The sequence below is a fragment of the Chryseobacterium gambrini genome (genome assembly GCF_900156825.1).
Lineage (GTDB): Bacteria > Bacteroidota > Bacteroidia > Flavobacteriales > Weeksellaceae > Chryseobacterium > Chryseobacterium gambrini.
This window is the reverse complement of sequence record NZ_FTOV01000002.1, coordinates 57672-115342: the sequence shown is the minus strand read 5'-3', so window position 1 is coordinate 115342 and position 57671 is coordinate 57672. Positions and strand designations below refer to the sequence as shown.

The 57671-nt window shown below is 34.1% G+C and carries 41 protein-coding genes and 1 tRNA gene (2 of these 42 cut by a window edge); 6 read left to right on the top strand and 36 right to left on the bottom strand.

All coding sequences use genetic code 11. The annotated features are described in order from the left end of the window. The 4 genes from BW951_RS03990 to BW951_RS03975 all read right to left on the bottom strand — a co-directional run. Positions 1–699, bottom strand: partial view of an SDR family NAD(P)-dependent oxidoreductase gene (locus BW951_RS03990; RefSeq protein WP_076390654.1) — the 5' portion only. Its footprint begins 33 nt before the window's first position; only the first 699 of its 732 coding nucleotides appear in the window; the start codon lies at positions 697–699; its stop codon lies off the left edge, out of view. A 492-nt stretch (positions 700–1191) separates the two neighbouring features. Then, positions 1192–1560, bottom strand: a complete 369-nt coding sequence (yajC, locus tag BW951_RS03985) for a preprotein translocase subunit YajC (RefSeq protein ID WP_076390653.1) — start codon at positions 1558–1560, stop codon at positions 1192–1194. 4 nt (positions 1561–1564) lie between these two features. Then, positions 1565–2080 (bottom strand): DUF1573 domain-containing protein, encoded by a 516-nt coding sequence (locus tag BW951_RS03980; protein WP_076390652.1) that lies wholly within the window; start codon positions 2078–2080, stop codon positions 1565–1567. An 11-nt stretch (positions 2081–2091) separates the two neighbouring features. Beyond that, on the bottom strand, positions 2092–2997 hold the full coding sequence (locus BW951_RS03975; RefSeq protein ID WP_076390651.1) for a transcription antitermination protein NusB: 906 nt from the start codon (positions 2995–2997) through the stop codon (positions 2092–2094). Positions 2998–3088: 91 nt separating this feature from the next. Between BW951_RS03975 and BW951_RS03970 the strand changes: the two genes are divergently transcribed. Both BW951_RS03970 and BW951_RS03965 read left to right on the top strand, forming a co-directional pair. Next, entirely contained in the window at positions 3089–4750 is a 1662-nt protein-coding gene (locus tag BW951_RS03970) for an ABC transporter ATP-binding protein (protein ID WP_076390650.1), read from the top strand. 99 nt (positions 4751–4849) lie between these two features. Further along, positions 4850–5185, top strand: a complete 336-nt coding sequence (locus tag BW951_RS03965; protein WP_002976288.1) for a DUF3276 family protein — start codon at positions 4850–4852, stop codon at positions 5183–5185. Positions 5186–5389: 204 nt separating this feature from the next. On the opposite strand, the gene BW951_RS03960 is transcribed toward BW951_RS03965, so the two are convergent. From BW951_RS03960 to BW951_RS03830, 28 genes are all read right to left on the bottom strand, one after another. Continuing rightward, positions 5390–5731, bottom strand: a complete 342-nt coding sequence (locus BW951_RS03960) for a hypothetical protein (protein ID WP_076390649.1) — start codon at positions 5729–5731, stop codon at positions 5390–5392. A 230-nt stretch (positions 5732–5961) separates the two neighbouring features. After that, positions 5962–6357 (bottom strand): hypothetical protein, encoded by a 396-nt coding sequence (locus BW951_RS03955; protein ID WP_139326094.1) that lies wholly within the window; start codon positions 6355–6357, stop codon positions 5962–5964. Positions 6358–6547: 190 nt separating this feature from the next. Next, on the bottom strand, positions 6548–7009 hold the full coding sequence (locus BW951_RS03950) for a DUF7674 family protein (RefSeq protein ID WP_076390647.1): 462 nt from the start codon (positions 7007–7009) through the stop codon (positions 6548–6550). A 631-nt stretch (positions 7010–7640) separates the two neighbouring features. Continuing rightward, positions 7641–7985: a hypothetical protein gene (locus BW951_RS03945; RefSeq protein WP_076390646.1), complete on the bottom strand. Its 345-nt coding sequence runs from the start codon at positions 7983–7985 to the stop codon at positions 7641–7643. Between the two features lie 216 nt (positions 7986–8201). Then, positions 8202–8567, bottom strand: coding sequence for a hypothetical protein (locus tag BW951_RS03940; RefSeq protein ID WP_076390645.1), 366 nt, complete (start codon positions 8565–8567; stop codon positions 8202–8204). Positions 8568–8569: 2 nt separating this feature from the next. Beyond that, entirely contained in the window at positions 8570–18952 is a 10383-nt protein-coding gene (locus BW951_RS03935) for a SpvB/TcaC N-terminal domain-containing protein (RefSeq protein WP_076390644.1), read from the bottom strand. Between the two features lie 114 nt (positions 18953–19066). Then, on the bottom strand, positions 19067–21034 hold the full coding sequence (locus BW951_RS03930; protein ID WP_084196356.1) for a DUF8202 domain-containing protein: 1968 nt from the start codon (positions 21032–21034) through the stop codon (positions 19067–19069). Positions 21035–21133: 99 nt separating this feature from the next. Further along, positions 21134–23371 carry a S8 family serine peptidase gene (locus tag BW951_RS03925; RefSeq protein WP_076390642.1) on the bottom strand — a complete coding sequence of 746 codons (2238 nt, stop codon included), beginning with the start codon at positions 23369–23371 and terminating at the stop codon, positions 21134–21136. A 19-nt stretch (positions 23372–23390) separates the two neighbouring features. Then, positions 23391–24527, bottom strand: coding sequence for a hypothetical protein (locus BW951_RS03920; RefSeq protein ID WP_076390641.1), 1137 nt, complete (start codon positions 24525–24527; stop codon positions 23391–23393). A gap of 463 nt (positions 24528–24990) precedes the next feature. Then, entirely contained in the window at positions 24991–26271 is a 1281-nt protein-coding gene (locus BW951_RS03915; RefSeq protein WP_076390640.1) for an ATP-binding protein, read from the bottom strand. A gap of 15 nt (positions 26272–26286) precedes the next feature. Continuing rightward, positions 26287–27264: an eCIS core domain-containing protein gene (locus tag BW951_RS03910; RefSeq protein WP_076390639.1), complete on the bottom strand. Its 978-nt coding sequence runs from the start codon at positions 27262–27264 to the stop codon at positions 26287–26289. 114 nt (positions 27265–27378) lie between these two features. Next, positions 27379–28413: an eCIS core domain-containing protein gene (locus BW951_RS03905; protein ID WP_076390638.1), complete on the bottom strand. Its 1035-nt coding sequence runs from the start codon at positions 28411–28413 to the stop codon at positions 27379–27381. 13 nt (positions 28414–28426) lie between these two features. Then, positions 28427–29866, bottom strand: coding sequence for a contractile injection system tape measure protein (locus BW951_RS03900; RefSeq protein WP_139326093.1), 1440 nt, complete (start codon positions 29864–29866; stop codon positions 28427–28429). 5 nt (positions 29867–29871) lie between these two features. Then, positions 29872–30504: a hypothetical protein gene (locus BW951_RS03895; RefSeq protein ID WP_076390636.1), complete on the bottom strand. Its 633-nt coding sequence runs from the start codon at positions 30502–30504 to the stop codon at positions 29872–29874. A gap of 21 nt (positions 30505–30525) precedes the next feature. Next, positions 30526–32988 (bottom strand): hypothetical protein, encoded by a 2463-nt coding sequence (locus tag BW951_RS03890; RefSeq protein WP_076390635.1) that lies wholly within the window; start codon positions 32986–32988, stop codon positions 30526–30528. A gap of 13 nt (positions 32989–33001) precedes the next feature. Beyond that, positions 33002–36043 (bottom strand): hypothetical protein, encoded by a 3042-nt coding sequence (locus BW951_RS03885; RefSeq protein WP_076390634.1) that lies wholly within the window; start codon positions 36041–36043, stop codon positions 33002–33004. A gap of 2 nt (positions 36044–36045) precedes the next feature. Then, on the bottom strand, positions 36046–39342 hold the full coding sequence (locus BW951_RS03880; RefSeq protein WP_076390633.1) for a hypothetical protein: 3297 nt from the start codon (positions 39340–39342) through the stop codon (positions 36046–36048). Positions 39343–39346: 4 nt separating this feature from the next. Continuing rightward, a complete protein-coding gene (locus tag BW951_RS03875; protein WP_076390632.1) occupies positions 39347–39763 on the bottom strand; it encodes a GPW/gp25 family protein in 417 nt (138 codons plus the stop codon). 13 nt (positions 39764–39776) lie between these two features. Further along, a complete protein-coding gene (locus BW951_RS03870; RefSeq protein ID WP_076390631.1) occupies positions 39777–40067 on the bottom strand; it encodes a PAAR domain-containing protein in 291 nt (96 codons plus the stop codon). 3 nt (positions 40068–40070) lie between these two features. Further along, positions 40071–41741, bottom strand: coding sequence for a phage baseplate assembly protein V (locus BW951_RS03865; RefSeq protein ID WP_076390630.1), 1671 nt, complete (start codon positions 41739–41741; stop codon positions 40071–40073). Positions 41742–41747: 6 nt separating this feature from the next. Beyond that, positions 41748–42518, bottom strand: coding sequence for a CIS tube protein (locus BW951_RS03860; RefSeq protein ID WP_076390629.1), 771 nt, complete (start codon positions 42516–42518; stop codon positions 41748–41750). After that, positions 42515–42688, bottom strand: coding sequence for a DUF5908 family protein (locus tag BW951_RS22635; RefSeq protein ID WP_156099202.1), 174 nt, complete (start codon positions 42686–42688; stop codon positions 42515–42517). Before BW951_RS22635 ends, BW951_RS03860 begins: the two co-directional genes overlap by 4 nt. A gap of 13 nt (positions 42689–42701) precedes the next feature. Next, on the bottom strand, positions 42702–43160 hold the full coding sequence (locus tag BW951_RS03855) for a phage tail protein (RefSeq protein WP_076390628.1): 459 nt from the start codon (positions 43158–43160) through the stop codon (positions 42702–42704). Between the two features lie 11 nt (positions 43161–43171). Next, positions 43172–43609, bottom strand: a complete 438-nt coding sequence (locus BW951_RS03850; protein WP_076390627.1) for a phage tail protein — start codon at positions 43607–43609, stop codon at positions 43172–43174. Between the two features lie 24 nt (positions 43610–43633). After that, complete coding sequence (locus BW951_RS03845) at positions 43634–45607, bottom strand: phage tail sheath C-terminal domain-containing protein (RefSeq protein WP_076390626.1); 1974 nt, start codon at positions 45605–45607, stop codon at positions 43634–43636. A 23-nt stretch (positions 45608–45630) separates the two neighbouring features. Beyond that, complete coding sequence (locus BW951_RS03840) at positions 45631–46332, bottom strand: Pvc16 family protein (RefSeq protein WP_076390625.1); 702 nt, start codon at positions 46330–46332, stop codon at positions 45631–45633. A gap of 620 nt (positions 46333–46952) precedes the next feature. Next, entirely contained in the window at positions 46953–47285 is a 333-nt protein-coding gene (locus BW951_RS03835; RefSeq protein ID WP_076390624.1) for a transposase, read from the bottom strand. A gap of 154 nt (positions 47286–47439) precedes the next feature. After that, the gene (locus BW951_RS03830; RefSeq protein ID WP_228427488.1) at positions 47440–47829 is read right to left on the bottom strand and encodes a transposase; all 390 of its coding nucleotides are present in this window, start codon (positions 47827–47829) and stop codon (positions 47440–47442) included. A gap of 511 nt (positions 47830–48340) precedes the next feature. Between BW951_RS03830 and BW951_RS03825 the strand changes: the two genes are divergently transcribed. From BW951_RS03825 to BW951_RS03810, 4 genes are all read left to right on the top strand, one after another. Then, positions 48341–49999 carry a beta strand repeat-containing protein gene (locus BW951_RS03825; protein ID WP_076390622.1) on the top strand — a complete coding sequence of 553 codons (1659 nt, stop codon included), beginning with the start codon at positions 48341–48343 and terminating at the stop codon, positions 49997–49999. 134 nt (positions 50000–50133) lie between these two features. Beyond that, the gene (locus BW951_RS03820) at positions 50134–51129 is read left to right on the top strand and encodes a T9SS type A sorting domain-containing protein (RefSeq protein WP_076390621.1); all 996 of its coding nucleotides are present in this window, start codon (positions 50134–50136) and stop codon (positions 51127–51129) included. Positions 51130–51163: 34 nt separating this feature from the next. After that, positions 51164–51766 carry a hypothetical protein gene (locus tag BW951_RS03815; RefSeq protein WP_076390620.1) on the top strand — a complete coding sequence of 201 codons (603 nt, stop codon included), beginning with the start codon at positions 51164–51166 and terminating at the stop codon, positions 51764–51766. 857 nt (positions 51767–52623) lie between these two features. After that, a complete protein-coding gene (locus BW951_RS03810; protein ID WP_175608783.1) occupies positions 52624–54279 on the top strand; it encodes a helix-turn-helix domain-containing protein in 1656 nt (551 codons plus the stop codon). A gap of 297 nt (positions 54280–54576) precedes the next feature. Here the strand turns inward: BW951_RS03810 and BW951_RS03805 are convergent. The 4 genes from BW951_RS03805 to BW951_RS03790 form a co-directional block, all read right to left on the bottom strand. Continuing rightward, positions 54577–54652, bottom strand: a tRNA-His gene (locus BW951_RS03805). Between the two features lie 35 nt (positions 54653–54687). Beyond that, on the bottom strand, positions 54688–55407 hold the full coding sequence (gene bshB1, locus BW951_RS03800; RefSeq protein WP_076390618.1) for a bacillithiol biosynthesis deacetylase BshB1: 720 nt from the start codon (positions 55405–55407) through the stop codon (positions 54688–54690). Positions 55408–55488: 81 nt separating this feature from the next. Continuing rightward, a complete protein-coding gene (locus BW951_RS03795) occupies positions 55489–57138 on the bottom strand; it encodes a tetratricopeptide repeat protein (protein WP_076390617.1) in 1650 nt (549 codons plus the stop codon). 96 nt (positions 57139–57234) lie between these two features. Beyond that, positions 57235–57671, bottom strand: the 3' portion of a protein-coding gene (locus BW951_RS03790; protein WP_076390616.1) for a PstS family phosphate ABC transporter substrate-binding protein. Its footprint extends 436 nt past the window's final position; 437 of the gene's 873 nt are visible here — the last part of the coding sequence; its start codon lies off the right edge, out of view — the gene reads right to left on this strand; the stop codon is at positions 57235–57237.

The window sequence follows — 57671 nt, the reverse complement described above, 5'->3', positions numbered from 1 at the left end:
CATTTTCAAAATCAGATAAATGATTTTCCATTTGAAATTCGGAACAATGGTGAAAGAATTTCCTGCGTTTACGATATGTTTTGCCACATAATCAGGCTCCATCATTAAAGATTCATTCAACTGTAAGCCTTCATTGATTTTTGTACGGATGTAGCCAATCACCAAAGCATTGACTTTTATATTTCTTGAAGCCAATTCCTGTCTTAAGCCAGCTAAATACGTGGTAAAAGCAGCTTTTGTACTGCCGTAAACAAAATTGCTTTTTCTCCCGCGAACTCCCGAAAGCGAAGATAATCCGATAATTCTTTCCAGATTTTTATTGTTCTTATCCTTTGCAATAATATTCAGAATAGAAACAGCTCCCATATAATTGACCAGCATCATTTGCTGAGCTCCTTTGAAGTCTATCAAAGCGGTTTCATTATCCACTAAAAAACCTGCTGCATACACCACAATATGAGGTTTTACAGGAAGCTCATCATAAAATTTCTGATGAGAATCAAAATCAACAGCATCGAAAGGTAAAACTTTCACTTTGGAATTCAGATTGTGTTCTGAAACAAATTGTTCTAAAGAGTTTGTATTTCGGGAAGCGGCAATAACGGAAAATCCTTTTTCAACGTATTGTTTCGCTGCCTGTTTCGCGACATCGGAATTGGCGCCTAAAATGAGAACGGTTTTGTTTGTGTTTTGATTCATGGGGCAAAGATAGTTTAAACCACAAATAACACAAAGATTTTCACTAATGGCACAAAGATTTACCGCCATTTTTGTCATTTCGACGAAGGAAAAATCTATTTTTTAAACCGTTAAGATTTTAGTTGAGGAGTTAAGATTATTAAGGTAGAAGCTTCGCTTTTGATTTTTTCAGAGTTTTTTTAAACACGAATTGCACAAATGGTTTTCACGAATAAACACAATTGCTAAATGCTCTCCTGTCATTTCGACGAAGGAGAAATCTAATTTTTACCATTAAGATTTTAGTTGAGAAGTTAAGATTATTAAGGTGGATTCTTCTCTCCGCTTCGCTGCGGTCAGAATGACAATCCTACGTTAAAAATAATTGCAGCTTAGATTCATACGAATGATAACCTTTCCGGATATTAAAATCGAAAAATATTCATATAAAAAAGTTTCGGCGGGGTGAGCTTTGCTCACCCCGCCGAAACGAAATATTTTAAAAACTGAAAATTACTTTTTCTCAGTTTCGATTTCTTTTTTGTCCTCCGCTTTATCAGAAGTCTTGGATTTATCTCCAAAACGCGCTTCCGTAAACTCTCTGGAAACGGCAGCTTTTTCGAATTTCAGCTTTCCTGATAATGTTTCGATAACAAAACCATCCTCCTGAACCTGAGCAATTCTTCCGTGAAGTCCGGAAGTAAGAACCACTCTTGTTCCCACTTTCAGAGTTTCCTGAAAGTTTTTCTCCTGCTTCTGCTTTCTCATCTGAGGTCTGATCATCAGGAAGTAGAAACCTACCACCATCACTCCCATCATGATCATCATCATTCCTCCGCCACCTTGTGGCTGTGCCTGTAAAAATATGGATAATAAATTCATGATCTTATGGTTGAATATTAGCTGTGAAATTAATTCGGATCGGAGCTTTTTCTACGTTTGCGAAAACATCAGCAAATTTGTTAACATTTCCGTCGAAGTTTGTAGAATCGAAGTGCAGTGTAATTTTTCCTTTTTTACCCGGCATAATCGGTTCTTTTGTAAAATCAGGAGCTGTACATCCGCATCCCGGCTTTACTTCAGAGATGATCAAAGGATTTGTTCCGGTATTGGTAATTTCGTAAACGTGCTCTACTTTATCGCCTTTTTTAATTTTTCCGAAATCGAAATTGCTTTCAGAAAGGGCAACCGTAGTGAGTGGCTGATTGGAAGCCAGAGCAGCAGTTGTTTCTCCCGAAACCGGAGCTACAGCAGCAGAGTCTCCCGTTGTTGCAGGCATTGAAGCTGCAGTAGAATCTGTTGCAGCAGTTTCTGTTCCTGTAACCTCTTTATTTTCTTTTTTGCAGGAAACGAATCCAAAGCCTATGACAGACAAAGCAATGATGGATAATGTCTTTTTCATATGAAGATAATTTATATTCTGTTTAAATCTTTACAATATTTATCTAAAATTCCATTAATGAAAATGTTTGAACGGTCGGTAGCAAAAACTTTTGCAATCTCGATATATTCATTAATGATGACTCTTGAAGGGGTGAAAGGAAAATTGTCCAGTTCCGCCATTGCCGTCGATAAAATGACTTTATCCATGAGAGAAACTCTTTCAAGATCCCAGTTTTCCAGTCTTTCTTCCAGTTTCTTTTCATTGTTTTCCCAACTGTCCAACGTGTTTCTAAGAAGTTTCATCGCGAAAGTTTTATCGTCTTCATCTTTAATCATTTTAATTAAGGTACGGCTTTCTTCATCTTCTTTCAGGAAACCGATGGTTTTCTGTACCATTGAATTCGCAATGTGGATATCATCATACCATGAAAGTTCTTTATCGCTCAGATAATCATGGAAATCGTCGTTTTCAGCAATGTATCTTAAAAATAATTTCCCGATAAACTTCTGATCTTCTTCAAAAGAATATCCTTCTTCTTTCATAAAATCCTGATAACGCTTTCCGGCAGACATTCTCTGGAAAGTTTTTACCAAAAGATCATCATGCAGGTCCCATTTCAATTGCTTGTGCTGTCCTGTGAAAAATAATCTCTCAGGATTTTCTTCCAATTTAATTAAAACTTGATTGTTGATGAATTTTTGGTTAGGATTAATCTCAGCATCGGTTTTGATGTATTTGTTTTTACCGATTTCAATCTGGTTTTCCGCCAGTTCTTTCAGTGCAACCAAAAAGTTCAACTGGTAGATGTAGAGATGATAGATTTTCTCTATTCCGGCGAACATATTTTTCTCTAATACATCAAACTTTACAGGATTCTGGTAATAAGAATACACAGTCTGTACTACTTTTTCACGGATTTGTCGTCTTCCTAACATTCAAAGAGCTTTTTTATGGGTGCAAAGATACGAAATTTAAAATTTATGAAATTCGTAGTCTGAGGTGATTTTTGTAATTTTGTGAAACTTTATGAAAGCGCTAAAAACATTAAACCCCTATTTCTGGAAGCACAAAATATTGTTGTTCTGGGGAGTATTATTCATCATTGCAAGTAATTTTTTCAATATATATAAGGTACAGTATGTAGGAAAATCTGTAGACGAGCTTACGAAAAACGGAAATTTAGGCTTCAACAGACAGGTTTTAGTGTATGTTGCGATTATTGTCGGCTGTTCTTTACTCACCGGATTTTTCACTTTCATGATGCGACAGACGATTATTGTGGCTTCAAGAAGAATAGAATATGAACTTAAAAATAAAATTTACAGACATTATCAGGATTTATCTTTAACGGATTATAAACAAACCACGATCGGAGATTTAATGAACCGTTTAAGTGAAGATGTGGTTGCAGTAAGGATGTATCTCGGCCCGGGCGTAATGTATGTTGCCAATCTGATCGTTCTTGTGGTAATTACCGCAATTTATATGCTTACTACGGATGTTTCTATGACGCTCTGGACTTTGCTTCCCCTTCCTATTTTATCCTTTGCGATTTATAAAGTAAGCTCAATCATCAATCAGAAATCGAAGATCATGCAGAAAAGCCAGTCGGCGATTTCTACTTTTGTACAGGACAGTTTTTCGGGAATCCGCGTGGTGAAGTTTTTTGCAAGGGAAAATTATATCAAAAAAAATTATGGTACTAAGGTAACCGACTATCAGAACAAAGCTTTGGATCTGGCAAAAACGGAAGCTTATTTCTTTACGATTATTTTATTCGTTATCGGTTTGCTGAATGTTGCCATTATCTGGATCGGCGGACAGAAATACATTGCCGGAGAATTAAGCATTGGTAAAATTGCCGACTTTTTCATGTACATCAATACGCTTATTTTTCCTTTCTCAATGGTTGGTTGGGTAACTTCGGTGAATCAGAGAGCAGAAGCTTCCATGCAGAGAATTAACGAATTCATGGATAAAAAATCTGAAATCGTTAATAAAAACTTCGACAAATATGAAATTAAAGGCGATATTGAGTTCCGAAATGTTTCTTATGTCTATCCGAATACAGGAATCAGAGCTCTGGATAATCTAAGTTTTACTCTGAAAGCCGGAGAATCTTTGGCGATCATGGGAAAAACAGGAAGCGGAAAATCTACGATTGCATTGCTTCTCTGCCGTTTGATTGATCCTACTGAAGGTGAAATTTTAATTGACGGTAAAAATTTAAAAGAACATAATTTAGAAAACTACAGAAATTTCATCGGATATATTCCTCAGGAAAGTTATCTGTTCTCAGATTCTATTGAAAACAACATCGGTTTTGCCATCGACAGACCTTCTCACGAAAAAGTGGTGGAATATGCCAAAATTGCTGATGTTGATAAAAATATTGTTGAGTTCAAGGAACAGTACAAAACTATGGTTGGAGAGCGTGGTGTAATGCTTTCCGGAGGTCAGAAACAGCGAATCTGTATTGCCAGAGCTCTGATTAAAGATCCGAACATCATTATTTTTGATGATTCCCTGTCTGCTTTAGATACTGAAACAGAACAGAACATTCTTGAAAATATAGACCGTAAAATCCGTAATGCGACCTCTATAATCATCACACACAGAGAGTCTAGCGCACAGCGTGCTGATAAGATCCTTAACTTAACCGAAATTAACAATTCCGTAACCGCATAGCAGAATCGTTCACAAATGTTAAATAAATCATAAAAAAAATTTTGTGATTAAAAGAAAACTTTTATATTTGTTCTTAACAAGATTAAAAAATATCTAACAATGAGTGAATACAAGGAACGCCATGAAAATGAAATTTTCACGAAGGTGTTAAAAGCAGGGAGAAGAACTTATTTCTTTGATGTGCGCGAGACGAAAGCAGGAGATTATTATCTTACGATTACAGAAAGTAAGAAGAATTTCGGAGAGAATGGAGAAGCTACATTCGAGAAGCATAAAATTTACCTTTACAAGGAAGATTTTAAGAGTTTTCAGGAGATGTTTAATGAGTCCACAGATTTCATCATTAACGAGAAGGGTGAGGATGTAATATCAGAAAAACACGACAAAGACTTCAAAAGCAGATCTTACACCATCGATTCTGACGACGAAGTTTAAAAAAGAATAATTCTAAAAACACAAGCATCTGAAAAAGGGTGCTTTTTTTGTGCTTATGTATTTTATCTGAGCAGAGCATATTTTTCTTTTTCCTGAGGAAAATAAATTACCTAAAATCTAAAATCCGCCACACAAATAGCTGTGAGACGGATTCTTATATTACAGGCACGGATTACAAATCCGCGCTATCGGTTTTTTTGATTATTAGAGCCTATATTTATGGCTAATAATACTATCTTTTTTATGGATGCTAAAAACCAACTCGCCTTTCTTCTTCACAATAGTATCACCAACTTCTATTTCATTTTTATATGAACTCCACCATCTATTATAGTGATTACACTCGCAAGGTTTCTTAGTTATCGGGTTGTAGCCCTCCACTTTAAACGATACTGAGGTATATAACAAAGGAGGATTTTGTACAACAAGAACACATTCTTCTTCAGCCAATTCTTTTGCAAAACTTTGCTTATCTATGCGATTCATTAAAAGAAAAAAAATCAGTACAATTATTAAACAGATAATTAACCCTATTTTTCGTTTCATAATTTAATTAAATTGAAGAGGAGATTTAATATTTTTCTAAAGCCATTTACCAATCGATGATGGAGCATCATTAAATTGTTTTTTATATAAATAGTATATGTTCTTGAAACTCCTACATCATATCTGGTAACTAAATTAAAACCTGTAGTTAGAGTTCTATAAGGGACTTACATAACACTTTTTTCATCGGATGTCGCGGTTCTATTGCATACACAGATTACAAATCCGCGCTATTGGGGTATTATAAATAATACACCATCTTCATAATTAAATTTTACTTTATTATTATAAATTCTTTTGTTTAATTCTATAAAATCTTTTTTTAAGTCTTGATTCAGTTGTGTACAACCTTGAATATGTTCAACACTTATAAAATCATATTTCCATTTTTTTTTGTTAAGAATATATATCATCTTCTTATAGCTTTCTGAAAACTTCTTCTTTTCTTTTAATACATCACAATCATATGAAAAATCTAAAAAACCTTCATATCTATCCAATCTTATTTCATACTTTGGTGATATATAAACTTTTATTTCATCGATTGGAATCGGTTCCCTCTTTTCTTTACATTCCAATAAGAATAAGAACAAGAATAGGAATTTAAACTTATTTTTTGCTTTCATCTGTCTCATATTCCGTTATCTAAACCGAAACTTCTAGTTTTCCATTACTAAACCATCTGCTTATTCCTCTTCCGTCCCTCGATTCCAAATAATCATCTAATTCTTGATCTGATTGCATTTTTTGTGAAAACCCTCTTAAAAACCAAAACTTTGCAGATTGTAAAGTTTTGGTTGCTATTACAGGCACGGATTACAAATCCGCGCTATCGGGTTCAAATATTCTTCGTAATTCTTCCTCAGAATAATAATTCTCATTATCCCAATCATTTTTATGATTTTCGTATGGATAATTTTTTAAAAATTCACTATACATCAAATCAGACATGAAATCTTTGGCAATAACATATCCATGTTTCAAAGTTGGTATTACTTCCCAAACGGATACATTTATAAGGTTATGAATCTCTTGATCATCATTATTAAAAATCTCACTTAAATAATTAAAAATTATATTTAATATGTCTTGATCATTTTTAATAGTTGCAGACTTAATGTTATACTTAACAATTTTATATTTTGAATTATGAAGCTCTTCGATATATGTTCCTAAACCTCCAAAAACAATAAATAATGGATCATCATCATCTAAATCGAATTTTGTTTTAAAATCCGGAATTCTGTTAAATAAATTTAAAATTAATTCTTTTTCCATTTTTTTTATTTAGCATTTTTAATGGCATTTTTCAATTCATTGAGCAAATAATGTGCTCCTTTCAAATCATCTTCATCTAGATCGCCTTTCATTATAACATTTTTTAGTCCTTGTACATAATCGTGTGCTTTTTTCCAATGCGTTCCTCCAATTCCTTCGGCTAAAACGGCAGCTGCAGTTCCTCCATTACCTATTTTTGCATTTTCTCTGTGAAGTTCAGAAAAAATCTTTTTCAGTTTGTCATTCTCAATAAGCCCAAGAATCTTTTGTTTAATCGGATGTCGCGGATTTGTAATCCGTGACTTACATCTATCTCATAAAAACTATTTTAATATCAATGTATTATCTAATCTTACAAAGCTAAAATAATAATTTTATGGTATTGTCCCTATTTATTCTTTGACGTATATTTCTTGTAACCACTCATTATTCTGCTCATCCTATATTTACATCTGCTCTAAAAGTTAATGTAATAACTATGTAAAAATAGTAAGTCTTTTTATGTCTGATAATATTTTAGAGATCCTATAATTGCATTTTTTTGAAAGCCCTCTTAACAACCAAAACTTTGCAGATTACAAAGTTTTGGTTGTTATTACAGGCACGGATTACAAATCCGCGCTATGGGGTCTCACATACTATTAAAAAAATCCTCAGCGAAAAATGAGTCATCGAAATCTTCCAAATTCCTAATCTCAGCACCAAAACTTATTCCCTCCTCATCAACATAGTTAGATCCAAAACAAAGAACCTTTCCATTTGACAGAATTATATATGACCATTCGCCATCAGTAACTGCTAGTTTAATTTTCGCTTCAATATCTTCATAAAATATTTTATATCTATGTATGTTTATTTTTCTTTCAACATTAACTCCTCCTATCCTAATACTGTAAAACCCCCTATTAGTTTGAATTATATACCAATCATCTTCATTTAAAGGTTCATATAATTTGATAAAATATTCATTTGTCATAATATTATTTTTTGCTGGTAGTGAATATTTATTCCAATAATAAACTCCTACATCAGTTACATTTTAACGATTCTATAATTGCATTTTTTGTGAAAGCCCTCTTAAAAACCAAAACTTTGCAGATTGCAAAGTTTTGGTTCTATTACAGGCACGGAGTATAAATCCTTGCTATCGGGGATCGGCTCTATCGGGATATCCATACCTTTAAGAAAATTCTTAATCTTGATAATTTTCGATTAAAGTAGTTAAATCATATTTCTCAGAATATTTTTTTATTATTTCGAGTTTATGAGTTTTTTCATCTCTTAAAAAATTAATTAATTCTCTATTTAAAAAATTTAGTGTTTCATAATTATAGATTGTTAAAAAATTTAAAACTAAATGTAACGGTTTGTTCTCAAAGCCTATTAATTTATTATGCTCAATCAAGTATACCTCAAATGTTTTAAAAAAATCATATAATTGATCATTTTTACTTCCTGAAATATAGCCATCAATATATCTAAAGTAATCATTACTATTTTCAAGAAAGAATAAACTCCTTCTTTTGATTATATAAAAAATAAATTCTAAACTTTCCATTTTTAACTTGTAAATCTTGGGTCCAAAGGTTTAGGAGGAATTATCTTCTTTGCACTTTTCATAATTTGTTCTCCAGAATATATTTGTCCTGTTTTTCTATTATATCCTCCTAGTCCTTTAATATAATCATTTTTCAAAACTCCTTCTGGATTCATGTTATCAAAAATATATACTTTCCCTTCTATTGTTTTTTCAATAAATTGATGCAGACCATTTGTTGCAAGACCTACATCTTGTTTATTTAATAAAACACTTAATCCAACATCATTTCCCATGTTAATCTGCTTAGCAGTCCCTCCAAATGAGTTATAAAATTCAGTAGTAAATTCTATGCATTTAGCATATTTTTTATATCCCTGAATTGATTTTACTGCCGCTCTCAACTCTCTTAATGTTCCAGTACCTGACCTAATTGCTAATATGCTATTACTACTAATACCATATCTTGCTGTTAAAATTCCAATTGTCACGTCAAACATATCACCAAAAAGGCTATTTGACTGATTTTTAGAAATTTTATTATATCCAATAAAACCATCTCCTTGAAAACGAACATTTTTTCCAGCAATTCTACTTGCTATATTTAAAGCTCCTGCTCTTGCATCTCCAATCCAACCAAAACTAAAATTGAATAGACTTTCGTTTACTGCCCATTGGTCTATTGCATCACTTTGTTTTCCATTCGGATCAATATATCGGATAGGACTCTGATAACAATAAATATAGGGATTCAAGTTTCCAGAGTTGTAAACTCCGCCGTTGTGCTGTCCGTCTATATAATGCTCATCATTATAGAAAGGATTGTAGTCCGCTAGCGGATCCACATTCAACCAAAGAGAAACTCTCGGATTGTAATATCTCGCGCCATAATAGTAGTATCCTGTTTCAGAATCCTGTTCTTTACCATTAAACTTGTATTGGCTGTTTAAGCCATCGTTCATATGGTTTTCTACAAAGATTTCTCCACTTGGGAAATACTCCATATTCTGGGTTACTTCACCATCTAATCCGGTAATGAAAGAACTGCTGCCCAAATGATCGGGATGGAACCAATAGATTTCCTTTTCCTCCACATTACTTGCATACGAAGATACGCAATTTCCGGTATATCCTCCATTCTGCCCGTAATTTATTGGCGGGGTAAGGTTATTGGTCTGCATAATTACCAGATTGCTTTGGGTAGCCGTCTGCAAGATCTGGTTAGAAACATTCACAGGATTAATCGGAGGCGTTGTTCCTCCAAACGGGATGATAAGCCATGCACAATCAAATGCTCCTACGTTTCCGCTGTTTCCGTTTTTAGACTGTATTCTCTGGCTTCCTGCATAGTAATGCTTGGTGTAGCGCGGCTCCTGCAACATTCCATTCTGCAAATCGTAGGTAAGATTAAGCGTTATCAATCCGCTTGGATAGATTGATGCTTCATGAATGGTTTCGCCACTTACTTCTATATGGTTGCTATTGTATTTTCCTATTTTTCCTTTAAACAGAACATCTTTTATAATACGTTCTCCTCCTGCATCATAGGTATAAATTGCCGCCCCATCTGCTTCCGGTGTTGTAGGATTGGTATCTACAAATCGTAAACGGTTTTCTTCATCCCACAGATACACTGCTTTTTCTTCCTGATTGGTACACGTCTGCTGTAAGATCTTCGTAGGATTTCCTTTAGGATCATATTGATAATCCTGGAATTTCACTCCCGGATCGTCCGGATTACAGCATGTAGCGTTCGGTACAAGATTCGGTTCGTCTATAATTCTGGATGGCGCATGCGGATGCGAAGGATCCTGATATTTATAGTTCAGACGGTAAGAAGTCGGTTCAAGAGCTGCCCAGTTATTGGAAGTAGGACCGGTTACCCACTCATGTTTCTGGGTTTTGCTCATGATGTTGTGCATATTATCATACGTCATCCCTACGGTGAAACGATGTCTTTCTTCTTCTCCTGCGCTGTTTATTCCTCTCCAGTTTCCTGATGAAGACGTAAGGCGGTACAGATCGTCATATCCATACGCATAGTTGGTTCCTCCTCCCAATAATCCCTGTACCACAGGCGCGTTATTGTGTACCTGCATTACATTCGATACCACATCATACTGGTAGGTATTCTGCATAAAGTATCTGTTGCTGTTTTTAGCATACATCTTAAGCAATCTTCTGCGGTTGGTTTCGTATTCATAGGTTGTTTCCGTACCATTTCCATACTGAAGATAAACTCTCTGCTCAAATTTATCATATCCCAGATTCTTTATGATGTCTCTGCTGAAACCATCTTTTACAGAGTTCATCTTGAAAAGATTACCTGCCTTATTGTAGGTATATTTTACTTCTTCTCCATCCGGATAGGTGATCTTTTTCACACGGTTCCATGTGTCATATTCCCAAGATGTTCCAAACCAATATACTCCGGCATCCGGAACGGCAACAGAACGGCGTTGGTAGATAAGTTCGCCCAATCTTCCGTATTTCAGATACTGCGTTCCTGTAGCATCTGTCTGATACCAAAGTCTTCCCACCGCGTTATTATCCATGGCAGATGCATCCATTGCAGCCCCGTAATAATATTTTACATTATTTTCAGGATACACAGGATAGTTTACTTCTTTCAGCCTTGTATAATCATACTTATAATTAACAATTTCATTGGCAGCATTGGTTTTTGAGTTCATATTTCCTGCCGGATCATACTTATAAGTGGTAATGCCACTATCAGGATGCTTGTATGAAATTCTTCTTCCTAAATCGTCATATTGTGACGTCGTGATATTTCCTGCCACATCTTCCACCTTAAGGATCTGCCCGATTGCATCATGAGTGAATTTTGTTTTAATATCTCCGGTGTTCGAAACTTCCCAGACAGAAGTTGTTCTGCCTTTGATATCTGTATAAGACTTTTTAATGCTTCCCAGTTCATCTTTAAAGGTGGTTGCAAACATCTGTCTTCCCTGTACATCATCAGCAAAGCCATATTCTATGGTTGAGAATAAATTTTCTCCCGGTAGTTTTGTATACACTACTCTATCCAACACATCATACTGATTAATTGTTGGCTCAGTAGTGTCCACAGAAGCATTGTACAAGGTGTTTCCACTTCCTACGTTTTCTGTTGTAGGATAGTATGTTTTTAACGCTCTTCCGAAAGCATCTGATTCTACTTTTCCGGCAACAATATATTTAACCCCGTCATTATAGATATCACCTGTTTTCTTCACCTGAATGGCTTCACCAAAACCATCTGCAATGGTAATGGTATTGATGGTGCTTGTTCCTTGATATTCTGGATCATAATGCTTGGTTACTGCGTAAGACTGTGCATTGGTTGCATTAAGCGGTGCATCGGTAATAGGGTTGTATTCAAACTTTATTGTCCAAGGTATGTTGTTGAACATTTCATACGGTCCTGTAATTTCGGTAGTTCTTGCTTTTGCATCATACACATATTTCATCGGCTGCAAATTCATATCTTCCGTAAGCGTAGGTACGCCGAAACGGAAATCGTACTGCGTTTTGCTGCTGTATCCAAATGCGTCCTGAACTTTTACAGGATAAGTCTTCACATTATCATCATAGGTATACTGATGGAAGAATCTTTGGTTTGCACTGTTTGCAGGACCTGTAGATTTAGTAATGTTTCCGTAATCATCATATACAAAATCATATACGGAGTAATCTGCACCTTGATTTTTGATCACCATTTTCTCCAAATCACCTGTTAAAGAATTGTATACTGCTCTTTTTTCTCTTACAATACCAGTTGCTGTATTTTTTACTGTTTTAGGAGCAATGACATATTTCCCTGGAGCAACTTCTCCGTAAGTAACTTCAGAAGATACTATTTCTGTATTTCCAATCTGCGTATCACCAAAGTCTGTTACTTTAACGGCGTTCCCCCATTCATCATATTCTGTAATACTGCTTGAGGTAGATTTAGTTGCCGTTGTTAGTCCTTCATAAAACTTAGAGTCTGTATTTTTAAGCGCAACAAAGCAAGCATAATCCGTATGATTCTTTTCAGATTCTTTTTCCAGATTTAATAGGGTGTTTAATGTATTTGGACTATGAATTTTTCTAAGCTCATAAGTATTATTTTTCTCAGTCCAAATCTTGTCACCAGCATCTAAAAGTTTTTCATTCAGTAAGTTTCCTTTTAGATAGTAATTCGAGTTATTAAAAGTCTGGATGGTTTTTCTGTAAATTACATTTGAGGAAATTCCTCCCTGTTTTGTGTCAATCTGATTAACCGTAACTTTTTCAAAACCGTAGAAAGTACGTTCTCTTCTGCTGTGATAAGGATTTGCATACTGAATGGTAACTTTTGAAACATCAGGGCTGAATGCATTATCTCCGGTAAATCCATCATTGGTAGTAACCGTTTTTAATACATATTTGCTTTGTGGCATATCGTACGTATTCCCAACTCTCTCATATTCCACTTCCCAGCTTCCTCCGGATGGTGTAGTTACTTTGCGAAGGAGGTTGGTGGTGCCGATTTGATTGAGACGTACAGTAACCGAATTGGTATCGTCAGAGGTTACAAAATCTGGATACCCGTCTCCATTCATATCTTTGAAGGTAGATTTGACTTTGCTAGATGATTCTCCAAGAGAATTTCCTCCTCCAATAGTAATTTTTACACCTGTCAAAAGAATAAGACCAGTATACGCAATGCTTGCTCCCAAATTCAAAGACTGAATATTACTCTGAATAGAATTTACAGAAGCTGTTGTTCCCCCTGAAAATCCATTTCCTTTATTAAAATTAATTAGAACACCATTGTCTGTATAATTTATATTATCTACAATACCGTCTCCATTAATATCCATCAGTTCTTTTTGGGCTTTAGAAGTACTGGTAGATGTGTTTATCCCTCCTTCAAAACTTCCTTTAAATAAACTAAAACCTATTCCACCTCCTATATTTTGATCTTTATTAGTAGAAGTCTCATCTGTTCCCCATGATGATGAATTATTTACTAGAAGATTCCCAACATTCAGCTCAAATGCTCCATCCGAGTTTTGCTGAAAATCTCCACCTGTAAATTTGTCCGGTAAACCATCTCCATTAATATCAACAAATGATTGTTTAGACCATTGATCATTTTTTACATCAATCTGTCCTGATAATGACACTGTCTTAGCACCTTCAATTACTTTATCAACAGGAACTACCAAAAGAATGAATGTAGGTACAGGTATAATACCCCATGCGGTAACTTTTGAATCGGCATGCTTAAAACTGTATCCTGCTGAAACTCCAATAACATCAGCTTTTGAAATAGTCTGGCTTCCTGAATTTCTAACGTCTGAGGATAAATATCCTAGTTTATTTGTTATCTGTACTTTTGTTCGGGAAAAATCATCAGGGAAACCATCGCCATTATAATCTATTAGGGAGCGAATTGCTTTATTTTCGTTAAACAAAGACTTGGAAGCACTTGCATTAAAGCCAGAAAAAGACAAGCCTCCTCTTCCACTAACACTTTGATTCTTAAACTTTAGTTCAGGAGCATTTAGTTTACTTCCTAAAGCTATTGATAATGATTGATTTTTAAAATTTTCATCAATATTGTGAACTCCTACTCGAGAGCTATTTAAAATTGTTTTCGATAAATAAATAAATTGATCCGTTCCCGTTAATCTGCCTTTATCTTCATTATTTATATCTGATTGTAAGAAAAAGAAATAATTACCAGAATTCGATAAAGATGCACTATTATTATCCAATTGTGACAAATCCAAATTGCCGTTATTGTCTACCGGATTATTTATCGTTGGATTCGTTCCCGGATCCTGAGAATATGTCTGGCTTAATGCAAGTTTTGTTTCATCAATTTTCATTTCTGAAACAGTTCCTGAATTTGCATAGTTCTTTAAAAGATCATATGCTTCTACTATATTGTCTTTAGTATAATTATTACCATTCACTATAAAACCTCCCCAACCTCTATATAGCAGACCAAATCTAGTATCATATTGATTAGAAGCTAAGACCACTGATATATTTTCAGGAGCAAACAGTGACTTATGGGAAACAGGAGCAACCGTGGTTATAAGCTGGCTTACTCCTACATTATTAATTGTTATCCGCCCTCTTCCTCCGTTAGTTACCGTTAATTCATAAGTGTAGATTCCTTGTGTTATTGGAATAGAAGGAAAAATAGTCTGAGAGGAATCTGCAAATAGATTATAAACTAAATTACCTTGATTATCATATACATTTAACTCAGCAGTAGCAATGTTATTTGGATCAGGTGATAATAAAGTAACATTAAGTGTTAACAAGTTATTATTAGATGCACCAACAAAAATGGAACCTGTTTTATATATTAAACTTTGAACTGTTGATGTACCTGGTGTATCAATGTAGTTTCCTGTGTAATTATATACACTTGTTGTAAGAACAGGTAATGAATTAGCAAAATCTTTTTTAGCATTGATTGTATTTTCAATATATACAGTTTTTCCTACATCTCCACTTTTTATAACATATGCAGAGGAATAATTTGTATTGTTGACATATACATTATTTACAAGTTTTCTTGTTACAATAGTTTTAGAAAGCAACTGATTAACGAACTTTAAGGACGACGTCACTGCACCTTCATAATTAAAACCTGTTGTAGGAAAATTAGAAACTTTTGCATAAATGCTCTTACCTATATCTCCAGATGTAATAGTATAAGTTTCTATACCTCCTCTGTCATTATACATAGAATATTCTGTCTGCAGATATGCTTTTTTATTTGAACCAACCTCAGTAAACTCTGGTGTTACTCTAAAATTTGTCCAATCAATTTGAGTGTCTGTATATACTTTTATAGATATTTTATCATTTCCGTTAATTGACAAAGAAGCTATGTTACTATTGTTATAAACTGAATCATACGAAATATTAAAAGTATTAGGTATATCATTTATTGAATAAACGATTTTAGCATTATCAGACAGCTGAATATTCTTATTTAAGAAAATATTTAACGTACCGTCTTTTCCTGCAATAAAAGTATTAGTATTAGAATTTACAAAATCTTCTTCTGATTTATATAAAGACAAATTTCGATTATCACTATCTACTGTAGGAGTATTTTGTGTTGTATAATTAATCTCCGGATTCCAAGAAACTTGATCTTGCAATCCATCATATTTAGAAGTTATTCTGAAATAAAGACGCTCACCTTTATTAATAGCAATATTTTGATCTGCAAAAGAATGAAGGGAATAATCTCCTGGATTGATATTCTGAACGATTGGATCATTATTCTTATATTGAAAAGACACTGCCACTCCATCTACTTTACTACAATCTTCTCCATATGGACAGCTTAAGTATTGTTGATTAGATGTACTTATTGGTTGAGAAGGATCATAATAAGGATTAGGATATTGAGAAGCTAATAATTTGAAATTATTCTTCACCGTAATAGTTCCCGTCTTAGGCGCTACCCAAACCCTTACTATATCATGCAGTGGGTTCTGCTTGAGCATCATCTTTTTCTCTTGTTCATCTTCATTATCAAATAATGATGCTGAGTTTTGTACTCCAGAGGCAATATCAATAGGATATGGAGTTCCCGTACTGATTTCATCAAAAACCGGTATTCCACCAACTATTCTATTAAAAAACACTTTTCCATCCTTTACGAAATCTATAAGCCCATCATTATTAAAATCCATGAAGTATGATTTAGTAACACTTGTGCTATTAGAATAATCAAAACCTATATCTGCACTACCAAAGTTTCCATCTACCCCTACATTCCAAGTATTAGTAGTAGTTTTACCTATGTTTGCGAGTGATGCAATTTTAACTTTTAGCCCAAAACCTGACGTTCCACCTACTGCAGCAGAAAGATTTTTAGAATAATATATTTCGTCATTCTGTTCATATATTCTATCCGGAAGGTTATCTCCATCAATATCTAAAGATGTAATTTTAGTTTCACCAAAGCCCTTATCGAAGCCAAAATGAGCTCCAAAAGTTCCTTTATTGAAAGAAAGTGCAGAAGTATCACTTAAAGGTACAAAATCAAAAGGATTATAGGCCCCGACTCCAATTCTGAAGTGACTTCCCAAACTATAGGAATATGAGCCATTCAACAAAGAATAACCTCCTTGTAGAGCAGTTGTAAGCCCTGAAAAACTCGCATTATCTGGTGCTATCCATGGTTGTGGAGATCCAAATAATGTTGCAGGTGCCTTATCATATTCCATTTTATTGGTATAGAATATCGCATCTGAAGCATCTTTTTCTGTGATACTCTCTAATAAAGATTTTTTGAAAGACGAGTCGTCATTTCGATAGGTAAATCCATAACTTCTAATCTTCTCACTTCCGTATTTTACTTCTATCGAAGAAAGTCTTTTGGATTCTATCTGCAAAAATCCTAAGCGTCCATTTATTTGTACATCTTCTCTTCCAGAAACTGTATTAAAAGTTACTTTATAGTTTTTAGGAGGATTTTGTACATTATGTAAGGTATAGTTAATTTCTGAAATATGCAGTTCTTGTCCTCCATTTCCAGGATTCCCTCCGTAAATAGATTTATCATAAGTATACTCTACATAATTTCCATTGGTATCAATCGTTTTATACAATGCCCAATGTCCTATATTTTCTTGTGAATCTTTTAAATAATACTGTTGCGGGTTATTGGCAGTTCCATCATTTCCAAAAATACTTCTCGTTCCATCTTTGGAAATTACCTCCCACCAATATTCTTTGGGAGAATTTCCGTGACGTATGATTTTACTGTATCCACCCTCTATTCTCGGATAAAATCTTTTTGTATTATCCGGTTCCAAGTTTGCAGACCTGTTTTTCTCGAAACCCTCATTTCTGTTGGGCAAAACATAACTATCTCCTACTTTAAAGGTTAATTGCTCTCCACCTAAAGTATAAATCTCAGTTTCAAAGGTTTGGTCATATGTAGGAACCCCCCATCGTGTATCAATGGAGATCGATGGAATAGAAAGATCCCAGCCTAATCCTAACCAGCCATTACCTCCTTCACTGCTATAGTTTACAGAAAGTGAAGGCTGCATCCCGCCTCTTCCTGCCGGTAATTTTATTGGGAAACTTGTATTAACAGTTCCCATATTGTTCGCGGCAGGAGGTGCAATAGAAACGATTCCTTCTGTTGGATTCGCAGCTTTAATATCTTTTATAGAATTGGGAGCATAACTTCCTGTCTCGGGAGATTCAGGAACTTTGATGATCCCGTTTACCATATCCGTAAAATGGGTTGTTTTAGATACAATAATATTACTGCCTTTTTGAAGAGAATCTCTTTCGGCTTTCTCTAAAGGAATCCATTTTTTCTGAGTAAGATCAAAATAAAAGGTTTTAATATCCTGTTCGGTATATCCTGTCGGTATTTTAGATTTATCATATCCAATGGATACTTTTGCCGCTGCCGAAAAATTCTCTCCATGAGGTAAGAATCTATATCCGAAATGATCTGCTGTTACGTTTACCATTTCAGGCGTAAGAGCAGGCATATCAATGTCTCTGAGTGCTGTAATAGAATAAACTGCAGTATTTTTTACAGAATTTCCTTCTATTTTTAAGGTTGCTGAATTTAAACTTAATTCTTCTTCCTGATTTTGAGAATTTATATATTTATAATTGGTTTGACCAACATATGAATTTGCAAATTCTGCAGGAGCACTCTTTTTATCCGAGGCAACTATACGAAGATTTCTGATTTTGTAGCTGTAATCTGAAGAATTGGGAATTGTAAATATGATAATATTCTTACCTTCCTTAACAGAAGTTGCTTTTACAGGCTCTGTTTGGTGTGCCCAAACTGTTGTCTTTTCTACGTTTTGTCCTCCTACAGCCAATTCATCATTGATAACTTTGCTTACCTGCTTATAATCTTTTAATCCATAAAGATCATATTCCAAGCTATATTGCTTATCAGATCTGATTTTTTCGTTGACTGTTACATTAAATATATTATCGTATATCTGGTCTATCGGATGTTCAGAGTCTTTTCCTATAATTCCTTCTTTTATATCAGAAATATAAAATCCCGATACCGGTTGATTAATAATAGTTTTTTGACCTTTAATCAACGTTTTATTTCCATTTCCTGATGGACTGTAGATATTTTCAGAATCAATATTCTTCTCATTTGAATACGAAATATTATTCCGTAAAGCAGTATCGATTGCCGAAGATTTCTCATTATTCTTCAGAAAGCTGCTGTTATTCTGAACAATAGTTGAATAATGAAAATCTGCACCCGGTAAAGTTTCTTTGGGCTTGTTTAAGTACGCTGTATTTGCGTAGGCATGAAGCTGTGTCCATGAAGTAAGAAAAACCAGAACTTTTACAATTTTAGGATTTTCTCTTAATCTACTTAATATCGAATTTCTCATTTGCGTATATGCTTTTCTACTACAAAATGATTACCTGTAAACTGCTTGAAAGAATTTCAGGTAATCCGTTTTTGTTTAATTCCTTTTTATCTATAATAGATTGTTAATTAGTGACTAGTTGGTAACGATAAGTTTAAACACTTTTAATTCAGAAGTCGTTTTCACAACGATTACATAAGCTCCCTCTACTAAAAGCGAATCTTTAATTTCATAGTAGTCTTTTCCATTATCCTGAATGGTCTTTACAAGCCTTCCCGAAGCATCATATATCTTGATATCTACATTTTCTTTTATATCCGATATAATTCTTATGGTAAATAACTGACCTTTAGGTACCGGATTAGGGTATAGGACTATTCCGTTTTCTCTTTTACGGGTCACTTTCACAGTATCTTTTTTCGTACATCCATCCGGTGTGTTAACTGTTACCGTATAAGTTCCCGGTTCATAAACGGTAATATTAGCCGAAGAACTGCTGAATCCATTATCCGAAGTCCATTGGTAGGTTGCATTAGGATCTGAAATCTGTGTACCTGCATCAAAATGGGCAGATCCTCCGGAATTTATTACTACATCTGGTCCCAAATCCAGATTTATAGAGTTAAAATCATTAACTGTAAAATTCTGGTCTATTATATTTCCGTCTGCATCGGTAATGATAAGATGATAGATTCCGATTTCCAAATCTGGAAAAGATAACTGCGCTGTAGAAACATTCAGGTTTTGATTAACACCATTGCCTGTTAACTGGATGTGATAAGGAGCTTTACCACCTTTAACATTTACAATCAAAGTTCCTTTCTTCTGTATACAGGTAGGCTGTTGAAGTTCATTGATAGATAATATCTTATTCCCTAAAGCAAAAGTAAAAACATCTGTTCCTGATAAATCCTGATCAAAAGTGATATTATTAAAATGAACATTTTGATCTGTATCCACATAATCCATAGGATACACCTCAACATTAGAAGAATTAAAATTCCCCTGCCCTGTTTTATCTATAAACAGCCATAATTTTTTATCCGCCGGTATGGTAAGTATATTTTTAATAGAAAAAACCACTTCAGTTGGGATAGTCTGAGATGTTTCCGTGGAAAATCTTGCTTTCCATTTCCTTTTAAATAGTTGATATCCGGAAGTAGGAGTATCCAACAGTAACTGCTCTTTATTATCTCCCCATACAAGAAAACTCTGATCAGGAAAATCTGCATCATTACTATTATTATCTACAGCTAATTTCTTTGCCGCAATAATTAACCTCTTATTTTCTGAAGAACTTGTTGCCTGTTTCTGGTATAAGTTTGAGTATTTATCTCTGGCGATTCCTGTAATGTTTGCGGGATAATCAGTAAAATCATCCTGCTTCCATATCTTTTTACTTTTAGAACTGTAGTATTCTGTATATGGCATTGTAACTGCATATTTTACAGCCAGATAGGAATTTACACGATTTCTTTCATTCTGAGTGAGAATTTTACGATATATAAAAAACTCTGGTAGTTTTCCCTTAAAATTTTGCCAGGCTGTACTTCTTATATCCTTTCCCACGTACATAGAAGATATCCCCGTTCTTCCTATAACTGAATGTATTTTTTCAGAAGGAATTCCAAATCTTGTGTACATACTGAATGAAGGCAGATCATCTACCACACTGGTATTGATGTAGTTAATCTGTTCATTATTATATCTGAAAATATTTTTTGTGCTGAAATACATTTCCTTTTCATACGACTGTTCTGAAGAAAACATAGCCGTTTCCGTAGACGTATTTTGATTCTGATACGCTGTAAAAAAGGTAGTTTTATCCATCGTTTCCATGAGATAGGGAAATTTCAGATAATCATCCACTCCGTCAAAATTCAGACTTTCATTATAATTAAATAATGTATAATTAGGTTGATTCTGCGTAGATATCGCTTTAATTTCATTCTGATTCCCACTATAATCCTGATAAGTTAATGCAGGAGTTTGTGCAGAATTAGCTTTAAACCAAACACTCACCCCCGAAACACCACCAGGAGACTGGGCAAAACACATATCCATTAAAAGGATATGAAAAAAGAAAAAGATTTTTTTCATCATAAGTGTTTATTTCGATATTATGAAAATTTTGTAATCGCTGAGAATCGTCTGAATAATATTTTTAGAACACATTAACGGTAGATTCGATTCTCGGGGATTTTATTTTTTAATCAATTTTTTAGTTTCTTTAAAGTCATTACACTCTAAACTAACCAGATAAACTCCAGAAGCATAATCACTCACATCAATTGTTTTTAAATATTCGCCTTTTGGAAAGGCTTCACTGCTCTGGTTCACAAAAATAATTTTTCCGGAAGCATCATATACTGAAATTTTTACAGCTGATGCATTTTCTAATCTGAACTTGATGTGGGCTTCATCTTTTGTAGGATTCGGAAAGATTGTAAAATTACTTTCGCTTTTTATAGTTTCCGGAAGCACATCCTGATCCGAAACTCTTTTCTGCGCAATATATCTGAATGCTGAAATAATATCGAAACACGGAGTAATGAGAGCATGAAATCCTGCAGCATTTTCTGCATGGAAGCCTGGTTTTAATGTGATATCTTTTGAAGCGATGTATTCTACATTTTGTACAGGAGCAATAATTTTATTGCTTGCCACAATTTGTTTTGCCCAAATAGTTTGCGGAGTACTGATGTCATCAACCGGACTTGTCAATATTTTAAGATCTTCTTTATAACAGAAATCCACATTAGAAACCACAATAGAAAAATTCTGAATACCGTTTGGAAGTAATGGAGTCGTACTCGTTTTAGGAGATACAATAATTTTATAAGTATCTTTTGTAGGATTCTTAATATCTACCCTTTCAATAGTATCTACGTTATTGGGAGAGTTTTTCGTCGCAGCGGCCGTGAGATTATTCATTCCTCCTAATTTCCAAGGGTAATAAACAGTCTCTGTACCATTTGAATTTACTTTAACAATTTTGAGATCAAGATCATTGACTAAATTAGGAGTAGAAAGATCTACTGTATTACTTACAAGATTTCCCTGAGGATCGGTCCAAGATATAGTTGCTGAAAGAGGTTGTGTAATATCTAAAGGAACCACATACAACGTATATTTATTTCCCTGATTAAGGGAAATTTCCTTTATTAAAGTCGATTTTTTATAGTCACCAATAATCCCTTCTATATTGTCGTGTATGGCTGCAGAAGCTCTTTTCGCATCTGCCATTCCCCATCCGTAAATATAATCTGGTCCTTCTGTTCCTTTATCATTGGCTGTATGAGCCAACAAAGCACGAACTGTAGAAGATTGCATATAACTTTGAGAAGGACTTACAGATTTATAATATTGCTGTAATAAAGTAATAATCCCTGAAACTACTGCAGTCGCTGATGAAGTTCCTTTATAGGTTCCGTAAGCAGAATCATAAGTTTCAATAGATGAATAAATAGTTTCACCAGGTGCACATAAGTCTGGCTTAATCCTTCCATCGTCAGTTGGACCATAACTGCTGAATGAAGAAATATCAAAATCTTCATCAGAATTCATATTAAGATTCTTTTTAGCAGAAGCCACAACCAAAACATTTTTAGCAATTCCGGCTCCTTCAAGTAAATCATATCCTCCCTTCGCAGTTACCTGAGGAACAAGAGCAGGATCTATTTCTCTGGAATTTCCCGCAGCTTTAACAATTTGTAAATATGGTCTTAAATACATCAGGTTATCCCAATTCTGTGCTGTGGAATTATATTTTCCAAACTGATAAGTCTGAAGGTATAATGGATCGAAGCCATAACTGTTGTTGGCAACCAAAATACCAGCGGTGTTATTAGGAGAATAGGCTTCATTAAGCATTTCCGATACATCATTTACCCAGTCGTATGCGTGAAGTGTAGCATTAAAAGCAATTCCTCTTGCATTTGCGTCTCCATTACTTCCAATCATGGTTCCTGCAATGTTCGTACTGTGTCTTGTTATAGTTTGATTTTGAGAGGAATCATAAGTAATCTTTCCGGAAAGCAGTTCATGAGTAGTCCTTGGCTTCGAATAATCCCATTGCCCTATGATCATATTTTGACCAGAGATATTCAATCCTGCACTTCCTCCGGCGTACAATATATTGGCTTTTGTCATCTGTGCAGCCCCTGAATTCAATGTAGTATAGTACATTGGTCTTCCGCTTTCATCTGATCCAATTAATTGTTTATCATTTCCATCTTTGCTGATAAACTCAGGAATACCCAAAGATTTCAACCGTTCTACTTCCTGCTTTTGTTTGCTTTCTTTTTTAGTAATTTCTGTTTGAAATTTTTTCTGATCTTCCAGTAATTTTCTACCAATATCATTATTATCCTGAGAAAAGACAGATATGAAAAACAATACAGAAACTCCAAAAACTGACTTTTGGTAAATGTTATACATCGGATAATGTTTTTAAGGGTTATTTCTGCTTTGCCTTTTCTATTTTCTCTAATCTTTTATTTAAAGACTTAAGAATATCTGTCTGACTTTTGATTAAAGCTTCTTGCTCTTTATTTTTTTTATTAAGATCAATAGAATACAAAGTAAGTTCTTCTATTTTTTCAAGAAGTTTATTTGTTGTTGTTCCTAATTCTAATCCATTCTCAATAATTTCTTTTGAGGATGAAAAATTAGGCAAATGGTGGTGTTTTTTGGTAAACTCTTCTACCTCATCTAAAGACAACATTTTATAATCATTTTTCAAATCAGAAATACCATTATAGTACTTTTGAAAAACATAATCTGCAGGTACCTGCAAATCGATTTTCACTTCCTCTGCATGAATTTTTCCTTTTACCGTAAGTTTCGAATCTGGGTTCATAGATCCTATTCCTACGTTACCATTATCTGCTATTCTCATTCTTTCTGGTGATGAAAACTCAGGTTTGAATATCACATTTCTTCCTCCTATTTGAATATCATTAGCATCACTCCAAGTAAACAGTCCTAAGGTACCAGAAGTATTCTTTATTATTCCCGTGTTACTACTCGCATAATTATTTCCTATTCTTATTTCTCCATTAGAAAATGTATTGCCCTCTATATGCAATTTCGCTTGTGGAACTGCAGTTCCTATTCCTACATTACCTGATTGTGCCTTAACCACAAAAGCACTACTAGCAGAGTGGGGCTCTAATACTACATCTCCATTTCCTCCCTGTATAATTGTTTTACTATGATACTGTCCTCCAGGATTACCAAAAAATAATGTATTCCCAGAACTTTCTAAATAGCTAATAATAGGGATATTGTATCCGTTAGAATTTAATTTAATATAGTAAGAACCATCATTACCATTATTGTACCTTTCGTTAGCAATAACAGAACCATTCACATCTAATTTTTGAGTTGGAGTACTAGTCCCTACTCCTACACTTCCATTAAGCGTTATTCTTACCTTTTCAGAATTGTTTGTTCTAAATATTAAAGGTTGAGCATCTATTGTACCTAAGAAATCTGTAGATGAATTTGTTCCGCTGTTTCCTGCGGTATTCCAGGTTTGTGCTGAAGAGAATACAGCGATCAGAGAACTTATCGTAAGTAATATTTTTTTCATTCCTGTATTTTTTCGCAAATATATATAAATTTTTTACTCCAAAAAATTTGCATCAATCAACATGAAATGACAATAAAATTAATTAGAATTACATATTTAAATACTTAAATTAAAGTTTAAATCATAACTCAAATTTATTTTATTTTTATTATTAGTAATTAATTATAATTAATTAGATTTTTTTTTAAAAATATTATTAATTAGATAAATACTAGTAATTATTTCATTTAAGAATTACATAAAATAAGGATGTTAGAATCAAATTAATACTAAATCTTAATTAACAAACTGCTTTTCTGAATAAGCAATATTATAATTTTATCACAATAAACTATTTTCCATATTTAAAGGTTGTTTAAAGTTTCCTGATTGGAATGCAGACAAAAGCCAGAAGGAGTAAATCTCTTCAGCTTTTTTACTATATTTTATAAAATATTAATAAAGTGTTAAAAGATTCATCTGATTAAAAAATGATAGGTTTTTCTTCTTTTTGGTATTCTGCTTCTATACCTTTTAATAAAAATGAATTTTTCAACACCACATTATTTTCTTCGATTGCTTGTAAACAAGCATATGTAATCGCAGAAATAATTTGAGCGCCGGTTAAATCATAATTTGTGGCAATTTTATGTAAAATATCAGAATCTTCTAAAGTAACATTCAGGGGAATCATTTTTTGCCAAAGCAATAATCTTTCTTCAGCATTGGGTTTATTATAACTTATTAAACAATTAAATCTGCGTAAAAAAGCATCATCAATATTATTTTTAAAGTTGGTAGTGAGTATAACCAATCCGTTAAAATTCTCTACTCTCTGCAATAAATAGCTCACTTCCTGATTAGCATACCGGTCATTTGAAGATTTTGTCTGAGTACGTTTTCCAAACAAAGCATCTGCTTCATCGAAAATCAAAATCCAGTTTTTATTTTCTGCCTGAGTAAAAATTTTTTCAAGATTTTTTTCTGTTTCTCCGATATATTTCGAAACGATTTGCGATAAATCTACCCGATATACTTCCCTGCCAAATTCTTTACCCAATAAGGTAGCTGTTAATGTTTTTCCTGTTCCGGAAGGTCCGTAAAACAATGCTCTGTAGCCCGGAAGAAGATGCTTTCCCATGCCCCAGTTTTCCCGTAAAGTACGGTGATGCTTTATCCAAAGTCTCATCTGATGAATTTGGCTCTGAACGTTTTTATTTACCACTAAATCTTGCCATTCTAGCTGTGTAAAAACTTCTTTTGCAGGAAAGTCTTGGCTAAATTTAGGTTTCAATTTTTCTCCGTATAACAATAAATGTATGATTTCAGGCTTTAAAATAAGCCTTCCGCTCATTGAAGGCTCACCTTCTTTTACAGCATCTAGGGTAATAATCTGGTCTTTAAAAAACCAATGAGTGCTATCAAAAAGCTGTTGAATTTTCAGACGATTTTCAATATTTTCTTTTGCTAAAATATATTGTGCTGTTTCACCTGTTGGCAACATTCCTCTGTGGTTTTCTAGTCTTACACCGCCTAATTCTGGAAATTCGCCTCCTTCAGGATGTACTTCTTTAATAATGTCATCAAAAAAATGCGGCAAAACATGAGGGACTAATGCCAATAATAAAATCACAGCTTCATCGTGAGTGGTTTCTTTGCCTAAAACTTGTGAAAATGTGTTTTGGAAGGTATAGCTTTCTTGTCCTTCTTGGGTTTTAAGAACAAGTGAATTGATAATAAAAGATTTTAGTTTTTGAAAGGGCATGGGTGATTTTGTTTTTTACTGACTGATATTATAAGTAGCACTAAGTCCCCAATTAGATCTTGAATAAATTTTAATATAATATTTATCTCCAGGGGTGACGCTTGCTATACTAAAAGATCTCGTACTAGGTATATTTTCTTCTGCAAGTCTTTTGTCTCCTATATATCTATCCCTTCTATACGACATACACTTAAAAACTTGAATACTGAAATCTTCCGGCCCAATATTTCCTGGATCTTCACAATAATCAACACTAACGCTTATATTCAATGCTGAACTTAACGCAGGTATGAAAGTTTCTGAATAACAAGTATTATGGAAACAGTCTCTACATCCTCCTGCTAATGGAAGAATATTTGTTGTATCACAATCGGGATCACTAAGTTTCTGCACCTTTCGTCCAATCCCACCACTTTGCTGAACCGTATGTGTCAATTCATGCGCCAACAAATGTTTTCCCGAATCTGAATTAGGATTGTATTTTCCTTCATTAAAATAAATATCACTCCCTACAGTAAATGCTTGTGCATTTAAATCACGGCTCATTTGTACGGCTTCACTTCCTGTGTGGATTTTTACATTTGAAAAATCTGTTCCGAAACGGCTTTCCATGAAGTTTTTTGTTTCATGATCCATCATGTTTCCGCCGCCCTTGCTCGAATTGATTTGGTTTTCAACATGATCCGGAGTAACTCCGCCATTTTCTGATGACGAGCGTTGGATAAATGGCGAAATACTTTCTGCTAAAGGTTTCATCCGAAGTTTTTCTTCTTGCTCACAAGTTGCACATTTTTTTTGAAGCAAAGCTCCTGTATGAGTTACTTTTGGAGAAGGTTCACTCATTTTCATTACTTTATCGGCGACCCGATCGGCTTCTACTTCGTAAGAATCATTGGCGGATCCAACACTCAATTTTTTTTGAATGTGAGGTTTGAAAAAAGAGATATTACTTTTTAGTAACGAAGGTCTTTCTTGAAGCTGGTTTGTTTTCATTTTTTTGCCTTTTTATACTCCACAAAATCAAAATCTGTTGTAGAATTGTAAAATTTAATTATTTTAGATTTTGGAAAGCAAGAATTAAATTAGTTTTTATGTATACAACCCTTTTTAATCAGGAGGGCAATTACCATTTCTGGTATCTCTGTAAAAATAAAGAGAATGTCCATTTATGTTTAAAGTTGCTACTGGTTGTAAATTAGTTGTTCTTTCTCTTATGGCAGGGCGTCTTTCCCCTGGTTGATATACTGGTTGGCATTGATGAACGAATCCGCAATTTTGTGATCCGACACACATATAATTAGCATTATTTGATAAATCATTACCTCCAGTTGCATTAACGATATTTTGCCAAGCATGTTGATCCCCAGGCTCAGTAGCATTGCTTCCATCAACACAATGACAGTTTCTCTGTGTACAAACTGAACCAATAGTTGATTTTACATTTGCCAAATTTGCTGGAGCGCTAAAATCTCTTAAACTAGTTATAGCCCATTGTCTAATTTCTCCATAGGTACATGTATTTGCACTTTTCTGAACCTTCCTCCCCACTCCGCCACTTTGCTGCACTGTATGCGTCAACTCATGAGCCAACAAATGTTTTCCCGAATCTGAAGTTGGGTTGTATTTTCCTTCATTAAAATAAATATCATTTCCTACAGCAAACGCTTGGGCGTTCAGTTCTCTGCTCATTTGTACCGCTTCACTTCCTGTATGGATTTTTACATTGGAAAAATCTATTCCGAAACGGTTTTCCATAAAGTTTTTTGTTTCATGATCCATTACGCTTCCTCCTCCTCTGCTGGAATTGATTTGGTTTTCTACGTGACTTGGTGCAACTCCGCCAATTTCTGATGACGAGCGTTGGATAAGTGGCGAAATACTTTCTGCTAAAGGTTTCATCTGGAGTTTTTCTTCTTCTTCACAGGCTGCGCATTTTCTTTGAAGCAATGCTCCAGTATGGATAGTTTGTGGGGAAGGTTCACTCATTTTCATTACTTTATCTGCAACCCGATCGGCTTCTACTTCGTAGGAATCGTTTGCTGAACCTATACTCAGGTTTTTTTGAATAGCAGGTTTGAAAAATGTTGAATTATTCTTTTTTGATGTTTGTTTTTGTTCTCTTTGAAGGTTTACTGCTTCCATGATCTTATTGTTTTTAGTTCCAATAGCAATGTAAAAAATTGTCCATCCAAGGTGTCTGTATCATGCCAATTCCCCATGGTAAGCTAGGTAACAAAACATCTACTCCCTTTTCTTCCACCCACAGTTCTGAAGTATGGACTTCGGACACGGATAATTTTCCCGCTCTTTGTAAAAAAGTTTCTCTGAGTGCTTCTACTGATGAGTTTTTCATCACAGACCAATATTCTATAACGACTAACAACAAATCATTGCAAATTTCTTTTTCTTCTTTGCTGAGCTTTTGTCTGGTATCGATTACATTTTTAACAGGAAAGCCACACATCAGTTTATTTAAAATCAATTCATTTTCAAAGAAAATTTCCTGACCTGTAATTAAATATTGGGTTAATAAAACAGCTTTGTGCTGGCTTTCTTTGTCTGTCCAAATCGCTCCTTTACATAAATACAGTTTCTGGAAAAGGTTTAAAAGAAAAGGATGCAGAATAACAAGACCTGCATTGTCTATGTAAAGAGATGAAATCTGTAATTCTGAAGTATCTTTTTTTATATTTTCACGAATATCTTGTTGATTTTTTTTCGGGTTTTGATTATTAGTTTCATTAAATTTAACACTATTTTCCTTATCACTTTCAGGGATTTCCCCCTTATTCAGAGAAAGTTTTTCGTTACCAACTTCATTTGAACTCTTTTCCTGATTTATCATCTCTTCTTTATCAGATTCAATTGTCCCTTCTCTGTTTTTTTTAATTTCATTAAAATCGCATTGCTGTTTATCTTTATTTTCAGAGAGATTTTGCTGATTATGAAGCCACTTTTCCAACTCTTCAATGGAAGAAAATAGAGTTCCGGAGTTAAAAAAATCTTTTAGAGCATGAGAAAGCAGTTGTTTTGTGTTCGAAAGCCTTAAAATTTCAAAATTCACTTTTTCTTTAAAAGATTCTTTAGTATTAAAATAAAATCTGATTAATGCAGTTTTGTTTTTATCGAAAATATTGATGATTTTTTCACAAAACAGTTCTGTAATTTCTATTGCTTCAACAATTTCATCTATATTTTTCGAGTAAGAATTTTCTGCAATAATTCCTGTTTTCAAATATTCAAAAAATAATTTCTCGGAAAATTTCGCTTGTGATTCAAATCCGAAATTCCTTAATTTTTCTTCGGTTTTATCTAATTCTAAAACAGTAAAATGATTTTTCAGATATTCTTCAATTTTAAGTAAAGTTTGGTAAACAAGCTCTTTTCGCCATTCTTTTTGAGAAATATTGGGTAACTCAATCGTCAGATTTTCAATTTCCCATTCGTGATTTTCTACTGAATATTGGTCTAAAATGACTTCCAGTTTAGGATAAAAATCTTTCTCCAATACATCGGATAATGTATTTTGTATCTCTTTTCCAAAAACTTGAGAAGAGCATTGAATATCGACAGTATGTTGTAGGAGAAGATGCATTATTGTTATTTATCAAAATTGAATTCAGGACAATGGAAATGGATCGAAGTAAAAATTTCGTCTCCTTCCAGGATTTTATCTTCAATATATCTTTCTTTTGCTAATTTAAAATTGACAATGTTGTCACTAATCATAAAATACATTGTCCAAATTCTTGGATGATAAACTATTGTAGATTCATTTTCTGGCTTTGTATTATTTACACTTACAGTAAAAGATATTGGAGTGATTTGATGTATTGGCTTTTGGAAAAATACCTTTAATGTTTCTATAATCTTATCATTAAGCTGAAATCGAAAATCTGTAACACTAGATTCTTTTATTAACAGTCTGAAAGTAAAACTTGCGGATAATTTTTCAATTCCTCGAAATGAATACCATAAATATGCACCTCTTTTATCCTTTAAAGGAGACTCTTCCCAAAAACTGAAAGGTTTATAATCATCTGTTTCCGGCTTATTTTCTAAAACTATTACTCTTTGTTCAATATTGTTAATATTAGTTGTATTTTGAGTAATACCTGTATTCGAAAAATCCAAAATATCTCTTAAAATTTCATTGGTATCTACAGCTCTAATGTTTCCGTCTTTTACAATTTTGCTATTAATTTTTGATGTTATTTCATCTTTTGTTGCCATGATATTTAGTTTTTATGGTTATTATTGGGGTGTATTGAAATCTTTTTCGTTAAAATCCGGATGATTGAAATCTCCTACTTTGCTTTTTTCAAGTATAAAATTGATATTGTCGCCTTCGCCACAACAGATGTAAGGCAAATAAAAATCTGCAATCACCGTATTTTGAACTACTGTCTCTTTAATACTATTATCATAAAATAAATACCGATTAACATGATTCATAAATGATACTCTATATTCATACGGTAAAATATTATATGAAAATCTTTCAAAATCTGCTTTTATTTTGATTAACTTATCATTGCAATCTGAAGTTTCTTTTCTTATTACAGGCACTGCTAATGCAGTAGTGGAAGTTAATGGTCTTGCATCTACTGAGGCTATTCCAGTTACTGGATTGGCATTTAACATTATCTCTGAACTTATTCTATTTTTATTGACGCTTTCATAGATAAGGATAAAAGTTCCTCCTTTATTTACTCCCGCTTTATGCTCAATACCGGAATGTGTCTCAAAGAATTTCTTCACTGTAAGGTTTTGACTGATTTCTTTCCATTTCAGCATTGCTGCTTGGTATAAAGCTCTAAATTCTCCTTTCTGGCAAACCATTATTATTTCATCTAAATGATCTATAAGGTCTTCTGCAAAAATTTTATTCTCGTCTTGTCCTAAGTTTTGGAAAATATTTTCACGATAATTTCGAGCCATATCTTCAATTTTCTCATAGGTTTTAATAAAACTGGAATAAAATTTTAAAAATTCAGAGAAAGACTCTACCATAGAGTTTCTGCCTCTTTTTAAATATGTAATAAATAAATCGAGTTCGTTTTTCCTAAATCTTCCAGAATTAAAATAAGGCTTTATTTTAGGATAATTATCTATTTCTTTTTTTACATCTTTATATAGAATCCATTCGATTGATTTTCCTATTACATTTTCCCAATCTCTTCGCACTAAATCATAATTCAACTCAATTTCACCCCAATCTCCCTCAAAAGTTGTAATATTTGGAGTATGATTTTCTAAATCTGCCGCATTGAGAGCAATTACTTTAAATGGAAGATTATGATACTCTTTTACGGCAATAATTTCTTTTATCGCTTCCTGATAATTTTTCCCAATATGCCCTTCAATCCTAAAGAAATTATACGGTTCAATATCATACAGCAAAGGTTTTTTTACACAATCCAAAGTGGTGTAACCGGCAACTTCAGAATGGTAAGAAAGGATTTCGTTATTTTTATTTTTTCCGGTTTTCTTAGGACTCCATTTTTTATTTAGTTCTAAAATATGGTCATAATAAAAAGGGATTGATTTTTCAGAAAGCGGGAAATCTCCGTAAAAAGAAGGCGTAATCTTTATTACATGATCTTCCGTAATCCAAAATTTTATGAGATGAACTAATCTTTCAAATAATAAAGACAGCTCTTTTCTTTTCTGTTTGTTTTTTAACGAGCTGTTTTGAGTGGAGAAAAACGGAGTTCGGTAATTAATATTATCATCATCTGCTTTTCCTAAAACAACATGGAAAGGAAACATGGTTTCATCTACACAGCATAAAGAAGGGTTTCTCTCATTAAATTCTATAATTTCGTTGTAAGCGGAAGAAATATCCGACATCCAATCCCATAAATACTGTACATGAATGCTGTCTTTATTGGCGTTAATTACCGTTTCCAAAGCGGTTTTAGGATTATTCAATACATTAAAATCAACGGTATTACTGATGATTGATTTGTAACTTTTGTAAACCAGACTTATTTTATCTGAAACATTACTGATTACGGAATCTGCCAAATTCTTTTTAAATTCATTCAAAACATCCAAACCTGTTATCAACTGATTATGAGGAACATTATATCTCGGTAATGAAATTTTTTCAAAGTTCATCACTTTCGGATATTCGGAAAATAAATAAGGATTTAACTGATTAATGGAAATTAATAACGGTCTTATTTTAAACTCAATTCTCTTACCTTTATCTTCGCAATTGGTTGTTACACAGTTTTTTTCGTCAATCAGTAAAGTTTCCAGCAGCAGAATGACAATTTTATCCTTGAAAAAATTATTCGGGATCGCAATTCGGTCAACTTCCAGCGTATTGGTCGGTAAAAGTTCTATGGAATTTTTTAACGGCTCATATTTTTTGGCATGAGGTAACGTAAGTTCCAGATATTCACCATCGATAAATTTCGGAGCGAGAAAATCAGCAGATAATTCGATCGAATGATAATAACTGAACGTTTTTTCTTCCCAATTGATCTGGTATCCCAATGAAGTAATAGCTGTACCGCAGCTTATGGTAATCTGGTTTGGTTGTGGATGCGAAATTTCCAGACCACAGATAATACCAACTCCGATGCCTCCGACACGGGTAAGCCGGTCTTGTTCTTCAAGGTAACTGATGGCGCGGTTCAGATGTTTCTGGCTTAAAACCTGATCGGCTTCAAAAACAGGATATTTGGATGGGTTTTGAGTTTTCATGATGGTAAAATTTTTAAAGAGTTCCTAATGAGGTGTTACCTAATACAATCGGATTGGTGGTTTCGCTGAGCTTACAATCGTATAAATTTCCTTCAGGGTAAATCGTGTTGAGTTCTTTCAGCTTTTCAATCAATACTTTATGATTCTGATAAAAAGTTGTACAATCTTTTTTAGTTAAAGTCTTGCTGCAATATTTAAGTCTGAAATGTCTGTAGTTTTCCAGCCAGTTTTTATACGCTTTCTGAAAATTCAGCATATCTTCATATCCTACCCAGCAAATTTTCAGTAAAACATGAGCCGGAGCTTCCTGACGGAAAATCTGCTCTGCATATCTTCTGAAAGTAATATTTTTAAATCTCGATAAATATCCCGGCAAAACAATGGTTGCTTTAAAGGAATAAGGATCGTTATTTGCTTCGTCTTTACAGTCATCCTTGAGACAAACTGTTAAAAGATCTTCTTTATCATTATTAAAATAAGGAAATGGTCTTACTAAAATATGTTCCAGACAGTAGAAATTTTCATACGCTTCGTTGAGTAACTGAATGAGCTGATACAAAAATTCTGAAGCCTCTTCGTAGCTTTTAAAAGTTTTGTCTATGGTTGATGTTTTCTTAGGATTTTCGCCTAAATAAATGAAAAACTTACTTCCCTGTTTATGGATGAAGTAAATATCCGGATTGAGTAAATTTTGCTGTGTCCATTTCCATTTTTCAGCTAAATCTGTTAAAGGCTGTACAATTTTACAGATAACAGACTGATTATTCATCTTTACAGGCAACGTCCATTGTGCCTGAACCTCATCTTCCGTTACAATATCTCTTAATCCGATGTTATTGATTCCCAATAATTTTGCAGTTCTCTTTTCGTAACCTCCTCTGTGATCTGTTTCCCAGAAATTCTGAAAACCGAACTTATCCTCAAGAATTTCTGCATTGAGATAGTTTATTCCCAATCCTCTTTCTGAGCTGATCTCTGCGTAATTTTTTAAAAATGCTTCTTTATCGTGAATCAGATCCTGTGGCTGAAAAGTCATTTCTCCCAAACCTCCTGAATCCTGACTTACTTTGTACATCATAAACACATAATCGTTAAAACTCTCGCTGAAACGAGCCATCAAATGATCCAAAGCACGGTTTCTTCTGTCGTTGAAGACGGATTGCGATTCTTCCAGAGAAACATCAAATTCAGATTCACCGTTTAATAATGCGTTCTTAAAATTATCCCTGTAAATTTCTTTTGTATAAAAATCTTTTCCCGTTTTCGGGTTTTTATCCAGATAATTGGGAAAATAAGTGTTTTTTACAGGTTCAATATCCAGAATATCTTTAGCGTGATATAACTGACAGAAGAAATCTGCCAGTAACTGATCGTAAAAATGAAGATACGCTTTTAGTTGTTTTACCTGTGCTTTTCTCTTTTCGGGCGCTTTATCCGAAATTTCGTTGGCTCCTAATCCGTAATTTACCGGAAATTCTTCCTGAACACTGTAATATTCATCCAGTTGATAAAATTGTCCTTCCGGCACAGGCAAATCACTCTGAACTGAATATAATTTATAATTTTTGATCTGAGCTTTAAGCTGCTGAACTTTCTGACCGACCAACATACGGTTGTTTTCAGATAAAAGGAAAGGAATGTTTTTCTGAAATAGCAATATTTTTGATTTCTCAGCAGAAAACAAAGGTTTTTCTTCGCCTGATAAATGCAGACACCATTTTTGGTTCATACTTCCCGTAATCGGTTGCCCCAAAGAATTATAAGCTGTCATCAAAAGGTTTTCAACAGATACAATTCCTTTAATTTCCATTATGGCGGCAATAATATCTGAAGCATGAATACTGGTCGGAAGCTGAGCTTTCTGCAGTTCTTCGTCATTGAGAAAACCGTGTTTTAGTTTTGGTCCTAAAAATATTTCGGTGGAATTTAAACCTTGTTCCATTAATTGTGAAAGGGTATAAAACCGAACCGGAGGATTGAGAATTTTTTCAATCGCCATCTGAACCTGCGCCATTGCTTCTACAGAATCGGTTTCCTGAGCTAATTCTACATCTACGCAAAAACTTATTTCTACATTCTGAACGGTTTCCACACAAAGAAAATCTTCGGTAAGGTTTCTGTTTTGCTGCAGCTTTTGCTGAATGGTTCTGAAAATCTGTTCAATTCTTATTTTTTTATTTTTTTCTTCTGTACTTCTATCTTTTAATAATCCAATAATATCACAAATTGGTTTTTCTGTGTTAAAATGATCTTTTACCTGTTGAAGTTCGTTCTTATCAAAAGGTTCGATGATAAATTTTAAAGTATCATTGATCTCTGTGGTTCTTTCAACAACAATAACCACTGTATTATCTTTTATCTCTACTTTTTTGTTTTTTATTTTGGAAGGTTTATCCATTTTATTCAGAAGAAGGACTTTAGGATTATTCCATGAAGAAAATTCAGGAGTAATTTTCACCTTTACCCATTTTCCGAGAGTGGAGAATAAAAAGTCCAGTTCTGTTGTAGAATCTTCAACAAGATCTTCATCCAGCTCAATGATAATTTTGTTTAATCCTCTTACGGAAAGCTGTTCTAATGATGTATTGTTTTTATCTTTAGCATCAAAACTCAATTTATCTTCTAAAACATTGATGTATAACTTTTGTTCTGCGGGATGGGGTGTATTGTAACCAATTTTGACGGATGCTTTTTGAGTTGCTAAACACCATGCATTTGTAACGCCCTCAATATCAATTAAAATCTTTCTGTAATCCAGTTCGGTCAACGCAGCATTGGTCATTATTTCTCTTGCAGGGAAAAAGGAACCGTTCAGGATTTTTCCGTTTTTGCTGGTCAAAAGATCTTTAGTCTCAAAATCTGTTCTGTATCCCAATTCCGTTATCACATAAGAAAGTGCTTCCAAAATGGTAATTCCCGGATCGTGTGCATTATAATCTGTCCAGAAAGTGTTTCCCAGTTTCTCAATATATTTTAAACCTTCTTTTCGCAAAAAATTATAGTCCTGCGAAGGCTTCAGTATTCTTTCTGACGGTATGTAATATTCGGGATTCATGGTTAACAGTTGTTTTTGAGTTCTTTAATTTCATGGGTATCATTCGGAATAAACAAAGTGTAATCTGTCTGCGGAACAATTTCCTTTACATCTGCCATTGTTTTGATGACTGTATTTTCTTCGTCATCCAGAATGAGGTGATTGACTTTAAAATCAATAATATAATCTACAAAAGACTGATTGTCGATCAACTGAATCAGTGAGGATAATTCAATTTTTTTTCCAAAGTCAATGTCGATATCACTGTAAGCCCACGGACTGATGTAGCGGTTAATTGTTTCTGCAAGCATTTTAGCATATAAACGGATATCTGCTCCGGGAATATCCTTATATTTTACTTTGCAGCCAATCTGGATTTTTTCTAAAACAGGAGGTTTTATACACAAACGAACGTGCGGAGAACACAATCCCATGATTCTGTTTTTGATACGTTGTAAAGTACTTAAACTTAATAATGGTTTCCATTCCCAAACAGTGGATGAATTAAGCGATTTTGCAACCGGAATCAGCGTTACATACCCCGCAGAAACATTGGAAACATTTTCTGAATCATATCGGTAATGGTTTAAGCATTTCACTCTGTACACTTCCGGAAATTCCTGTAAAATGAGTCTTTCATAATCCCATGAAGTGATCGCTCTTTGTTTGTGTCTCAGTCTTTCGCTGCTGCGTTGGTACAATTGCGTATCTTCTTCATGCTTTTTCCCTCCGAAAGAAGGATATGGCTGTTTTACTTTTTTAACGAAAGGATTGGGTTGATATAGTTTTGAAACCGTCTCTTTTGGTGTAACCTCCAGAAAACCGCTTCCGTTATTTTCAAAATCAAATAAAACGGCTTTTAAAGCCTGTTCGTGAATGCCTACAAAATGACAGATCCTGTCTAATTCATTCACTGAAATTTTTAACCAAAACAGGTTTTTAGGTAAAACAACAGTTTGCGAATTATCGAAATGAGGAACGGTAATATTAATGATTCCGGATTGCAGTAGACCGAGTGTTTCGTCTCCAATATCGTATGAGTCTATTGGTTTCCACTGATTGTCTGACAAATATTCCCAAGAGATTTTGGCGGGTTCTTTTCTCGGATTGGCTGTTCCTTCTGCCATTTGAAAAAGAATGCTTAATCCGTTTCCGGGCTGTGCATTTTCAAATCCGATATAGATTTCTCCTTTTTGTGGCAAATCCGGAATTAATAACAGCGAAGAGTTCGGACGTAATTTTTCATATCCAAAAGGTAAAAGATGATAAAATTCTAATGTATTAAGAGCATCATCTGAAGCATTAAAATTATATTTTTGAGTGAGAGAATAATTCATCACCAAAGACTGAATAACAGGAACTTCTGGCAAAGTTGTTTTTTCCTGAGCCGCTTTTATATAATTTTCTAAGAATTTTTCTTTCTCGTATTTATTATCATTTAGCTGAATTCTGATGTATCCGGAAATCGTATCCTTGTTAGGAATTTCGTCTTCCAAATATTCTTTTACAGGATTGTTGTTGGTATAAACAGAATTGAAAGTTTTATTTCCTTCATTACTAAATTTCCCATCCTTCATTTCAAATAATAAAGAATTGTCAACAAGACGAAGATGAGAAATATTGGCTCTATGAATCGTCAGATTTTGAAATAACAAAGCTGTATTTGTTGCTGTTACTGATTGAATTGCCGAAACTTTATTAGAAACCTGAGCGTTGTTTGATGTTATATTTGAATTTACCAAGTTAGAATTTACCGTCCCTGCTAACAAATTAGACGACAACGCATCGCTCTCGATTGAAAATTTTGCGGTTGCACCTTTCTTCATGAAAAATTCGTTGCATCCGATAATAAATCCGTTCCCGTTTTTAGGGAAGTCTTCAAAAGGCTTGAAGGGTTTATTAATATCTACAACTCCTGTGTCGGTCGCAACAATCAGGTTTTTTAATCCGTTTACTGCGATTCCTATTTCAAGCGTTTTGCAATCAATCTTTTCGGTGTTGTTTTTAGGAATTATTTTAAGAATCGGATGTATGGTTTCAATTGCTTCTCCTTCATGAATTTCTTTATTAAACGGAACAATCGCTTTTTCAGAAGCAGGAATGGTAAGTTTAATATATTTATCCTGCGTTAATTCTTTATTTTCCTGAGTAATTTCTACCCATTTTTTTTCTCCGGTCATCCAAAAATCAAATGAATTCGGATCTAAAATATGAGGATCAAATTTCAAAGTAATAGTTCTTGTTCCGCCTTTCATGTAAAATAACGGACTTGCCAAAAGCAAACCTGTTTCTGTATTTTCTGAAGACTGAAAAGCAGAAAAAGGAGTATTCGTAGCGTTTAAGGGAAATAAATCTGTTTTTTTCCAGATATTCTGATCAATATGATGGCTTAGAAATGATTTAATTTTTACAGAATTAATTGTATGATCTGAAGTGGAAGCGTAAAATTTATTTTTCCCCAACGAATTTTTTCCTGCCGAGAAAATGGTGTTTTTCGGTAACAGAAAAGCGTTTTTGTTGGCAGCAGGTTTTATCAATACATGAACAAAATCCGGTTGTGCTTTCTGCGGAAGCAATTGTAAAATGTCTTTGTAATAAAAATCCAGATGTCTTTTTGTAAAGTCATTCAGGTGATTTTTTGCAATGCCCAAAAGTTTTAAAAAAGCCAGAAACAAAGCATAATGCGGAGTGTGGGAAGGATAGCTTTCTAATTGTTGATTGAATGCTTTTTCAGTGCTGTTTTTCCAATACAAAAGCAATCCGAAAAGATTCTGAATATTTTTATTAAACTGATAATTCTGTAATAAAGTGATGATTGATTTTTCGTCTGAAATCTTTGAAAGAACAGTGCTTAATTGTTTTTCAATCTCTTTTTTGGAGCTTAATAAAAATTCTTTTACTGAAATCTGATGATCTAAAGTGTCGATTTTGTTTGTAAGGCTGGTAAAATCTTTCTGAATTTTTTCAAAAATTTCTCTGATCCGTTTTTTCTGCTCTTCATTATCATTAATTAATGCAATAGATTTTCTAACATTTTCGTATTTTTTCTCATAATCTTCGATATTCCATTTAAAGATCCGGGCTAAAATTGCGGTAGATTCATAAGCAAAAAATGATGACCAGTCGCTTTGTGCAATATTAGAATCAGATTCATTAAAATAGTTTAGGTATTGAGCCATTTTCTGAGCCAATACAACATAATCTATCTCTTCTCTTTCTTCCAGAAGAAAATATGAGGGTTGTAAGGCTGATAAAAACCTTGCATTTTGGGTTGTTCCCGTTCCCTGATGGATTGATATTTTTGAAGAACAATTTTCCATGATGTCAGATTTTAATATGAGTTCCTTCTTCTAGATAATATGGGAATACATAGTTCAGCCTTGAGTTGGTTGCACGAATGGTGTATTCAATTTCAATCCTGATAATCCCTTGTTTATCATTGGTTTCTGAGCCAAAATAAATATCATTTATATCTATTCTTGGTTCATACGTTAAAATGGCGTTTTCAATAATGCCTTTAATTTTTGTGAGGAGCGTTACCGTAATGTTTTCAAACAGAAGCGGGGTGAGATCACAGCCAAAGTCTGAACGCATGATTCTTTCTGTAAGCTGCGTACTCAGTAAAATCTGTAGACTTTCCTGTATATCTTTCTCGCCGGAAACGGATTCAACTGTTCTGGTAACAGTATTGAAAGCAGGAGGAAATCCCCATCCTTTTCCTAAAAAGTCATCTGTTTTCATAGTTTTTAATTTTTTAATCTCCTATAATCACTGTGGGACAACCTAAAACAATCGTTCCTCCATGTGCTGTAGAATCTCCCATTCTTGCGGCAGGAACTCCGCCAATAAGCACCGTTGCCGATCCTTTTACAATCGTATCGGGCGGTCCTGTGCAAACGCAACTGTCTCCTACTACCGAAGCCGGCATTCCGCCAATTAATACGGTAGAATTTCCTCCCGGTAAAACAGGACCTCCTACATGTGGTACTGTTCCTGTAACCATAGGGCAAACGTGCATGTCGCCGGTTCTTGCTGCTGCAGGCATAATTTAATTGAGTTTTATGATTGATCCTTTTACATCCATTGTTGCAGACGCCGAAAGCGCTGCTTTTGCAGAATCCATTTTGAAATCCATCCTGGCTTTAAGAATAAGATCTTTGCTGCTGTCTAATGTGATTCCGTCTGCATTCATCAATATTTTGTTTCCATTTTCGTCTTCGAGTACAAAGCCTTTTTCATCATCGCTTATCAAAAGCTTATTGCCTTTTTTTGTACTGAGCTCAATAGATTTTTTCTCGTCGTCTAACTGTATTTTTGTACCTTCTTTGGTTACAAATGCTTTCGTATAATTTTCTTTTTCAATCGGAAACGGCATCGCATTTTGAGAACTGTAAAGACTTCCTAAAATAATGGGTGTATCGGGATTATTTCCCAGACATCCTACAATCACCTCATCATTCACGTTGGGGATAAAAAAGCTTCCCATTTCGTTCCCTGAAAATACATTGGCTAATCTCGCCCAGACTCCTTCTCCGCTTTCAGAAAGTGTGGGTATTCTTACTTTTATTCTGAATTGATTATCCGGATCTTCTTCGATCTGAGTAACTACGCCGATCTGTAATCCGCTCACCGAATTGGTTTGTCCGGTTTGCGCCTGTTGAGCAGGAACGGATGGCGAATTGATTTCAGTAAAAGACTGTTCTGATTCTACCCCAAAAGTGTATTCGGTTTTCCAACTGGCATTTTCGAAGGTGTGGTATTCTTTACGGATTAATAATTTCTTTTTATCAATTTCTTTATTGACTTTATTACAAATCAAAAAATCTCCTGCTTTGGCTTCCAGATTTCCGAAGGTTGAAAGTTCTCCCTGAATGACAGCGTGATTGCTTCTTTTAAGAAATGTATTTGCCATTCTTGTCATTGTAGAAGTTAAAAAACGGCTTTCATTAAGAGTAAGTGTTTTTATATTTTTTTCAGCTTCCTGTTCTGCTTCTATTTTTTCCATTGACTGGGAAGACGAATCCCAATATTCAATCGAAGCTTTGCTTAATTTTTTTGATTCGTCTTCTCTTCCTGAAAACATGAATACATTGATTCCGTTTTCTGCTGCATATTTTTCTTCTGGAACGGCTTCTAAAATATCCAAAGTACTGAATTCTCCGTTTCTTACATTCACCATCATCCCGATTGAGTCTAAAAATCCTACCAGATAATCCCACGGGATTGTATGAGGATTGTGGGTGATGTATTCTTCTTCCCAGCTTTGTCCCTTTGATTCAATTTTATTTGTAATATTAGCCTGAGAGAAAAATCTATCTAATTTTGCTTTGAAAGTTTCAGTACTGTCATCAGATTCATTAGATGGTTTCGTTAATTGATAAGCCTGATCTTTACATTCTATTTTTACCGTAGTAGAGCTTTCGCTGATGCTATTTTCAATAGACTTAATAAATCCTTTGAACAAAGTCTGAGGTTTTTTGTTTACCGTTACTTTTAGTTCTATTTTCTGTCCTTTTTTAAGTAAATCTGTCGGTAGATCTGCTGTCGTATCTACATCGGGATTTGAGGCGATAAAAGTAAATTTTGCAAAAGGTATTTTATTCAGTTCAAAGGTAACCTGTGCTTCTTTAAGTAAAGCGTCGAGCCCATTATCTCTTCCCTCTGTTAAAAATTCCAGCTTTAGAAGATCATCCGTCGGTATATAAGGTTGAACTGGCATATCATTTTATTTAATGGGCGGAAACGAAATGTTTTGCCCGGTTTCTGTTTTTCTGAAGCTTAATAATTGATTGGCTTGAGCCACATCTATATAATAAGAAGGATTTCCGTAGATGTTTTCTGCCAACAAAGCCAGCTTGTCATTCATCGTAACGGTTCTGAGATGTGTAAGATCCGGAGAGGTTTTGTTCTGCTGTGCAACCATGATCTGATGAGTTGTGGTTGCTTTAAAAACACATTTAACTTTAGCTCTTACAGGTCTTCCGTCTTTTCTGAAAAGTGTGTATTCTATGTCCATACTTTTCAGACGGCACTGCAACTTGAATCCTCCCCAAAGAATCTGCAAATAAGATGTTTGATGAGTATCGCCGTTGTAGCCAATGGTAAGATTCTTAAATGCTTCAACGTCTTCTTCCACAGATTTTACTTCTGCAAAAGGATTGACAATGGCGGGTGAAAGTGCACCAAGGACATCTCCTGCTTTATCCAGCAAAGACATTTCTCCTTTTCCGTCTTTTATTTTTCCCGGCGGTACTACCCCCGAGCTGTCAAAAACAAAATCAAACGTTACTTCCTCCCCTTCTATTTTATTGAATCCCAAGTTGCCTGAAGATGCTCCTATCGGTTGGTCTTCAGAAAATACGACATTGTTCCGGCGGGTATATTTCTCTGGATTAAGCTGTACGAAAATGGTTTTTTTAGGGGTCTTTTTATAGTCGCTCGTTTCATATACTTCTATCCTCATTTTGTCTATAATTCCTAATGCTGCCTGTATCATCTTTCTTTTCTTTCTTTAAGTTTTTCCAATACTTCACGGGTACACTCTTTAATGAGCTGCGATTTTAGTTCCTGTATTTTTAAAGGATCTGTTTGCTGAGAACGGGCAGAATTTACCGGCTCTTCTTCAATCTTTACTTTGATGTGTAATTCTTTAATCTGAATAGCCATTTTTTAATCATTATTAAAAATTAGGAACCGGAAGTTCTTTGAAAAAGTTATACTTCAACGTAATGGTCTCAATGACAATTTTATTCTGTTCGGCATCGAAATCACTGAATTCATAACTTAACGGAATGGCGTGTGATACATACCAGACTTTCAGGGGATTTCCTTTTTCGTTTAATAAAGAAATAATGAGATTGGCAGGATAGAAAACAAAATCTTCCAACGCCTGACTGCACCACATCGATAAACCAGACATATCCGAGGTAAGTCCTCTTTTCAGAACCAAATCCTGATATCCGGAACGCAGTGGCAAATGATGCTTGAATTTATTCTGTCCGCCTTCCGTATAAGGTTCGGTTTCCATAGTAACTTTCAGTCCGTTAACACTTTGAAATTTTGTATCTACACTAAATTGCGGCAATAATTCAAAGATTACAGAAAAGTAAAAACCGGGAATAGGATTGCTCTCAGACATGATGTTTAGATTTATACGTGTTCTATGGTAAATCCGTGATTGGCTATTTCTACAGTATCTATGGCTGCTTCATTGGCATCAGATTTCATATCGGTGCATTTTAAAGAAACTATAAAACAGTCTTTTACTTTCCAGACTACTTTGGGTTCGTGGTTTTCGTCCAATAAAGAGATCGTGATATTGCGGCGTTCTACGGTATTTAATGCAACTGTATTGTACCAGTCGTAAAATTCATTATCTCCTGCAAAAACTCCTCTTTTAAGTGTAATATTGCTAAGTTTAAGCAATCCAGGCATTTTTTTCTTAAAAAATTCCGGGCTTGAGCCGACGCGATGTTCAATAACATCCATTTCTTTGTTTAATCCGGAAACTTCTGTAAAAGCTATTTTGCTACCGCCCCATTCTACACTGAAGTGAAACTTAGGTAGCGGAAAATCTGTATTTGGCATGATGTATAGTTTTAGAGTTAATAATTAAGATTTTTGTTGCATTTGTTTGAATTCCAAAATGATAAATTCTGCTGGTCTTGAAGGAGCGTATCCTATTTTCACAATCATTTTGCCATCCAGAATATCCTGTGCAGACATGGTTTGGTTTAGTCCGACTGCCACAAAAAATGCGTGTTCTGGTTTTGCTCCTGCCAAAGCACCGTCGTTCCAAAGGGTTGTTAAATAATTTTCGATCATTCCTTTCACATTGATCCATGTTTGTGCTACATTGGGTTCAAATACAAACTGCATACAGGCTTTTTTGGTGGCTTCTTCAATCATATTCGCTAAACGTCTTACATTAATATATCGCCAGTCGTTGCTGTTTCCGTCCAATGTTCTCGCTCCCCAGACAAGGGTTCCTCTTCCTGTAAATTTCCGGATGGCATTGATGGATTTTCCTGTTTCGTGGATGTTCATTTCCTGTTGATCTTTATCGTTGAGATCGTCTGTTAAGCCTAAAATTCCGTTTATACTTACATTAGCAGGAGCTTTCCAAACACCTCTTGTAGCATCTGTTTGAGCATAAATTCCTGCAATGGCTCCCGAAGGTGGAACGGTGTTCAGTTTTTGGGAAAGTTTGGAAATAATTGTAGAATATAATGGTATTTGTAAAATTAAATTGCGTTCATTTATTAACTCAAAGTCCTCAATTGAAACAAATGCCTGATTTATGGCATTCATAATTTGAATATGAAGCTTATTAAGTACAACCTGAATTTTAGTAAAATCAGGAATATCATGTTTCGGAACAATTGGATCAGGTGCTACGGTCGCCTGTATAGTATTACTTAGTGCTCCGTCATATCTATTAATTGGAGCAGATTCTGTGATGGTTGAGATAGTTCCCCAATTGCCTTTATAATCAGCATCCGTAATTACGAGAGCCAATGCAGCAACTGGAGAATCGTCAGCTACTGATTTTGATAATTTTTGATATGCTTTTCTAAAATCGACTAAATCCTGTGTGTAAGACAATAATTTAAGAGTTATTACTTCCTCATTTATATATTGTTTTAGTTTGTCGGTTAAAGCTGTTGGATTTCCAAAAACTTTTAATAAATTCCAACATTTCCCAAGATTTGAATTTAATTCGGCTGCATTTAAAGTAACCCAATCCAATTTTTTGTTAGCGGCTAAAATAGTAGTCCAACTTGATTTAAGGGTTATAATGTCTGTATATAAATTTTTAAACAAATCAATTTTATCTTTTAAATCGGCATTGTTGGGATACAATGTTTTAAATCCATTTGGGATTGCTTCATTAATGTCTTTAAATCTAAATGTACTTGGAAAATTAGCCTGTAAATAAGGATAATAAGCCGCTCCGTATTTCAGGAACTGATTTCCGACTCTTGTTCGGAATTCACCGCTATCACTATCAAGGTTTCCGGCATTATTCTGAACTTTAGTTTGCTTTACATCCATAATGGTAAACCTATCCATAAGATTACTACACTGCGTTAATGCTCTAACTTGAACAGCTCCTAAATCTGCTGCAGATAAACTTACTGCGTCTGGAAATAGTAATAAAGTAGGTTCGTCTTTTTTTTCTAACGTTTCTAAACCTGCAATAAATAAATCTTTTGTGGCTGTATCAAAAGCAGGTTTATCTCCGTATAAACCAATAGAAACAATATAGCAAACCCCACCACCATTGGCGTAGAAAAGCCGTAAACTGTTGTAGAGTTTATAATCGCTTTCTGTAACCTTACATTCATCGGTAGGCTGGTTGTTTGCATCTAAAACTACCGTTACATTTTTGGGTTCTGGTGCACCTCCAAAAATTTGTTCGTACTCCAGCATAGAGGTTATCTTGACGGGTTCATTTTGTTGGGGAGCCTTTTCTGTAAATCCTACAAAAGCAGGTATGGCGGTTGCCACATTGGCAATGGAAGGAGGAAATGCATCTTTCTCGTCGATGTACACTCCTGGTGTTTTAATTGAGCTAATATTCATGATACAGTATTTATGGTTTATATTTATTTTTTTTCTACGGGAACTATTTTCCAATCTTCTTTGGGTAATTTTTCGTCTTCTATTTTATATTCTCCGCTTTCTGATAATCCCGCCAAATTTTCTTTGTCATTTTCCCACAATTGGACTTCAGAACTTTTAATAACTTTTTTATTCTTAAGACTTTCTTCCTTCTGGATAGGGATCATCCTCACCTGATACAAAACTGAAGGCATATATTTTGATCCGAGATAAGACCACATCTGATTCAGTTGATCGATTTTTAGGCTTACGATTTCAAAAATTAACTTTTCATGATCGCCTTTTGGTTCGTCTATCAATAAATTATTATTGGGAGGCTGCCAATAAAAAACCCGGTTGTTTTGAAGGTATCTAATTACCACTTCTAATTTTTCTATTCCTGTAGCGTAATCGGATTGTTTTATGTTATAAGAGGTGAACAGAAGTGATAAAATTAAATTCTGTGCAGGATTTCGGTATTTCGCTATGGTATCGCTTTCCGGAATATAATTTTTATATAAAGTCTGATTTTTTAATATCTTATCTTCTTCTATATTTACAATCGACAAAATAATGGAAGATTTGGAAGAAAGAAATTCATCTCCTTCATTAAGCGTAGCAATGTTTGCCAGTTCAACGATTGGTGTTCCTGCTATTTCTGCATTGATTGCATCAACAATTTCTGAAAGGAACTCTATGATTTTCATTACATTAGTTTATAATAACGAATTTATAAATCATAATAATATTAAACCGTAGGGAAAACACTGATTATATAATGGGGAAAACACCATTTTTTTTATTAAAGTCCTTGATTTTCAATATAAAAAAACGTAAAAAACGGCTAAAATGGCTCTTCAAAAATCTTCGTGATTAAATCTTGATATACAGAGTTGGAAACCATAATTTGTCATTGATCTTGCTTATAATTGTCCTGCTGAATTTAGCCTGCAAGATTCTTTAAATTATACCTCATCAGATTTCACAGCGTAAAATTAGTATGTCGAAAAAGTTTAATGTACCGCAAAAATTTTAGTATTGGAATATTGCTTCAGCTTGGGGATATGACATTAAAACCGTATTTCCATGTATCGTAATTCTTGCTATCGTTGCCATGTTTGATTGGATATTACAGCCAAATGAAAGTAAAAAAAGAAAATTTAAAAAACGATCATCCCAATAGCTTAATAAGTCTGAAAGAAGCTGTCTCATTATCATTTAGAAAGCTTTTTCTTACTGACTTAGATTTTTATTTTGAGTGCAGGTTTTTAAAACGCAAGTTGCATTTTAAAAACCCTATTTGTTGGAGGAACTCTGAACATTTTTTTTACCTGATCCCAACACTTTCATGTAATTTTTTCCACTTAGAAACAGTATTCTTGCTCATTTTAAAATGGCTTGCAAGCTGATGATTATTAAGATTATTCTTTTTTTGATATTCTAAAATCTCCATTATGCTTTCTTTGTTATAAGACCGAAATTTTTGGTTGACACTATTGTTATTATTCCCAAATATTAAATTGTTTAGTTTAATAACATCCATGAAAGATAGTTCATCCTTTAAAAGCAAACTTTCGCATAGTTGTTTTTTTTGCGGATATTTTTCCATTAATAAGTCATTATAAATTTGCTTGTAATTTGGCTTTCTAAAGTGTTTCATTTATTGTTTTTTTTATCTGTATGATATTTGTTAACTAAAAATCATATGTAACTTATAAATTATTTATGTCTGTAAATTCAAAAAGTTATTTGTTGAATCGTTAAAATATTTTTATACTTCCTAAATGAAGAGACCATGTATTATATAGTCTTCTTCAGTCATTTTTATCATATTTAGAAATCCATTTATAAAGTGTTGTTTTAGGGATATTATATTTATCCATAATCTCTTGTTTAGACATATCGCCCTTTTTCAGTTTTTCGAGAATAAACTCAATAATTTCTTTTGTGTAAATACTCTTTCTGAAAGCAGGCATTTGGGATAAGTCATTCTGAACGAAAGCCAGATTATTAATACTCCGTGGTGGAGAATACAATATAAGATGCTGAGTATAAATTCTAAAAAAATCATACTCCAGTAATTTTGACCATTTCAGCAGATCATTGCACCGTAAATCTTCACTATTGAATTGCCTGACAATATCATCTTCATGACATTTAAAAAAATTGCATGCTCTGTTCATGTCTACATTACATTCCTGCATACGCATCTTTATAAAATTTCCTATATGTATATGTTTATATATCATAATACTATTTGTTTTTTTACGAAAAATGAAAAAGTGAAAGGTGAAAAAACATCATCTCTGATAAGAAATGAGTTACTTCATTATGAACTCAACCCCGTATGGTTTTAGTTATTGAAGTGAAGTATTTTCTATGAGGATGCAAATCTATTTTAAAAAACATATTTAATAGAAACATACATTCCATTAATTATAATTTTGTTGAAGATTATAAAATTCATCTGATCATTTTACCCTTGAAATGGGATAATGAACAAAAGCGTTCATAATCATCACAAACCACTTTAAATCAGTATTTTAAAATCATTTTTCCACTATACAAAATCATAATTTGTTGATCCATTTGTTTATTTCAGACTTTCTTAAACTGTAATTTTGCCGACGTTTTAAGCATTTAATGTATCACCTGTTCATTTGCTGTCTGCATCTGAAAATCGTCAAAATCAAGAAATCATAAAAAAATAAAAACATGAATAGAAAAAATGTATTACTAATCGCATTATCAGTGACGGGAGTTTTAGCTCATGCGCAAACTTCTCTGGGAAAAGTAGGGATTAATACTTCTTCACCCAATGCAACCCTTGATATTACAGCTAGTCCGAATGATAATAACACCGCCGATGGATTACTGGCGCCGAGACTTACCGGCAACGAATTAAAAGCCAAAGATTCTCTTTATGGTACTAACCAAACAGGCACTTTAGTGTACGCCACAGCAGCAGTTACAACTTCTTCTCCCAAAACAGCAAACATAACAGCAGCAGGATATTACTATTTCGATGGCTCTGTCTGGCAAAAAGTGAATACAGGAGCAGGAAACTTCTGGGGACTTACCGGAAATTCGGGAACCACAGGAGGAAGCAATTTTCTGGGTACTACTGATGCACAAAATCTTGTATTTAAAGTAAATAATATAGAATCTGGTTACATTCAGCATTCCGTATCCTCAACAGGCAGCTTTGATTATAAGACTTCTTTTGGCTACAATACTTTGTCTGCCGTTACAACAGGCGATCACAACACCGCATTTGGTCATGGTTCCGGTGCAGTAATTACTACAGGATCAGACAATACTTTAATAGGTTCAGAATCCGGTAAAGCGATTACTGGAGATGATACTTCTACCCCCAGTATAAAAGAGGCTGCCAGAAATACGGCTGTAGGTTCTCGTACGCTATTTAGTGCAACTACAGGATATGATAATACGGCAATAGGAGCTTACGCTTTAGCGTCTAACACCACAGGAGTTAGAAATTTAGCAGTAGGTTCTAATGCTTTAGTAGATAACACAACCGGTGATAATAACGTAGCTGTTGGTGACACTTCATTAAATGCCAACACCACAGGCAGTCAGAATACGGCTTTAGGGCAAAGAGCATTAGCTTCAATGACTTCCGGAACAGGCAATACGGGTATTGGTGCAGCAACAGTCATAAGCAATGGTTTAACCAATGCTACGGCAGTAGGCTTCCAGGCTAATGCAACTCAAAGTAACAGTTTAATTCTGGGAAACAATGCCGATGTAGGTATAGGTACATCCACTCCTTCTAATAAATTACATGTTTCAGCCTCCGCTAATCCTGTCCGTTTTGAAGGCTTACAAACTACTGCTGTAACGACAGGTGAGGAACTTTTATTGGTAAATTCCAGTGGGGTTGTAAAAAAGGTAACCTTAGGTTCCGGACTGGGTATATCCGGAGGAGCTCTTATCGCTAATCCCAAATCAGGTGTGACGGCTTTAAATTCCAGTGCATCGGATCAGGTTGTTACCCAAGCTGCCGGATTTACACAATTGACTTTAAATGCGGAGCAAGCGGACGCGATCAGTAATTTTGATCCTACTACGGGAATTTTTACGGCAAGCTATACCGGTGCACATCTTATTACCTTACCTTACAGAGTTACCAGTGGCGGAAACAGCATTTCATTCGAGCTGTTTAATTCAACAGACAGTACTTCTCAAGGAACAATTACGATTACCAATGCAAGTAATACCAATTCCAATACCTATAGTACTGTAGTTAATCTAATAACAGGGAAAAATTATTTCATCAGAGTCAGAGCCAATACTGCTGCAAGTGTTACAATAGACAGAGCTAATACTTACTTTTCTATGATTCAGTTATAAGCAAGTATTAAAAGTGGATAAAAAATGAGTGCAAATCTTTTTTAAACTTATCATCAATTCGCTTTTATGTTTTCATTACCGTTATCAAACTCGTAACACAACAAACATAATTTTAAAATCAAAATATATATTCGATGAACAAAAGCCATGTCATGGTGCTTTTATTATCTTCTTCCTTAGTCTTTGCCCAGCAGGAATTAAGGACAGAGAATTATGAAAAGTATCCTACCACGCAATCCGTGCGTGGAAAAAAGCAACAAAGCAGCAAAGACGGTTTGCTTGTTGCGGAAGGTATAATGTCGTATTCTGGCTATGGAACGACTACTAAACATTTTGTAATAGGACAATCGGGAATCGCTCAAAGTATTTCTACCAAGGTTTCAAAAGAAGAGGGTACATTATTGGTTTCTTTTATGGTAAACTTTTCCAATGTAGATGCATCAAAAGAGCTTACTCTATTGGATCTGAAAGTACCAACCTCTGCTTACAAAGGCAACAGCTTTGTACAATTGGCAGTAAAAAATCAGGCAAGTCAGTTTGCAATGAGTTTAATAGACAGCAAAAATCCTGAAAACAGAGCCAACGCTGTAAATGGTTTTACTTACAACGAAGACCACTTAGTGGTATTGCGTATAAGCAATTTCAACACTGCCAAAGCGACCTGTGAACTATTTGTAGATGAATCGATTAACAATCTCAAGGGAAGTATTGCTAAATTGCAGGGCTTACAATTACCTTTAAAAAAGCAACACGAAGCAACCGGAGAAATTCTGTTTACTTCTGTGCTGCACCAAGACAAAAAAGGAACTACTACAGACGGAAAAGCAGGACTTCTGAAAATAAGCAGAGGTACGGAAAAAAGCATCAACGATTTGATAAATGCAGAATCTAACAAACTGGTAGCGACGAATGCAAGACAAGGAGTTTTGCAATTATTTACGAACAATACCTATCAAAACGCAGAGATCATTATTTACGGTATAGCAGGGAATGTCGTACAACGACTATCTAATGTAACCATCAACAGAAACACACAGGAATTGCGGATTAATCAGTTACAGCAAGGCGTGTATATGTTCAGCATACAAGATTCTAAAAACCAATATCAAACAAAATTTATTGCTAAATAAAATTCCATTTTAAAAAATTAATTAAATAAAAAAGATGAAAAAATCATTATTCATTATAAGTGCTTTTGCACTTTTATCGGTATCTAATATAAAAGCACAATCTACTTTAATTGCGGATAATTTATCCGCGGGTTCACAATTCACTTCCACTTTCAATCCGGATTTAACCAAAATAGCATCATTTCAGGATGAGCCCGCTACCAGCAATGGAGTATTTATCCATCATAGTGGTTCTACAACGATGGGTAATAAAAACACAGAAAACAGCAAAGCTCTTTTAGAGCTGTCTTCCAACAACAAAGGTTTTTTACCCACCAGACTTACTACTGCTCAAATTGAGGCACTGGGTGCAGCAACATCCGAAACAGGTATGGTAGTATACGATACTACAAAAAAATGCCTATCCATATTCGATGGTACAAAATGGAACTGCGCAGGAGGAGCAGGAGGTGCTGTTGTACTCAATCATAAAATAGTGGGTACCGGAGAAACTTATAATGCGAATAATAATCAACAGGGTTATGCGCCTTATACAGTACAGGCAGATGATCATATCATAGAATGGCAGGCTAAATCTACCATGCTCTTGCTTACAATCATTCTAATGGTAATCTTACACCTTACACTTATCCTTTAGGAGTAAATGCGGCTGCTAATTTTATATTACCAGATCCTACGACTTGCAAAGGAAGAGAACTAAAGATCTATAATGCTTCCTATGAAGCAAATTATCCATCTGCAACATATGCACATATTTTCACCAATTATCCTATCTACAATACCGTAAACAGCAGCCAGGTTCCTTATGGAAAGCCAGCTATTGGGAACTACTTTATCTCATGGGCTGCTGGTGTAAATAAAGTTACTATTACAAGTAATGGTACATATTGGGTATCTGAAAATTATTCCAATTAATAAATTATTGAAGAAGTACCCGGTTACAATATAACAGTTGAACACATAAACACCTCAATTTTTTTGAGGTGTTTATATTATGATGATTCAAAATATAAAACAATCAGTTTAATACCACGATTTCTTTAAAGATGTAATATAAAATAACGACTTAAAAATATACCGATTGTTGTTATTTACATTTTTTTAATGATAAATTTAAATTCAGTTTCTTTTTTATCCTGTTTTTTGCAATGGATAATAAAGAATTCATTTCTTTGATTTATATTTACTTACACGCCCCAGATTACTCTTTCTGTTTATCATTCGATATATTAATTTTTTATTGAATATTTAAACTTATCCTATATACAGTTTTATATAAAATCATTAATTGAAAAAATATAGTATGCATTGTTAATGAACCAATTACTCATAAAAGATAATTTTAAAAAAATTAATTCTGTACCCTATAAAAACAATTTATAAGTTTTTAAAACCATGTTTTACAATTACTTAAATTATACCTGCTCAAATAAACGTATCATCATAGTATTGTTTTTTTTCTGTTTTCACATCCTGTTTTCACAAAAAGGAATAGTGCCAAAACAAAATAAAAATGATTCTCTGAAAAAGTATTCTGTAGGTGATCTCATCAGAAAATCTTATTCTGAAAAAAATCCTAAAATCTATTGTGATGAGATGGCAAAAAGAAATTTGTCTGACAAAGATAAAATGAAATATTATAGAATCTGTGGAGAGATTTATTATCTGGAGATATTAAATAACTTCGATAAATCAGTACAGTTTATAAAAGTTTCTAATTTTTATGCTCAAAAAGAGAGAGATTTTACAATGTATGCCAACAATTTGAATATGATAGCATTAATATATGCTCTTCAAAATAAAAATGATTTGGCATTGTCCTGCCTGAAAAAAAAGAGGATGTATGAATCCAGAGACAAGTCTAATATTCAAGAATTGATTTTTGGAGGTGATGAAGGTTTGGTTTATGGCGTGATTGGTGATTTTGACAAGAAAATAATAGGCTACATAAAAGCAATAAAAGATTTAGATGATTATTTGGCTAATCAGAAAAAAATCGCACCGGAAATTATTCTAGAAATAAATCGTGCTAAGCGGGAAAAATATAACAGTATTGTTGATGCCTATCTGCTACAGAAAAAATTAGATTCTGCTGCTCTTTATTTAAAAAAAATTAAAAGTCTGCCTTTATCCTTAAACGATTTAGATAGCGAAGGAATACGTGATAGTGAGATTCATTACGATATTTTATCCGGAAATCTGGATGGTGCTATTGAAAAGGCAAATAAAGATTTGAATGAGTTTAGAGATGACAAAATAACAGTTTTTTATGATTCGTACTATTTAGCGCAAGCATATATTCTCAAAAAAAAATATAAAATCTCATTAGCGTATTGCGAACAGGCACTTAAATCCAAACAAATAAGTTTTGGATTCATCAACCACGAACTGGAACTTTATAAAATCGCAATGCAGGCAACTGATAAAATGGAAGATGAAAAAGCCTACCTTAAATATTCCCGGTTTTACGAGAAAGCAAATCAAAAGTTTGATTACAATTCAAAGGCAGATTTCATTGCCAAACTCTATAATTTAGACCAAATACAACCCCTTAAATATGAATTGAATAACTCTAAACATTTCATGACTTATCTCTGGTTGATTATACTATTCCTATTACTATTCACAACATATCTCATCAACCGTTTCTTTACATTAAGAAAGTATAAAAAAAGATTTATAGAAATTAATGCCCGGTTAGAAAAGAAAGAAAAAGAAGTAGCTATAGCTTCCAAAAAGGCTGAAGAAGTAATTAAAACAGATAAGAACATCTTATCTCTGAAAAAAGAAAATGAAATTTTAGATAAGCTAAATAAGTTTGAAAAAAAGCAACAGTTTTTATCATCCACCCTATCACTGAGTTCTTTGGCTTCCAGCATGAATGTTAATTATAATTATCTTACCCTTACAATTAAAAAATATAAAAAAAATAATTTTAATGGCTATATCAACCAATTAAGAATCGACTACATCATTTTGAAGCTGAAACAAAACCCCGAATATCTTAATTACAAAATAAGTTATCTTGCCGAAGAATGCGGTTTTTCTTCTCATACTGTTTTTACCAGAATATTCATAGAAAAAACAGGTATTCCTCCTTCTAAATTTATTGAATATGTAAAAAAAGAAAATACGAAAGTAAATATTTAGAACGCCACTCTTTAAATTATCCCGAATCATTATTCTCACATTAATAAGGATTACTTTATTTTTTCACAAAATGCAATGAGAAAACGCAAGAAATATCATACGATATTAAACCTGCTTTGCATTAGGAAGTTATAATAAGGTCTCCATAAAAAAAGCACCCATGAAATTCCCAACTTTGGGGTTTGACTCCAGTTTTTTATACTGATCCACAAACTTTTATAACAAAAAATAATGAAAATATGAACTTAGATTTGGTATAAAATAAAAAAGTACACTTTTGAAAAGTGTACTTTTATTGGGTGAATGATGGGTCTCGAACCCACGACCTTCGGAACCACAATCCGACGCTCTAACCAACTGAGCTACAATCACCGTTTTGTGAGTGCAAATATAGGAAAGATTTTTTAATTACCAAACAATTCCGTCAAAATTTTTCAAAGCAATTAACTTTTCAGACGTAAATCCCTCTGCATAAGCTACTCCCGATAATCTGCCCAAATCCATTGCGCGATAAGTTAAGCTGTCTAAAAAGTTTTTTGAAGTAATCGGGGTTTCAGGTTCCTTAGAATCCGGATCATAAAACTGAGTTTTAAATGCTTTGCATGCCGCAATTTTTGCATCCAAAAATTCTGAAATATCAATAACGAATTCAGGCTCTACATTTTTCCATTGCATATAGTTAAAAATATGCTTTGGTCTCCACGCTTCCTGAATCTCCCCTTCCAAAACCGTTTCAATTTTTCTTAATCCAGACAAAAAGCACGCATCCGATACTAATTTCGCTCCTTTTGCATGATCTGGATGTCTATCATCAATTGTATTCGCAAAGACGATTTCCGGCCTATATTTGCGAACCATTTTTACGATCCTCATCTGATAGTCCTCGGAATTTTCTAAAAACCCGTCTCTCATCTCGAGATTTTCTCTTATAGAAACACCTAAAATTCTTGCAGCATCATTGGCTTCCGCCTTTCTGGTTTCTTCTGTTCCTCTCGTTCCGAGTTCTCCTCTCGTGAGATCAACGATAACGCAGGTCTTCCCTTCTGAAACCAATTTGGCTATCGTTCCTCCACATCCCAATTCTACATCATCAGGATGCGCTCCAAAAGCTAATATATCTGTTTTCATACAATCAAAGATAGGATTAAAATAAAAACTTCCCAAACATTACGAATGGGAAGTTTCATTATTTATAATTTAAAGTTTAAATTATTTGTTGATTTCTGCATTCAACTTTACTGCATCCTGATAGGTTGGATCCAACTGTACAGATTTTGCAACATAGTCTTTTGCTTTTGCTACATCAGAATCCTTAGACATATATGCCACAGCAAAGTAAGCATAAGCTAAAGTCTGCTTATTAGCTTCCTGCTCTGCAGGTTTTACCGTACTGATGAATTTCTCATACGCCATTTTAGCCGCATCATTATTTCCAGCCTGCTGATAAGAATATCCTAAGCTGTAGTAACCCGGAGCCCAATCTGGTAAAAGGGCATTCATTTTCTGCCATGTAGCTATTGCACCATTCCAGTTCTTTGCATCCTGATAAGCAGTCGCAAGTTTGAATAAAGAATCTGAGTCCTGAGCATTTGCGGCCACTTTCTGCTTTAATCCTTCAATCGTAGGGTTTGTAGGTCCTGCATCAATATCAGCCTGAGAAGCTCCTCCTCCTGCGATTTTCACCAATTCCATATCCCACTTCAAGGTTTCATCTTTAGCCGCTTTTGCGATGGCAATTTTCTGCTGTGCTTCAGTAGTTAAAGCTGTTTTTTTAGCAGCATCTGTTTCAGTTTTAGCCAAACCTGCTGCAATTAACCCCTGTAAACCTTGGTCTGCAGGCTGTACTCTTGATTTATCCGCCTGAGAAACAAAGCTATCCATATTTTGTTTTGCTTCAGTATATTTTCCGTCAGCATACAATTGGTAAGCTCTCAACTTAAATTTAATAGGATCATTAATCTTATCAAAAATCTTATCTAAAACCTGCTTGGAATTTGCATAATCTTCATTGGTAAAATAAAGCTTAGCAATTTCTAATTGAGTATATGGATCTTCATCGGCATATTTTGTATAATTGATCAAATCCTGAGTCGCTTTCGCATTTTGCTGATATCTGATATCATAAGCTGCAAGAGCTTTATACGCCGGAGCATAAGATGGATCTGTGGCAATTGCTTTATCTATACTTGTTTTAGCCTGCTGCCACTGTTGTGCAGCCATCCATAAAGTCCCGATTCTTGTATAAACCGATGCTTTATTTTTAGCTAAAGGAAGCGCTTTGTCATAAGCAGACATTGCATCTCCTGGCATTCTTTTTAGTCTGTAAGCATCCCCTAAAGTATAATAGTAATGAGCCGGAACACCTTTTTTCTCTGCTCTTTCAATCGCTTTATTCAAATATTGAATAGCCAAATCCGGAGAGTTATTTTTCTCAAATAAAGTTAAAGCTTCTGCCGCTCTGAAAAGAACTTCTGCATCTTTTTCTTTTGAATCGGTAACGATTTTCTGAATTTCCGCAATAGCACCCTTATCTCCTTTACCCAGTTTTACAGTTGCCAAACCTAATTTATTTAAATAGCTTTTGCCATCTGCTGCAAGACCTTTGTTAAAACTATCAGTTGCTGCCGCATAATCTGGCTCTCCCTGCTTAAGATATGTATTTCCTAAATAGAAATAGTTTTCTGCAGTAGGCGCCGAAGCGATCATGTTCGTAAAATTAGTTTTTGCCTGAGCATATTTATCACTGTCTATACTGTTGATACCATCCTGTACAGTTTGTGCAACGGCAAAGTTGGTAAAAAACACTACAGCCGCTCCAAAGGCAAGCTTCTTTACATTCATATTCATTATATCTTTCATTTTATATTTTCTAATCTAAATTTCGATTTAAGTAATACACAATTTTCAGACCAAAATAATACATTTATTTTGGTTAAAGGATTAATTTAATACTTTTTAACGCATTTGAACTTCTCTTCTGTAAAGATTGTATGGTTGCAATCCTTCTTTCTGAACGATCATTTGCCCAAGCTGGGTGCACGAATACCTTATAAAACCATTGGCAATATTGAAGTTTCCTTCGTTTGTTAAAAAATACAAAACTCTTGTAAAGGGATAATTCATTTTGCGGAGGTTTTCAAAATCTGTAGTGTAAAGTTTTCCTTTGTCTTCCACAGGAAGAATTTTTACCATATTTCTCAACTGTTCAGACTCTTTATCATAAGGACGGCTGAATGTATTAAGACCGATAACCCCTATTTTATCCGGGTATTTATTGAGTTCTTCAATAATATTCTTGCTTCCCGGAATAACTGAAAACTTTAAATCTTTCGGCTGTTTTTTAAGTTTCTGAGCCACAAAATTCAGATTGCTGGAATTGGCTCCGTCGAAAA

Excerpts from the sequence above, each read along its gene's own strand:
- yajC (WP_076390653.1), bottom strand. The coding sequence starts at position 1,560 with ATGAATTTATTATCCATATTTTTACAGGCACAGCCACAAGGTGGCGGA.
- BW951_RS03980 (WP_076390652.1), bottom strand. The coding sequence starts at position 2,080 with ATGAAAAAGACATTATCCATCATTGCTTTGTCTGTCATAGGCTTTGGA.
- BW951_RS03975 (WP_076390651.1), bottom strand. The coding sequence starts at position 2,997 with ATGTTAGGAAGACGACAAATCCGTGAAAAAGTAGTACAGACTGTGTAT.
- BW951_RS03970 (WP_076390650.1), top strand. The coding sequence starts at position 3,089 with ATGAAAGCGCTAAAAACATTAAACCCCTATTTCTGGAAGCACAAAATA.
- BW951_RS03965 (WP_002976288.1), top strand. The coding sequence starts at position 4,850 with ATGAGTGAATACAAGGAACGCCATGAAAATGAAATTTTCACGAAGGTG.
- BW951_RS03960 (WP_076390649.1), bottom strand. The coding sequence starts at position 5,731 with ATGAAACGAAAAATAGGGTTAATTATCTGTTTAATAATTGTACTGATT.
- BW951_RS03955 (WP_139326094.1), bottom strand. The coding sequence starts at position 6,357 with ATGAAAGCAAAAAATAAGTTTAAATTCCTATTCTTGTTCTTATTCTTA.
- BW951_RS03950 (WP_076390647.1), bottom strand. The coding sequence starts at position 7,009 with ATGGAAAAAGAATTAATTTTAAATTTATTTAACAGAATTCCGGATTTT.
- BW951_RS03945 (WP_076390646.1), bottom strand. The coding sequence starts at position 7,985 with ATGACAAATGAATATTTTATCAAATTATATGAACCTTTAAATGAAGAT.
- BW951_RS03940 (WP_076390645.1), bottom strand. The coding sequence starts at position 8,567 with ATGGAAAGTTTAGAATTTATTTTTTATATAATCAAAAGAAGGAGTTTA.
- BW951_RS03935 (WP_076390644.1), bottom strand. The coding sequence starts at position 18,952 with ATGAGAAATTCGATATTAAGTAGATTAAGAGAAAATCCTAAAATTGTA.
- BW951_RS03930 (WP_084196356.1), bottom strand. The coding sequence starts at position 21,034 with ATGATGAAAAAAATCTTTTTCTTTTTTCATATCCTTTTAATGGATATG.
- BW951_RS03925 (WP_076390642.1), bottom strand. The coding sequence starts at position 23,371 with ATGTATAACATTTACCAAAAGTCAGTTTTTGGAGTTTCTGTATTGTTT.
- BW951_RS03920 (WP_076390641.1), bottom strand. The coding sequence starts at position 24,527 with ATGAAAAAAATATTACTTACGATAAGTTCTCTGATCGCTGTATTCTCT.
- BW951_RS03915 (WP_076390640.1), bottom strand. The coding sequence starts at position 26,271 with ATGCCCTTTCAAAAACTAAAATCTTTTATTATCAATTCACTTGTTCTT.
- BW951_RS03910 (WP_076390639.1), bottom strand. The coding sequence starts at position 27,264 with ATGAAAACAAACCAGCTTCAAGAAAGACCTTCGTTACTAAAAAGTAAT.
- BW951_RS03905 (WP_076390638.1), bottom strand. The coding sequence starts at position 28,413 with ATGGAAGCAGTAAACCTTCAAAGAGAACAAAAACAAACATCAAAAAAG.
- BW951_RS03900 (WP_139326093.1), bottom strand. The coding sequence starts at position 29,866 with ATGCATCTTCTCCTACAACATACTGTCGATATTCAATGCTCTTCTCAA.
- BW951_RS03895 (WP_076390636.1), bottom strand. The coding sequence starts at position 30,504 with ATGGCAACAAAAGATGAAATAACATCAAAAATTAATAGCAAAATTGTA.
- BW951_RS03890 (WP_076390635.1), bottom strand. The coding sequence starts at position 32,988 with ATGAAAACTCAAAACCCATCCAAATATCCTGTTTTTGAAGCCGATCAG.
- BW951_RS03885 (WP_076390634.1), bottom strand. The coding sequence starts at position 36,043 with ATGAATCCCGAATATTACATACCGTCAGAAAGAATACTGAAGCCTTCG.
- BW951_RS03880 (WP_076390633.1), bottom strand. The coding sequence starts at position 39,342 with ATGGAAAATTGTTCTTCAAAAATATCAATCCATCAGGGAACGGGAACA.
- BW951_RS03875 (WP_076390632.1), bottom strand. The coding sequence starts at position 39,763 with ATGAAAACAGATGACTTTTTAGGAAAAGGATGGGGATTTCCTCCTGCT.
- BW951_RS03870 (WP_076390631.1), bottom strand. The coding sequence starts at position 40,067 with ATGCCTGCAGCAGCAAGAACCGGCGACATGCACGTTTGCCCTATGGTT.
- BW951_RS03865 (WP_076390630.1), bottom strand. The coding sequence starts at position 41,741 with ATGCCAGTTCAACCTTATATACCGACGGATGATCTTCTAAAGCTGGAA.
- BW951_RS03860 (WP_076390629.1), bottom strand. The coding sequence starts at position 42,518 with ATGATACAGGCAGCATTAGGAATTATAGACAAAATGAGGATAGAAGTA.
- BW951_RS22635 (WP_156099202.1), bottom strand. The coding sequence starts at position 42,688 with ATGGCTATTCAGATTAAAGAATTACACATCAAAGTAAAGATTGAAGAA.
- BW951_RS03855 (WP_076390628.1), bottom strand. The coding sequence starts at position 43,160 with ATGTCTGAGAGCAATCCTATTCCCGGTTTTTACTTTTCTGTAATCTTT.
- BW951_RS03850 (WP_076390627.1), bottom strand. The coding sequence starts at position 43,609 with ATGCCAAATACAGATTTTCCGCTACCTAAGTTTCACTTCAGTGTAGAA.
- BW951_RS03845 (WP_076390626.1), bottom strand. The coding sequence starts at position 45,607 with ATGAATATTAGCTCAATTAAAACACCAGGAGTGTACATCGACGAGAAA.
- BW951_RS03840 (WP_076390625.1), bottom strand. The coding sequence starts at position 46,332 with ATGAAAATCATAGAGTTCCTTTCAGAAATTGTTGATGCAATCAATGCA.
- BW951_RS03835 (WP_076390624.1), bottom strand. The coding sequence starts at position 47,285 with ATGAAACACTTTAGAAAGCCAAATTACAAGCAAATTTATAATGACTTA.
- BW951_RS03830 (WP_228427488.1), bottom strand. The coding sequence starts at position 47,829 with ATGCAGGAATGTAATGTAGACATGAACAGAGCATGCAATTTTTTTAAA.
- BW951_RS03825 (WP_076390622.1), top strand. The coding sequence starts at position 48,341 with ATGAATAGAAAAAATGTATTACTAATCGCATTATCAGTGACGGGAGTT.
- BW951_RS03820 (WP_076390621.1), top strand. The coding sequence starts at position 50,134 with ATGAACAAAAGCCATGTCATGGTGCTTTTATTATCTTCTTCCTTAGTC.
- BW951_RS03815 (WP_076390620.1), top strand. The coding sequence starts at position 51,164 with ATGAAAAAATCATTATTCATTATAAGTGCTTTTGCACTTTTATCGGTA.
- bshB1 (WP_076390618.1), bottom strand. The coding sequence starts at position 55,407 with ATGAAAACAGATATATTAGCTTTTGGAGCGCATCCTGATGATGTAGAA.
- BW951_RS03795 (WP_076390617.1), bottom strand. The coding sequence starts at position 57,138 with ATGAAAGATATAATGAATATGAATGTAAAGAAGCTTGCCTTTGGAGCG.